Genomic DNA, 57,671 nt, shown 5'->3' with positions numbered 1-57,671 from the left:
AAAGTGGTAAGAGTACAAAGAGTATCTTGTACCATGCAATTACTTTTTGTCCAAGAGAAACAGACAGCGGCATGAAGGATAGAAGGAGAGTAGGACAATGACAGAAAAAGAAGAGGGTCCGCTGGACGTGGTGTTTGAACAAATCGATGAAGCGTCCAAAACCATGAAATTAAAAGGCAGTGTACAGACCATGCTGTCGCAACCTAAGCGAAAAGTGGAAGTATCGTTTCCCGTTGAAATGGATGATGGGCATATGCAGTTGTTTAAAGGATACCGGACTCAGCACAATGATCTGCTTGGCCCGTTTAAAGGCGGCATTCGGTTTCACCCGTCCATGACCGTGGAAGAATCCCAGGCGCTCGGCACGTGGATGACATTCAAATGCGCACTCGTGCAGATTCCACACGGCGGCGCTAAGGGTGGCGTGGCCTGTGATCCTTCCATTCTAAGCGACCGGGAGCTCAGGCAGGTCAGCAGGGGCTATATAGAAGCGTTCTCTGACTTGTTCGGACCAGGACGGGATGTGCCGGCTCCTGACGTGTATACCGATCCCAAAACGATGGGAATTATGATGGACACTTATTCAAGGCTTGCCGGCAGGCATGAAGCAGGCGTAATTACAGGAAAACCGCCTTTAGTAGGCGGGTCCAAAGCGAGAGGGGCTGCGACCGCTCAGGGAGCTGTCTATGTGATTGAACAGATGCTGGAAAAAAAGAACCAGTATCCGGAAAACACCCGGGTGGCCATTCAGGGATTTGGCAACGGCGGCCAGGTCGCAGCAAGGCTGTTGTATGACCAGGGCTTTAAAGTCGTAAGTGTAAGTGATTCCAAAACAGCACTCTATGATAAAGAAGGACTGGACATTCCAAAAGCACAGGAGGCGAAAGAAAACGGGAGCCTGCAGGAATATGGTAACGAATACCTATTGGATAACAGTGAAGACGTATTGTACGCGGAAACGGACATTTTGATTCCGGCTGCAATGGAAGGCGTTATTACGAAAAATAATGCATCCCGGATCAAAGCGAGCCATATTATGGAGCTGGCGAACGGCCCGACCACACCAGAAGCCGATCACATGCTAAAAGATAACGACCAGCACGTTTATCCGGATATTCTAGTAAACGCAGGCGGCGTAGTCGTGTCGTATTTGGAATCGGTGCAGAACCATATGAATTATTACTGGGAGGAAGACGAGATAAACGAACGCATGAAAACGTTTATCTTAAAAGCCTTTGAGAACACAGAAGCTACGGCGGATCACTACAGCACCACCTATCGAAACGGCGCAATGATTTTCGCGCTGCAGCAGCTCGAACAGGCATTGGAATTCAGAGGATACCTGGCATAAGCACGGAAAAGCCCCTTTCTCTAAAAAAGAGAAGGGGCTTTTTGTATTATAAAAATAGAAGAAGGTCTAGTTGTCATTTCCTTTTTTGTTCTGCAGGGGGTGCAGGGAGGGGTCATCGTTTTCTTCGGAATGGCCATCGCCATCAATACGGGCTTCTTCCCGTTTGACGTGCTCGGTTTCTTCTTCGGTCTCCTGAATTTTTCTTTTGCCCACTACGATTTCGTCAGTCACAACCGATGTTTTTTTTACTTCGACTTCTTCATCCGTCAGGCGCATACGTACTTCCTCATTGTCTTTTCCGATTTTGCCGGGTGTGTCTTTTTCTGTACTGTCGACCGGGCGTCTCTCAATGAAGGCTTCTTCCCGCTGTACCGGTACGGAAATCGTTTTTTCTTCTTCTACGACTTCTTTTGTTACACCGACTTCCCCTTTGTCGACTTTTTTCTTGGTTACGTCCAGCTTTTCTTCCCGAAGCGGCATGACCCGTTCCTCGGTGGATTCACCGGCGGACGGAGCAGGAGGTGCATCCGGTGCGGCCGTGGTATATTCATTGCCGGGCGGTGGAACTTCATGCTCATCCATGGGAGCGGTATCAAGCGAATGCGTAAGCACGATAATTTGTCCTTTTTCTACAGCAGATACGTGGGAATCGGCATCTTCTTTGGACAATCCGAGCTGTTGAAGGGTTGACCTCGTATGCGTGTTGGAATCAGCATCAGAAGAACCGCCTTTAAAGACGTCTTTTATGCTGTCAACAAAGCTTTTGTTTTCTTTGGAATGCTTTTCTTCTACGTTCGCCTGTACGCCGGTTTCTCTGGCGATAAAGCTGCCCTCGTCTTCATCGTTTAGAATGATGGAAATGTTATCGGACAGAACGCCTTCTTGTTTTAAAGCGGCAATAGCTTCAGCCGCCTGCTGGCTGTTTTCATAAATGCCGTGGATTGATGCTGTCATCTGACTGCCTCCTTATAATATCGTGCTTGTTCCTTTTACCCTTTAACGTCATAAACAAATGGTTATAGTAATGAATTGCCCTTACCTCCCATTATCAAACCTGTATCCCTGATAGTTGAACCTATAGTCCCGTATTCCGCCTGTATTTTTAGAAATTGTCCTGAATGACACCGCACAAAAACCGCTGTTTTCCAGATTTACATACATTACATAGTTGAACGAGTGATATATATCACATTGCCACATGGCAAAACCTATTATAATAAAGGGAGAACACCAGTCCTGACGAGATAAAAAAGGGGGACAGTATATGAGCACCATGTACCGCACTATTCTTGCAGCAGTAGATGGGTCAGAGGAAGGATACTATGCGTTTCGAAAGGCGATCAGCCTGGCCGGAAAAGAGGGGGCGCAGCTTGTTATCTGCACGGTAGTAGACGAGCGGTCCTATACGGGAATTGAATACAGCCCGGCTATTTTTGAAGGATTTGAAAAATACGCCAAAACATTATTGGCAGAGTACAAAACCCAGGCGTTGGAGGCAGGTGTAACCAATGTAGAGACAAGTCTGGAATTCGGATCCCCGCGGGTGAAAATTCCTAAATCCGCTGCTCCTAAATATAAAGCGGACTTGATCGTTGCCGGAGCAGCAGGCACAGGAGCCGTGGAGAGACTTATTCTTGGAAGCGTATCCGAACACATTGTCAGACGAGCTGCATGCGACGTATTGGTTGTACGCAAAAAGAAAGGACACGCGGAAGCCCTGGCTATGACTCCGTAACGTGTCCCTGTTCATCGATTTCTGCATTAATGGAAATGTCTTCAAGGTATTGAAACATTTCTTGTTTTTCTTTTCCTTCCAAAGGAGTGATCTGGTTGTTCGTAAGGTGATAAGGGGCAAAGGACAGACCAACCTCTTCTTCCGTAAAGGTCATATGAAGAACGCCTGTTTCGGCAGAGTGTCCGCTCACATAATCGGGAAAAAGGAAATTCCCAAGCGAATAGGCGACCGGAACGCCTTCATAAAACTCGAATCCCTGCAGCCAGTGCGGGTGTGCGCCGACTATGGCATCCGTACCCGTTTCATCTACAATACGTTCCACGTACTCATGCTGGTACGCCGCCGGGGTATTGGTTTTCTCGACTCCCCAGTGAAAATTCACAACGAGATGATCGGCTTCCACGGATTGTTCGTGCGCCTGAATTGTCTCAATCACAAAATCAAGGTCATATCCATTTGTCACGCCGGGCTGCCCGGGCTGAGCCACCCAGCTGAAGTCAGGAAAAAAACGGGTAAACGATAGAAAAGCGACCGTCCGGCCGTTAATTTCCACTACTTCTGCTTCATACGCTTCGTCATCAGACCGTCCGGCCCCGATAAACGCTATTTCTTTTGCTTCCAAAGCGTCTATTGTATCGAGCAGTCCTTTTTCTCCATAGTCCATCATATGATTGTTGCCGAGGTTTACCATATCGACATGCGCTGTTTTTAACGCCTCGAGCGCTTCGATATTGCTTTTTATCCAGAAGAGCTGGTCGTCTGTTTTAGTATCCCGGTCGGTGATCGTACTCTCTAAGTTCACCACGCTGTAATCCGCTTTTTCAAATTCATTATGTACGTACTCAAATGGATAATCGTAGCCATGTTCGTCGAGCACCGGGCGCAGATCCCAGTCAAACATTGTATCACCGGCAAAGGCAATCGTGAATGGTTCCGGAGCTGGTATGGGTTCCAGCGCTTCGGCTGTTTTTCCAGCTGGTATAGAAGCAGCCTCTTGATTGGATGAGTCAGATGCATTGCTCCCGCAGCCGGCGGTAACCAGCAGCAGGCCGGCTCCGAGAAAGGGTAATAAATACTTCAATAGTAGGTCTCCTTCGCTGTACGGTTATGTAAAGAACAAAATTCATTGTCAGTGAAAATGACAGTGTATTGTCAGTATAAGGGAAGAGAAGTTCAAACGCTTGTGCTATAGTACCTGTGACTATTCTATGGAACGGATCGGCTAAACCTGACTAATAGGAGGGTATACGATGAAAGCAGCATATGAACGCATACTAGTAGCGGTGGATGATTCCCCAGAGGGGAAAAACGCGCTTCGGAAAGCAAGTGAAATTGCTAAAGCCAATGATGACGCGAAGCTGATAATTACGCATGTGGTGGACGAAGCGGCCTATGCCGGGGTGCATACGTTTCCGGTTGATTTCTTTAAAGAGGCGGAGGAACGTGGGAAGGAGCTGCTCCGGGAGCTGGAAAGCGATATGATGGATGCCGGGCTTACGAACATTGACACCATTCTCGACCGGGGAAACCCTAAAGTGCTTATTCCAAAAGAAATAGCAGTAGCCCAGCAGGCGGACCTGATCGTTGCAGGTGCATCGGGAGCCGGCACGGTAGAGAAGTTTGTCATCGGCAGCGTGTCCGCAGGCATTGCCAGGCATGCCACCAGCGATGTCCTGATTGTCAGGAAAAAAGCGGACGGCTATCCGTATGTATCCATTCTACTTGCCGTAGATGGCTCTGAGTCGGCACACCGGGCGTTCAAAAAAACACTGCATCTGGCTAAATCAGAAAAAGCGGAACTCACAATCGCTCATGTAATTAATAAAAGAATGCTCTCCAACGTAACGAAAAACAGCAAAGAAGCGTTACAGTCGATGGAAGATGCCGGCTGGAAAATGCTCACGGACTACAAGCAGGAAGCTGAAACTGAAGGCATTTCCCCGGTCAGGGTGGAAGTAGAGCACGGCGCGCCGAAAATGATGATTCCAAGAAGCATTGCTCCAAGACATCACGCTGATCTTATCGTGTCAGGGGCGTCAGGACTCCGCAGCAGGGAGCGTTTCTTTCTCGGCAGCGTGTCGGAAGGCATTACACGAAGATCAGGATGTGATGTGCTCATCGTAAGGCAGCCGGTACAAAAAAGCGAAGCAAAGACCGAAAAGGGGGAAACAAGATGACGCAGATGTACAAGCGCATTCTCGCCGCAGTGGATGGATCAAACGAATCAAAAGCAGCGTTTCAGAAAGCAAAGGCGCTGGCAGAACGGGACGAAGCAGAGCTGATGGTCTGTCATGTAGTCGACACAACCTCGTACGCGGGCCTGGAGCATTACAGTACGGATTTTGTAAAAGGACTCGAAGAATATTCCCAGAATCTGCTTGATGAATATAAAGCCGAGGTGGAAGAAAACGGGAAGGTTAACATCACCACGATTTTGGAACATGGGTCCCCGAAAGCAAAAATACCAAAGGATATCGTCAAAAGGTACAAGGTTGACCTGATCGTAGTCGGGGCAGTCGGTATGGGGGCGGTGGAGCGGTTTGTGCTTGGAAGCGTTTCTGAGCAGATATCCAGAAGAGCTGCCTGCGATGTGCTGATTGTGCGTTCGCAGGAAAGATAGAAAAGACAGGCAGCCGGCGCAACTCGTGCCGGCTGCTTTTTTATATGACAAAACAATGAACAAAGCATGCTTTCCCATCTAAATCAAAGACAGTGCCAGGCAAGACAGGTATAATCAGAAGTAATCATACTATTAGGAGACGTGACTTATGTATCCAACTCTGGAAGACTGTATTAACGACTTAGAAAAGCATGGCCGCCTTATCCGGATCACAGAAGAAGTGGATCCCGATCTGGAGCTTGCTTCGATACATATGCGTGTGAACGCGGCAGGAGGACCGGCCCTTTTATTTGAAAATGTAAAAGGATCAAAATACCGCGCTGTTTCGAATTTATTCGGTGACCTGGAAAGAAGTGAATTTATTTTCCGGAATACGCTGGAAACGACCCAGCGTTTAATATCCCTGCGCAGCAACCCAATGGCCGCGCTGAAACAGCCGATTAAAAATTTAAGCTCCGGCGTGGCAGGCTCAAAGGCGCTTCCTTCGAAAAAAAAGGAAAAAGAAGTCGAAGGCTTTGATGAAATCCGCATCGAAGATCTGCCGCTGATTAAACATTGGCCCGATGATGGGGGAGCCTTTATTACGCTGCCCCAGGTCTACTCGGAAGATCCGGAAAAACCGGGGATTATGAACAGCAACCTGGGAATGTACCGGGTACAGCTGGACGGAAATGAGTTTGAAATGAATAAAGAAATCGGCATGCACTACCAGATTCACCGGGGAATCGGTGTGCATCAGGAAAAAGCCAACCGGCTCGGAAAGCCGCTGAAAGTGAGCATCTTTATCGGCGGTCCGCCCTCGCATACGCTGTCGGCAGTAATGCCGCTTCCGGAAGGATTAAGCGAAATGACGTTTGCCGGACTTCTGGCCGGCCGCCGCTTTCGTTATACGTACGCCGATGGATATTGCATCAGCCTTGATGCAGACTTCGTCATTACCGGCGAGCTGCATCCGCAGGAGACCAAGCCGGAAGGACCTTTTGGCGACCATTTGGGATATTACAGCCTCGTGCATGAATTTCCAATGATGCGTGTGCATAAAGTTTATGCCAAACAGCAGGCGATCTGGCCGTTGACGGTAGTCGGCCGGCCCCCACAGGAAGACACGGCGTTCGGGGACCTGATTCATAAGCTGACCGGGGATGCGCTGAAAGAAGAGATTCCCGGTGTGAAAGAAGTAAATGCCGTCGATGCGGCCGGCGTGCACCCGCTGCTGTTTGCGATTGGCAGCGAACGCTACACCCCGTTTCAGGATGTAAAGCGCCCGGCTGAGCTGCTGACGATTGCCAACCGTATTTTAGGTACCGGTCACGTGAGCCTGGCAAAATTTCTCTTTATTACAGCGGAACAGGACCAGCCGCTTGACACACACAAAGAAGTGGAGTTTCTTACGTATATAATGGAACGATTGGACCTGCACCGTGATCTGCATTTTTATACAAATACGACCATCGATACACTGGACTACTCCGGGACCGGATTGAACAGTGGAAGCAAGGTCGTAATTGCAGCTTACGGGGATAAAAAAAGAGAGCTTTGCCAAACCGTGCCCGTTCACTTTGAACAAATGGATACGTTCCGCAATGCACGCCTCGTGATGCCGGGAATGACGGCGATAGAAGGCCCCGATTTTACAACGTACGAAGAGGCGGAAAAGGAAACAGCCGAGCTAAGCCAAAGCCTGCTGAAAAATGGGGAGCTGCCGGAGTGTCCGATAATTATTCTCTGCGACGACAGCACGTTTATCAGTGAAACGGTCTCCAATTTTATGTGGGCCGTGTTTACGAGAAGCAATCCATCCCACGACATACATGGGGTAAACAGCTTTTATGACCATAAGCACTGGGGCTGCGACAACATGATTATCGACGCCAGAATCAAGCCCCACCATGCGCCGCCGCTTCTTGCAGATCCGGAAGTAGAACAGCATGTTGATCGATTATTTAAAGATGGGGGAAGTTTAAGCCACATAACCCCGCAAAAGTGATAAAATAGAAAGCGCAGATTGGGAGACGCCCGAAAAAACGGGCCTGGTTATTTCCTTACTCGAGGCAATAACCCCAGCAGATTACAGGGAGGGGTATCACCCACATGACGTTTACAGTTAATGACAGGTTTAAAATGTTTACGCTGAGCTCAAATGAGCCGCTTACAAGAGACATTGTCCGCCATCTAGGAAGTGAGCTTGGAGGAAGCAACGTCCAGCGCTTCAGTGACGGGGAAGTTAAAGTGAACGTAGAGGAGAGCGTGCGCGGCGGAGAGATTTATGTCGTTCAGTCTATTGCACATCCAAGCAGTGACCACTTAATGGAGCTGCTGATTATGATTGATGCACTAAAGCGGGCATCCGCCAAACGAATCAATCTGGTTATCCCGTATTTCGGCTATTCCAGACAGGACCGCAAAGCCCGCTCCAGAGAGCCGATTACAGCAAAGTTAATTGCGAACCTGCTCCAGGCAGCAGGGGCTACACGTGTCATTACAATGGACCTTCATGCACCGCAGATTCAAGGGTTTTTCGATATTGCAGTTGATCATCTTCTTGGCATGCCGATCCTATCGAAGTATTTCGCTGAAAAACAGATAGAAAATGGAGTGATTGTGGCTCCAAACAACGGTGGAGTAAAAGCTGCGCGGGAATTGGCGGATATCCTTGGTATGCCGATTGCCTTTATCGATAAAAGGCAGACGGGGGCCCGTCAGTCCGAGATTGTAAATATCATTGGAGAGACGGCAGGAAAGAATGCCATCATCATTGATGATTTAATAGATACAGGAAAAACGATGGCATCAGCGGCCCAGGCGCTTAAAGACAGCGGCACAGAAACGATATATGCCTGCTGCACCCACGCCGTGCTGTCAGGAAACGCAGTGGAATTAATCGAACAGGCACCGATCGAAGAAATGGTCGTTACAGATACGATTCATATTCCGGAAGCCAAACAGGGCAGAAACATGAAAGTATTATCGGCTGCGCCATTATTTGCAGAGGCCATCAGCCGTGTGCACAATAGACAATCAGTGGATAAGCTTTTCAAACGATAACAACAAGAGCCGCAGAGAAATTCTGCGGTTTCTTATATAAAGGTTTAAATAATTTCACGTACCAAATTAATTATAAAAATAAAAATTTTAATAAAACAGACAAAAAGCCAAAATACACAACTGACAGCTGAGTGTGATGTAGGTCACGTTCTTTTCAGAAAAACTGGTATATACTAAACGTAATAAATCCACAAGAGAAGGCGGGAATGGCGATGAAGACTCGGTATAAAACTATTTTGACTGCTGTAGATGGATCGGAAGAATCCCATTATGCATTAAAAAGAAGCATTAAGCTTGCCAAAACCAACAACAGCCGGCTGGTTATAACTCACGTGGTGGACTATCGCAATTACAGCCGGATGCAGTTGTATTCTCCTTATATGCTGCCGGCAGCCGAAGAAAAAGGCCAGAGCATTCTCGATGAAAGCAAAGAAACGGCGGAAAAAGCGGGGGTGCTCAGTGTCAGCGTATCCATGCAGCAGGGGATGCCGAAATCTAAAATCCCTAAAGAAATTGCCCCGGAATTCGCGGCGGATTTGATCGTGTCAGGGGCTTCGGGAGCCGGCACGTTTGAAAAGTTTATTGTCGGCAGTGTTTCAGGAGGCATCGCAAGGCATGCATCATGTGACGTGCTGATTGTTCGAAACGAGCCTGAAAAAGAATACCAAACCATTATGATCCCGGTAGACGGCTCAGATACAGGCCTTGATGCCTTTAAAAAAGGTATTGCTATGGCAAAGGACACCGGGGCCGCCGTAGTTATTGCACACGCCATGCATACACCAATGGTATCCACTGCCGACCAGTACCGGGATCATATTCTGGAAACATTCCGGGAAAATGGAGAAAAGCTAATTGCGGAGTACAGCCGGATGGCTAAAGAAGAAGGAATTGATGAAGACAAGCTGAAGCTGTCCCTGCAGGCTGGTTCCCCAAAACTTATTCTTCCGAAAGAAACAGCGCACAAATACAACGTGGATTTAATTGTGGTCGGAGCTTCTGGTTTAAGCAGTACCGAACGATTTTTCCTGGGGAGTGTATCTGAAGGCATTGCAAGACGTGCTGCCTGCGATGTATTAATTATTCGTAACCGCCAGTAGCAGAAAAGGGGGAGCAGCCTGGTTTCCCCTTATACATATGCCGGGTACAAAAAAAGCGCTCCCTTTTCAGGAACGCGTTTCTGGTTTACTTGTTAATTAAGCCGCCCTGCTCTTCCTGCAGTTGACGAACGGCTTCTACCTGCATATCCGTTAGGGAAGTGTAGTTGCCTTTCGTATCCAAAGCCAATAGTACAGCAGTGCCTTTTAGTGAATATTTATTCGTAAGATCTCCAAAATCCTTGGATTTCATCTTATAATCTGCTTCTTCATACTGTCCTTCAGTAGCAAGAGCATAAATATCCAGCTCCGGGATCATTTCTAGCGTAATTGCATCGTTGCCTGCAATATCATAAATGTCCTTTTGTCCTTCTACAGAACGGACCTCAATTTGTTCGTTTGTTTTACTAATTATTACTTGTAAACTCATATATCTCACCTTTCTAATGTGTACTACTCTAGCCATTTCCGAATTATGCTGTATGTAAACATGGAATTAAGAAAAGCAGGCCGGGCTTTTTCCGTCCGGTCTGTTTTTACTTTAAATAATAATACTCCTGCGGTGTCATTTCCTGCCCGCTTATCGGCAGAATCGCTTCAAATGATACATAATAAATAGTCATGTTTTCTTTGGAAGGGTAATGGGGATCTTCTTGATGAGCGAAACCTTTTCGAATCAATTCCCGCCAGTCCTCATCTGCAGCGGATCCGTAATAAAAATTTTGGACAGGTACATGATAACGGTCGAGGCCGAGTGCTTTTTTTAATTTTTTCATTTGTGTTTCCGTAAGAGTAGCCGCAAATAACATAAGGGAGCACGCCCTTTCATATGGTGATGAAGTATAAACTATTTTTTATGATAGGGCTTGTGTTCATTATTTTCAAGTCATTGCCTTTACTTTATGGCAGAGACGACAAAAATACAGCGCTGGAGCGTTTCAGTCTGTAGTGCAAAAGGTATAGAAGAAGGCAGTGCGTTTCTAATGGCGGGAAAGCATGCAAATAAAAAAGAATGAGGGAATGCACAGTGACGTACGTTTTACTTTTAGTTGGGTTTGCATTACTGATTAAAGGCGCTGATTATTTTGTAAAAGGAGCGTCCCGCATAGCGTCTAATCTGCAGGTAAGTCCGCTGCTCGTTGGATTGACGATTGTGGCGTTTGGCACAAGTTCGCCGGAAGCGACGGTCAGTGTGACTGCCGCACTCGAAGACAATGCGGGAGTGGCACTCGGAAACGTGGTAGGTAGCAATATTTTTAATATAACGTTTGTTATCGGCCTAACCGCGCTGATTGCACCGTTGAAAGTGGAAACGGAAACAATCCGTAAAGAAATTCCGTTCACCCTGCTTGCAAGCATTGCCCTATTGATACTAATGAGTGATATGGCGCTTCAAACAGTGAGTGCCAACATGATCACACGTAGTGATGGATTTATTTTATTGTTATTTTTTGCCGTATTTTTATATTATATTTTTGAAGTGGCGAGAAGGGACCGCAACAGCCAGGTGCCGGAAGAACAGACCGTTCAGAAAGTATGGGGGAAATATATTTTTCTGACTATCATCGGTCTGGCTGCAATTATTTTTGGCGGGGACCTGGTCGTTGGAAGTGCCTCTGATATAGCGCGCTCTTTTGGAATGAGTAACACTCTGGTCGGTCTTACTATTGTTGCAGTTGGAACCTCGCTGCCAGAGCTGATTACATCGGTAACCGCAGCTATTAAAAAAGAAGGCGGCATTGCGATCGGCAATATTGTAGGTAGTAACATCTTTAACATCTTATTTGTCCTTGGTGCTGCTTCTGCGATATCACCGCTTGCTGTAGACAGCAAAGTATTTTTCGACGTAATTTTAATGATTGTACTGACTGTCGTTCTGCTCGTGTTCTCCAGAACAAGCTTTACAATTGGACGCCGGGAAGGAATAGCGCTTGCGGTTGCCTACATTTTATACATGATCTATATCATTCTGCGCAATTAAAATAAATCCCCGTCCGCTCTATAAAGAGCAGACGGGGATTTATTTACCAGCTTAATAACGAGCTGAGAGCAGTAATCGTCGCCGCATAGATAACGGCAGCACCGAGAAATATATAAAGGTGGGTATGTTTTTCTGATGGCATTTCCTTGCTGATGACGTTAAAAATCATCGCACCGGACGTAAAGGCAATCATCGAATCAACGTACAGGCCGGTGGAAGGGCCGAACATCCCCGCTGCACAACCGGCAATAGTGGCAGTCCCAAGAATAAAGCGGCCGTACCGAAGATGCAGGTGTTTGCTTTCCAGCCAAAGGTTGTAAGAGATGCCGATAAAATGAAGACCAATGGCAGTGCCGTAAAACATGGCTTCTAGCGTTTTTACGTCAGACGAGACGACGATGTAGGTGACCATAAAAGTATAGGCCGCAAAAAATCCTGCTTCCACAAAATAAAAGCGGGTGGCGCCGTGAGTTTGTTCTTTTCGGTAATCAGCCAACTTATAAATGGTGAAGTACACAAGCAGGCCGAGCAGACCTAATACATACAGCTCCGAGCCGAGAGGAGCCTCACCGCCAAGCTTGTTTTGTTCATCATGAAGGGTAGGGAGGATATAGACAAAGACATAGGCAATAGCTACACCTCCGCATAGGGAAAGCCAGCGTGAAGTGGATAAATTTGTTTTGGATATTACCTGGCTGGCAAACAATTGAATCAGTAAAAACCCAATGCCGATAACAATCGAATCAATAGTAATCATGAGCAGGCACTTTCTCCCTTAACAATAGTCTGGCTGCGGACGGATAGAAAACCGTCATTTCTCTTTCTTTCAGCTCACTAAATATAGCATAAACCGCTCGGCAGCAAGCAAATTATTTTACAGCGCTCCAAAAACGCGCATGGACCTGTATACCTGATATGTAAGAAATATCCAAATCACAGAGGGAGCGTGTTATTGCCTGTATGCAGCCATTGTTATAAAAGAAAAGCCCGGCAGATAAGATACCTCCCGGGCTTTTCTTTTATATAACGGACTCATACGCTGTCTATCTGTAGAAATTCAGCTGTAAATGCTTTCGGTGTAACCGGGGTGCCGAAATAATAGCCCTGTCCAAGAACACAGGCGTGTTTTTTTAAAAAGGAGAGCTGTGCCTCTGTCTCAATGCCTTCGGCTAGAGGAGCAATATCCATCGATTCTGCCAGACGGATAATGGCTTCGATGATTTTTTTGTTTGATGCCACATCCAGGTTCATCGTCAAAGATTTATCAATTTTGATCACATCTACGGGAAAAGAAGCCAAATAAGAAAGCGAGGAATATCCGGTGCCAAAGTCATCAAGTGCAATCTGAATGCCTTCTTTTTTTAATGTCCGCAGCAGATTAAGGGACTGCTCCTCCTGACGGATTATCATGCCCTCTGTAATTTCGATGGTCAATTGTTCCGGTGGTACCCCATAATACCGGATGAGCGCAATAATGTCCTCAGCCAAATGTATGTTCTCGAACTGCTGGGGAGAAATATTGACGGCTAGTTGAAAATCCTGTTTCTCTGTTTTGATCCACTCCCCGGCAAGGCGGAAGCTTTCCTTCAGCACCCACCAGCCGATTTCTTCCATGAGGCCGGCTTTTTCGGCAATGGATATAAATTCAGAAGGGGCGACATCTCCTAAATGTGGATGGTTCCACCTCAACAGGGCTTCCCCGCCAATTAAATGGTTGGTGTCCAATTCTACCTGCGGCTGAAACAACAGCTGAAACTGCTTCTGTTCTATCGCCTGTTTTAATTCGTTTTTCATATAGAAACTTCTCGTGTGCGTTCCAAGAATATGCGGCTTATAGAATTCGACCCGGTTTTTCCCTCTATGCTTTGCGTCATACATCGCCAGATCTGCTTTGTTCAGCAGGGCTCCTATGTCGCTGCCGTCATCAGGAAACATACTCACGCCGGCACTGAAAGTAAAGAAGATCTTATCTCCATCAATAACGAGGCCGTCATTGTGACATTCGTTGTAAATATGCTGCAGGATGCCGCGGATATAGTCTTCTGTAAGCGGCTCTTTCTCCTGTGGCAGCAGCACAACGAATTCATCTCCGCCGATCCGGGCTATTCTGCTCTGGGAGGGGAGGTAGGTGTTCAGGCAGCAGCTGATCGATTGAAGCGCCCGGTCGCCGGCTGCATGGCCGTATATATCATTAATCTGTTTAAAATAGTCAAAATCCAGATAAAGCACAGCTGTCCGGGAATGAGTTATGCGGAGAGCAGGGAAGTAATTAAAAATATAGGAACGGTTGTAAAGCCCGGTCAAACTGTCTTTAATCAGCGCGCCTTCCAGCATCAGGCTTTGATTAATAATAAATCCCAGCATCCTCATGAGCTGGGCGTCTTCTTTTGTAAAACGATACGGATCCAGGTCCATCACGCAGAGACTTCCCACCAGTTCGTTTTCATCAGTAACAATCGGAACGCCCATTAAGGAGCCGGTGCCTATTAAATGAGTAACCACATGGTCTTTTGTGAGCGGGTGAAGGCTTAAATCGTTAACAATAAGCGGATTTTCTCCGCTCTCCGTAACGATGCGGCAGAACTCATGGCGGTAGTCGCGCGTTTCTCCTTCCTTAAGCAGATTGTATCGGCGGTTGAACACGCGGCGTATCGTGTTGACATTCCCGTTGGACGTAGAGAAAAACACCGTATTCGACTGCAGGGCGCTGCTTAAATAGTCAATCGCTTCCGAAACGATATGGTCGAGCTTTTCTGTGTAGTTGATCTCAGTGAACTGCATGATCGTTTCCCCTTTTATCTTTATCGACTGGCATATTTTAAACAATATAGGATCTCTTACAAATTTTGAGAGAATTGTTGCGTCAAGCCTACCATACAACAGAGTTTACATGGGAGAATATGCTTTTATACAGCAGAATATGCTATAATGGAATCAAGAAAATGTACCTGGTTTGTTAACAGGTACCCCTGCTTTTGAGAAGGGAGGTGGCAAAGGTGACTGCTCCTGAAAAAGAGAAAAAGGGTAACGTTCGTGATGAAATCAAAGAATATGAACTCGAAATCGACCGCATGATCAATGAAGGCTTTGCCGGCGGACGCATCATCGACATAAAACGAAAGCGTCCAAAAGATAAAGCAGCAGGCGCCGAAGAAGTATAAATCAAAAAACCGGTCCTCCATTGAGAGAACCGGTTTTGTTTGGAGGTAAAAATGAAAAGCTGGATTTACGATACGCTGATGGCACCGCTTGAACAGACCAGGCTCAAGCAGATACGCCGGGACATGCTTGCCGGGGTAAAAGGAAACGTCCTTGATATTGGTTCAGGAACGGGTGCTTCACTGCCTTATTACAGGCAGGCAGAGAGTGTAACCCTGCTGGAGCCGGATGCAGGGAAACTAAAACGGATCTCCCGCCGTCCCCCTCCGCCGAACGTAACTTTTTACCTGGCCCAGGCTTCTGCAGAGAGCATGCCGTTTCCAGACGATACGTTTGATGAAGCAGCTGCCTTTCTTGCCTTCTGCACGATTCCGGATCCCGTCCGGGCGCTCCGTGAAACCGCTAGGGTCGTTAAGCCCGGCGGACGAATACAGCTGCTCGAACACGTACGGATGGATCGCCATCCAAGGACCGCGCGGCTGCAGGATATTCTGGCACCGGCCTGGGAGCGGGTCGCAGAAGGATGCCAGTTAAACCGGCCGACCCGGCGCCTTGTGGAAGAAAGCCCGCTGCAACTGGAACGGGTTCAATCCTTATACGGCGGTCTCGTCCTTATACTTGAAGCCTATGTGTCGTCCTGAGTTAGTCTTCTGAAGTAAGCTCGTTTACCTGAATATCAAGCTGTTTTTCCATAGACAGCCCATCGTTAAACCAAAACTCTTCTAGAGCTACCATATGAATCTGATCGTTTTCGTAAGCAGGCAGACTTTTCCAGATCGAGCTGTTCATTAGCTCTTCCGCTTCTTTTACACCGCCTTCCTCATATACGGTGACAAACATATGATCCGCCGCGTAATCGGGCAGTGCTTCCAGCGAGAGCGCGGCAAACTGCTCGCCGGAATCGATTACTTCTTCCTGCACAAGATCGGGAGCGGGGAGGTTGAGTGTTTCATAAAGATTATATGACCCGCGTCCCGGGGTGGTATGAACATAAATTTCTTTAGCAGATATTTCGTACACACCGACTGTTTCGCCGGCTTCAATAATATCACTGATTTGTTTTTTCGCTTCTTCGCCCTGTTGTTCGTAGGAAGCAATCCATTCCTCGGCCTCTTCCTCACGGTCCAGCATCTCACCAAAATAGGCCACTTCTTCTTTGGCATCCATTTCCGCCCACGGCACGGTAACCGTCGGGGCTATCTGCTCCAGCTGGCTGATTACATTTTCCTCTAAATATGTAGGAGCCACGATCAGATCCGGTTCCATTTCCAGCACTTTTTCGACAGAAGGATCTCCAACGTCTTCGGCACCCGCCAATTCCTCTTCCAGCTGGTTGGAGTTGTTTTTAAGAGTCGAGTCGACACCGATCGGTTCAATGCCCAAAGCCAGAAGATCCCCGGCAAATTGAAGGGCGACGACCCGTTCCGGATCCGCAGGTATGTCTACTTCGCCGTTTTCGGCTGTAACTGTTCTCGTACCGCTGTCTGTTTCTTCGGCTTGTTCTGCGCTGCTTGTTTCTTCTGAATCACTGTTGCCGCAGGCGGCAAGAAAAAGAACAAAGCAGAAAAGAAAGGCTGAAAATCCTGCCTTTAATATATACATCCACATCCACCACCCCTTATTGATATTGAAAATCATTATCATTTAAAAATATAGCAGGAAAATCTTTCCTTGTCTATATGCAATCGCAGTTGACTTTAAAAGAAGAGCGCACTATATTCAAAGAAATGAACCAATCGGCAGAGGACAACAGGGGGAGAGTATGAGGGTCGTGGTTTAACGGTCTCCATCGGCCGGATTCGTCCATGAATGGCTCGGAAGCGTACCGGAATGGACAGAGATTACGTTATGCGGCTCGTTTGCAGACACGGTTCAGGGGTATGGCACCGACAAAGCATGAGTCGGAGGACTGCTTGGAATGAACGCTTCATCCCACGGGATACGTGAGTCTGAACGATCAGCGAAGAAGTCAGGCCTGAATATTAAATGGCGGCCGGAACGATTGGTGAAATAAAAGAGGGGACGTTAACATCTAAAGGCAGACTGGCGGTAACACCGACAGGCCGGAAAGCCGCACCCGCAATGGCGGAAAGACCGAGTTCTTTTTAGCTGCATAGGAGAGAAATGCCTCCTTTTCTATGATATGATAAAACCCATATGAGTTCGTTGGGCAAAGGAGGATGGCAATGGATCTGATTTTATGGTTGTCAATTATTGGCGCGCTTTTGATTGGGGTTTCTATGCACCGGGTCGAGCGCAGTAAAAACGCAAAAAAACGGCACAAAAGCCGCGGCCGGATGCGCACCCGCAGAATCCGCTGACCGGCGTCCGTCTATAAACAGCTGTTTTTCCAGCAAAAAAAGCCTGGTTCCTCTTCGAAGAGGAACCGGGCTTTTAAGTGGAAGCAGCTTTAGAACGTGACGTCTTGTCCGTAATAAGCAGCTTCGTACAGTTTTTTCATTTGATCTTCGGATGTTTCACGTGGATTGGTGCCGGTACATGGATCGCCGACAGCATTTTTTGCCATCTCTGCTACATGGGAAGTAAAGGTATCTTCATCAAGTCCCCATTTTTGCAGGGTAGACGGAATCTCCATTTGTACGTTCAAGTCACGAACCCACTCAATCAACGAGTCTGTCAGCTCGTCTGATGTCGTGCCGTTCAAGCCGAGACGCTTCGCAATTACAGCAAAGCGGTCTGCTGAAACAGAACGGTTAAACTGCATCACATACGGCAGATAAATGGCATTGGCAAGACCGTGGGCAATGCCGAATGTCGGGCCGCTTTTGTGAGCCAGGCTGTGTGCGTTACCGAGTACGGCGTTGGCAAATGCCATACCGGCCATTGCCTGTGCATAGTGTACCTGTTCGCGGGCTTCTTTGCTGCCATCATACGAGCGAAGCAGGTCGTTCTTAAGGATTTCGGCACCTTCCAATGCCAGTGCATCGGTAAATACCGTATGCGGCTTCGCTACATAAGCTTCAATGCAGTGGGTTACCGCATCCATGCCTGTGTTGGCGGTTACGTCTTTTGGCATTTGATCAACCGTCATCGGATCAATGATCGCGATGTCCGGCGTAAGTTCAAAATCAGCCATTGGGTATTTGATGTTTGTCTCTGCATCCGTTACAACAGACAGGTTGGAAATCTCAGAAGCACTGCCGCTTGTGGTTGGGATGCCGATAAATTTCGCTTTGCCGCGAAGACGCGGCAGTTCGAATGGTTTAGTCGCATCTTCAAACGTCAGCTCCGGGTGCTCATAGAAGACCCACATTGCTTTGGCTGCGTCCATAACCGAGCCGCCGCCGATTCCAATCACCCAGTCCGGCTGAAAAGATTCCAGAACAGATGCGCTTTCGCTGATTTTCTGCGTTGTTGGTTCATCAGATATACCTTCGATTACTTTTGTTTCAATTGATGCTTTAGCAAGCTTCTGCTCGATCGCGTCAAGCGTGCCGTTTTTCTTGGCAGAGCCGCCGCCGATAACGAGGATAGCTTTTTTGCCTTCTAATGTTTCGAGTACGCCCAGTGCGTCTTCTCCGAAATAAATATCTCTTGGTATGGTAAATCTATTCATAGGTAAAACCTCCAGTTGATTGTTTGAAAAAGTGTGAGAGGTTCTTTACCCCAGGCACAAAATCAAGTATACTTCGTACAAGCAGATAATGTAAGTACCCACATTCACCGCACATAGTGATAAAAAGTATACTAATGGGCCATATCAGGCTTTAAAGGGGATAAAGAACATGAGTAGATTTGATGAGAAAGTTTACAACTGTGAAAAAGAACTAACGTTGTCTATTATCGGCGGCAAATGGAAAATGCTGATTATCTGGCACCTGGGCAAAGAAGGTACCAAACGCTTCGGCGAACTAAAAGCGATGATTCCGGGCATCACGCAGCGCATGCTCGTTACCCAGCTCAGAGAACTCGAAGAAGACCAGATCGTGCACCGGGAAGTGTATCCAGTCGTGCCGCCTAAAGTAGAGTATTCCCTCACCAGCCACGGGCAAACCCTGATTCCTATTTTGGATGTTATGTACGACTGGGGCAGGGGCTATATGACCGATGTCCTTCAAATGGATGAAGAAACCATTCAAGCCCACGTTAAATAAATACCACTCCTGTCCGGATGCCGGACGGGTTTTTTTATCTGCAGCTATTGACCCTGACGCTGCGTCAGGCCTTATAGTGAAAAATAGAAAGGGGGGACGAGAGGGTGCTCAAAATTAAAGAAGCGGCAGAAACTGCCGGCGTCAGTGTGCGCACGCTCCACCATTATGACGACATCGGCCTGCTTGTGCCTTCGATGCGTACGGCCTCTGGCTACCGGCTGTACAGCGATGAAGACATGGACCGCCTTCAGCAGATTCTGTTGTTCCGGGAAGCCGGGCTGCCGCTTGCCTCTATTAAGACCATGCCCGCTTTGACGACAGAAGAGCAGGTGTCCATGCTGAACGGTCATAAAGAAAGGCTGCGTGCCAAACAGCAGCAGATTCAGGAAATGATCCACACGATCGACCGCACCATACGTCACCATAAAGGAGAAGAGACAATGAGCCAATCCGATAAATTCAAAGGGTTTGATTTTTCCAGCAATCCGTATGAAAAAGAAGCAATGGAGCGCTGGGGCAGAGAAAAGGTTAACGAGGCCAACGAGAAAGTCAAGCAATCGGGCGGGGATGAACAGGAGCGGTTTAATGCGATCTACCGGAGTTTGGCAGAAGTGCGCCGGGACGATCCGGCATCTGCCGAGGCGCAGCGGCGAATCGGACAATGGTACGACCTGCTGCAATCGATCGGGGACTACCCGCCGGAGGTATTTATCAGCCTTGGTGCCATGTATACCGAAGACGAACGTTTTACAAAAAGTATCGACCAGTTTGGAGACGGCCTGGCCGTATTCATGAGAGAAGCCATGCGAATATACGGCACCGCCCGGCTTTCTTCTTAAATCACAAGTCACCGCTCCAGCGAGAGCGGTGTTTTTTCTGGAAACCAGCCCCCAAACACGCTATGCTGATAGAGGTAACGTCAGGAGAACATAAAAAGCTATCGGAAAACAAAAGGGATCAAGATGGTTATGTTTCTCTGATCATTCGTTCCAACCGCATACAAAATCAGTATTTCTGCTTTATAACTAGAGCAGGACTGATGCCGGGAGACATAGAAAGGAAGATACTCCAATGAAATACGGAAAGATACTACTTGGCATGGCGGGTACCATGGTGATAGCCGGATGCAGCAACGACGCAGAAGAAGGCGAACAGACGGAAGAAGAGCCGGTGGAAATTAATGTGGGGGCTGCCGCGGATTTATATCATGCGTTTACCGTATTGGGAGAAGATTTTGAAGAAGAGACAGGGATCAACGTGACCTTCTCTTTTGGGTCTACAGGCCAGATGACCCAGCAGATTGAGCAGGGCGCTTCTTACGATTTGTTTGCGGCGGCTCATGAATCCTACATCGACCGGCTGATCGAAGCAGAGGCTGTCGAGAAGGATTCAAAGCGGCAGTATGCGTTAGGGCAGATCGGAATCATGCACGATGGCACGATAGAGGACACATTGGAACCCGGTGATTTAACGAGCGGGAAGATAGAGCGGATTGCGATTGCCAACCCGGAACATGCCCCTTATGGAAAGGCTGCCCAGCAGGCGCTGGAATCCTGGGGGATATGGAATGAGGTAGAAGACAAACTGGTGTACGGGGAAAACATCAGGCAGACGCTTCAATATACGGAGGCAGGGGATGTAGATGTTGGGATTGTGGCACTAGCCCTTTCAATAGAATCAGATCTTTCGTACGAACCGATTGATACAGAAGACTATGAGCCGATTACGCAGGCCCTGGCTGTCCCCACCCGAAGTGAACATCCGGAAGAAGCCGGGCAGTTTGTGGAGTACCTGTTTTCGGATGAAGGCCAGGAAACAATGAAGAAGTACGGATTCGTACTCCCGGAGGAATAAGCTATGATTGATTTAATTGGATTTCCACTTTTTCTGTCTTTGCAGGTAGCTGTCCTGGCAACCGGAATTGCCTTTGTTATCGGAATTTTGTTTGCCTGGCTGGTCACTGTACATAAAAACAAATGGACAGAGCTGTTATCGTTACTGATGATGCTGCCGCTTGTTCTTCCGCCTACAGTAGTAGGCTATTATTTACTGGTGACGCTGGGCACGAACAGCTGGATAGGAAGAGCAGTAGAGAGTCTTACCGGTTCTTCTATTCTATTTACATGGCAGGCAGCTGTTATTGCTGCTTCTATTGCTGCGCTGCCGTTAATTATAAGGCCGATGCAGGCCGCGTTTGATTCTATTCATCAGGGCAGCCTGGAAGCTGCGCAGTTGGATGGCGCCAATCAATGGCAGATTTTTTATAAGATTATGGTGCCGCTGGCGTATCGTGGCATTATTGCAGGCATCGTGCTCGGATTTGCCAGAGCGATGGGTGAATTTGGGGCAACGATTATGGTAGCAGGAAACATTCCCGGCCAGACCCAGACGCTCTCAATAGCAATCTATGATGCCGTTCAGGCGAATCGAATGGAAGATGCCAATATAATGGTGATAGTCCTGAGCGCGGCCACGATCGGCATCCTGCTGCTGACGACTACCGTGTTAAAAGCCAGGTAATCTGTTTCAACCATTAAGGGACGCTCCCCTGTAACAAGGGCTTGACTCGTTCCCTCGAGAAAGGTGAGGAATTTAATGAAAGCTGTACAAGTAACAGGCTACGGGGATGTGGATAAATTAGAACTAGTGACCCGGCCCGTTCCGGAACCTAAAGATAACGAAGTGTTAATTCACGTCAAGGCGTGTGCGATCAATAATACAGAAATTTGGATGAGAGAAGGGGCATACGGTACTGGTTCAAAGTCCGGATGGCGTCCGGAAGGCGTTCGTTTTCCCCGTATACCAGGTTCTGATATAACAGGAGAGGTAGTGAAGCTCGGAAATTCCGTTGATCCATCCATGTTTGGCAGAAGTGTCATTCTTTTCCCATTCACATCAAGTGGAAAGGCGGGATTTGAACATATTTCAGAAGATATGTCTTTTATAGGGTCGGAATACGACGGGGGATATGCGGAATACGTAGTGTGGCCGGCTCATTTATGTTTTGATATGCCGCTTTCTGACTATACGGAAAGTGCCGTTTTTACAGTCAGCGGCTTGACCGCATGGCATATGGCAGAACAAATTCAAATACAGCCTGGGGAAACGGTAGTCGTCACCGGCGCAAACGGCGGCGTGGGCTCATTAAATGTACAAATTGCTGCAAAGGTATTTGGAGCAGAGGTCATTGCGATTGCAGGAGACTTGACATGGCAGGATAAACTAAAAGAGCTCGGTGCGACCCATGTTTTATCCTATAAATCGGCGAACCTTGCCGAAGAAATACTAAAGGTGAATAACGGCCCGGTCGATTCCGTATTGGATATTGTGGGGGATGCTTTATTTTCCACTTCTCTCCAGGTTTTAAAGAAAGGCGGAAAATTCTGCACGTCCGGGTCAGCGGGCGGTCAGAAGACAGAACTGGATTTCCGGATGTTGTATTTAAAGCATATTACGCTTTACGGCTCTGTATTGGGGACAAAAAATGAATTCAAACGTCTGCTTCACGCCGTGTCTGCAGGGAAAATTAAATCGGTGATAGATTGTACTTTTCCATTAGAAAAGGCGGGGGAAGCACAGACTTATTTTAAAAAAGCAGGGAAACTAGGCAAAGTGGTTCTGCTTCCTGAACAATAGGTACGGTCTGACTACGTCATGGATTCTGCCGGCACCGCTCCAGAGAGAGCGGTGTTTTTTTCTGGAAACGGATAGATTTCAGCCCTCAAACACGCTATGCTGATAGAGAGAAAAATAGAGAAACAGGATAGGAGATTTTCCCATGTATAAACTAATTGCGATTGATATGGATGGCACATTGTTGAACGACCAGCATGAAATTACAACCGAGGTGCGGGAGACGCTGCTTGAAGCCCGCTCGAAAGGCTCCCATATTGTTCTCTGCACCGGGCGTCCGATCGGCGGCGTGCACCGCTATCTCTATGAACTCGGACTCCAGGAGGAAGGCGACTACGTTATTGCCTATAACGGGGCACTCGTTCAGGACAGCCATACCGGCCGGGTTGTTTCCGAGCTGTCGCTGACTTATGAGAACCTCGAAGAGCTGTACGAAGTAAGCCTGAACCTGCAGACGCCGATGCATTATTTTGATTCGGCCCAGGTATATACACCGAACAAAGATATCAGCCCTTACACGATAAAAGAAGCATATCTGACGCAGCTTCCGCTCAGCTTCCGACAGGTCGATGAGATGCCGCGGGACACCCTGTTTCCGAAAGTTATGTATATTCATGAGCCGGAAAAGCTGAGCGAGGTTATTTCATCCATGCCGGAAGCTTTAAAACAAAAATACACGATGGTGCAGAGCGCTCCCTACTTTTTTGAAATTCTGCATCCAGAGGCAAGCAAAGGCAATGCGGTCCAGCAGCTCGCCGAATCGCTTGGCATCGTCCGCGAAGAAGTAATGTGTATCGGGGACAACGGCAACGACCTGTCGATGATCCAGTACGCCGGCTGCGGGGTGGCGATGGAAAATGCGATCCCGGTTATTAAGCAGCACGCCGACTACGAAACGCTGTCCAATAATGCCCATGGTGTTGCAGATGTTATCCAGAAACTGGTGCTCGCCAGGCATCCATCGTCATAAAAGGAGGCGGTCATATCGATATCCGCCATTTAAAATACTTTATTGAAGTTTCCCGGTTCCAAAGCTTCACAAAAGCTGCAGAATATTTATTTATTACCCAGCCAACGATCAGCAAAATGATTAAAAACCTGGAGGCAGACCTTGGCGCAGAGCTGTTTGACCGCTCACACAAACAGCTTGTGCTGACCGATGCCGGCCGGCTGATCCTGGGACAGGCTGAAACGATTACCCGTGCCTTCGACAGCCTGAAGACGGAGTTGAACGATTTGATGGGTCTGCAGAAGGGGCATATCCGTATCGGACTGCCGCCTATTATGGATGCAGACCGGTTTATTAAGATTCTCGGGGAGTTTCACCAGCTCTATCCCAACATCACGTTCCAGCTGCAGGAAAACGGCACGAAAAAAATTGAAGAAGACATCCGGGAAGATCTGCTCGATGTCGGAATTACCGTACTGCCGACTAAATCAGAGGAATTTCACTCGTTTTCGTTTATGAGAGAGGACCTCAAAGTGGTTGTGCCGCCCGCGCATCCGTTTGCATCCCGCAAACAGGTGCGGGTCGAAGAGCTCAAGCAGGAACCGCTCATTTTGTTTAATAAAGATTTTGCCTTAAATGACCGGATAACCGACGCCTGCCGGGACGCGGGATTTACGCCTAAAGTGGTGTCCGAGAGCACACAGTGGGACTTTATCGGCAAAATGATTGCGTCACACCTCGGGATTTCCATCCTGCCCCACAGCGTCTCGCGGCTGCTGCAGGAAGATCTGTGCACCATTAAAGTAGTCAAGCCGATGCTCGAGTGGGACCTGGCGATTATCTGGCGGAAACACAGCTATGTATCCTTTGCGACAACCGAATGGCTCCGTTTCACCCAGGAGCGCTTAATGATGGAGACGCCCTCTACGTAGAAGGCGTCTTTTTTATGCCGCTGTTCGGTCCCGTAACGTCTTCCCCGGCAGGAATGAAAACCGTCTCATAGACGATGTCTATGCTGTACATAAGATATATCCATTTTTCTTTTAGCGACAAGCCCCTTACACTGAAAACAGACGCAGCAAAAAGAAGGGAAGAACGAGCATGTTACACACGAAACATCCAAAAGAAAGCCTGATTGTTAATACCGACCAGGTGATGATTAACGATTTAAACAACTACAATACCCTGTTTGGCGGTGTGTTGATGAAAAAACTTGATAACAACGCCACACTGTCAGCGAGGCGCCATGCCCGGGTTAAGGAGTGTGTGACCGCCTCAACCGATTCAATTGATTTTCTGTACCCTATTACGCAGTCGGATTCAGTGTGTGTGGAATCGTTTGTGTCGTACACCGGAAACAAATCGATGGAGATTTTCTGCAAGGTGATTGCCGAAGACATGATGACCGGAGAGCGGCGTATGGCGGCGACTGCATTTTTAACCTTTGTGGCGCTCGATGAACACAAAAAGCCGCTCCCGGTTCCCGGTATTCTGCCGGAAACCAAAGAGGAAACATTTTTATACGAGTCCGGTAAAGAACGGGCCGAACAACGCCACGTCCGCCGCACGCAGAGCAAACAGCTCAACAATATTATCACCCTGGAGAAACCATGGGAAAAAGGAGCCGTCACATTATGATCCAAACAATGCCCGGACTGCACGATATTCAGCGGGCCAAAGAAGACTTAACCGAGCTCAAACAGAACCATCCATCCTTGTATGAACAGTTTCATCACGTGGTCAGCCTGACCCGCCAGCTCCAGGTCCGCTACAGCTATCTCGGAGGGCTGCTGGCCGGCGAAGCGGCGGAAGAAGACAAACCGGCTTTTATGAAAGAATCGGTGCTCGCTCTATATATGGAAGAAGTACAGCAGCTGAAAACACGGACTGACTGTTCAGCGCTTTCCGCGCTTTTGACCGCTCATAAACACGTGGGCTGCTCGAAAATTTCCTTGATGGTACTCGGTGCCCGTCCGGAAATGATACAGGGCTCCAGCTTTATTAAATAACAAAAACCGCCGCTGATACGGCGGTTTCTTTCGTATTAATCGGCCAGACGATACCAGGAACGGGCATTGCCTGATAAAACGCAGGCCGCCTGGGCTTCGCCCAAGGTGTCTGTAATGCATTGAATGTCGGCCGGACTGAATCGTTCCGGAGCCCTGGTAGAAGGCAGATCCGTTCCAAACATAAGCGCCGCAGGGTGTTCGGCAGAAAGACGGGTTAAAGCCTTCTCGACATCGATCTCTGTGCGGCTGAATCCCGTGGCTTTTACACGAACGCCTTTGGACACAAGACGAAGCAGGTCATCGAATCCGGCGGCGGTCAGGCCCAGATGATCCACCGAGACCGCGGGAAGCGCCTCCAGCAGGCCGGTATATTCATGGAGCCGGCTGGACGGAACATAGAACTCCGCGTGCCATCCACATGCATCATATACGCGCCGGGCAAGCTTTTCCATGACGGCCGGGGACGCGGGGGTGCCCCGGTGCAGGTTAAAGCGGATACCCCGCACGCCTATTTTATCAAGTTCTTCAATCTCGGCGACATTGACCTCCGGCCGCAGCTGGGTGACCCCGACATACCGGGTACCAAGACGGCGCAGAGCCGCTTTCAGGTAAGACTGGTCGTTCCCTTGAAAGGAAGCAGACACGAGCGCCCCGCCGCGGATCATCAGGCCGTTTGTTTCATTTTGGTAGTCTGTGATCGTATATGGGGCGGGCAGATAGCCCTGATTAGCCGTGAGCGGATACTGCGGGTCCACTAGATGGAAATGCGCGTCAAACAGCTCGATCATACGGGACTAAGCTCAATGGCGGACTGCAGGGCAGCCTGCAGGCTTCTCGGATCGGCGATATTTTTGCCGGCAATATCAAAGGCAGTGCCGTGATCCACGGACGTGCGGATGACGCCGTGATTTAACCCAACGGTAATGTTGACCCCGGCTTCGAGGCCGAGCACTTTCACCGGGGCATGGCCTTGATCGTGATAGCAGGCGACGACAATATCAAAATCACCGCGGACGGCCCGGTAAAAGAGTGTATCCGCCGGCCAGGGACCGACGACATCCATGCCCTGCTGCTGTGCTTTCTTCACGGCAGGAACAAGCTTTTCTTCTTCTTCGCCCTGCCCGAAAAGACCGTTTTCCCCGGCGTGGGGATTAATGCCGCATACAGCGATCCGGGGATTCGGGATCCCGGCTTTGGTCAGTGTCTCGTGGGCAAGCGTCAATACTTTAAAGGTCCGCTCCGGTGTAATCGCATCGATGGCATCCCGCAGGCCCAGATGGGTTGTCAGATGGATAACTTTCAAGTTAGGGGCAGAGAGCATCATCGAATAGTCTTTTGTGCCGGTAAGGCCCGCAAGAATTTCCGTATGCCCGGGGTACTTGTAGCCTGCCCCCTGCATGGCTTCTTTATTTAACGGAGCTGTGCAGATGCTGTCTATTTCCTGATTCATTGCAAGCGCTACGGCTTTTTCCACATACAGGTACGCGTGTTTTCCCGCTTCAAACGACAATTTTCCAAACGCCAGATTCTTTGGAAGTGCTCCTACCTGCAGGCAGTCGATCACGTCCGGAGAAAAAGCGGCCTCCGCGACTGAAGAAATAGAAGCGGCTTTGATAGACAGGCCGCATAAGGCAGCCGCCTCGTTTAAACGTGCCGTGTCTCCGATAACGAAAGGACGGCAGCGGGTGTAGATCGTTTCATCCTGCAGGGCCTTGACGATAATCTCCGGGCCGACGCCGGCAGCGTCGCCCATCGTAATAGCAATAATTGGTTTGTTCATTACGGTGTGCCTCCTTGAAAAAAATGTAGAGCCTGGACAAGGGATGTTTCGTCGCCAAACCCTCCTGCTTTTGTCATCACGAGAGGACGCCGGGCTCCTTTTAACCGGCCGAGAGGAATGCCGGGTGCCCATTCCCCGTAAAGCTCGAGTGAATCGCTGCCAAGGGACGTGCAGACAGCTGCAGCGATATCGCCCCCGGTAAGAAACAGCCCGTCATACGGTACGCTGTCATAAATACGGCGCACGATGCCGCCGGTCTGCTCCGCCATATACAGCGACGCTTCCTGCAGACTCAGGCCGGCTGCGGCTGCGTGCTTTTCGACTGCCTGCACTGCCGCCCGGCCGGACTCTATATACAATAGAAGGTAGGCAGGCTGCTGATGGATGATTTGTTCGATTAGTCTCTTCATTTCCTTGTCCCGGCTTGTCTGGTCAAAAAACAGAGCAGGGGACAGGGATACAGGAACAACCGCCGGTTCGGTCATTAGTGTCTGGCGCTGCCTGCGGCTTATTTCCGAACGGCTGCCCACTACAAACAGCGCTGAGCGCGGTACCGGTTCTTTCAGCAGCGTCTCGTAGACCGGATTGTGCTGCGTGTTGGACGGGGAAGGGAAAAGGTACGCCGCCGCTCCCGCCGATCCGGCAAAAATGATCGAATAGCCTGAACGCTGCAGACGCTCCATTCCTGCCTGCAGGTCGGTCTCTGTCCGGCTGTCAAACGAAAGAAAAGCGGTACCTTCCTGCTTCAGGCCGGCGAGTACAGATTCCAGCTCCGCTCCGTGAAGCGTATCGGCGGCCAGATGAACCGCCCGCCGGGTGCTCGTGGCTTCGATAAGCTCCACCACGCTGGACGTAACAGCGGTTTGGCCTGCAAAGGTTGTGTAGCCTGCATCCTGTAACGGTACCTCGTTCACATACAGCCATCCTTCTTTAATGACCCGGTGTTTGGCCGGGTAGGACGGGTTAACAACAATAAAATCCGGCCGGAATGCATCGTACACGGCATCGAGTTCTGCTCCTACCGCCCCGCGGAGGGTGGAATCAAGTTTTTTATAAACGATGTCCGGCTTGCCGGCAGCAAGAGTGTCTGCTGTGCGGCGTACTCTATTATACGCCTGTTGGGCGCCAAGCGGCCGGGAATCGGTATTTACAATTAATACCTGCTCCTCAAGCAGGGAGGCAGAAAGAGTGTCTGTTAAAGCGACAGCGGGCGTGTAACCGTTTCCGGCACACTGGGCGCCCGCATCATTCGCTCCAGTCAAGTCATCGGCAATAATACATAAATCCACTGTTAAACACCTCGCTGCTATTTGGTTTCGTCACTGCCGCCTGTTTCAAAATCCTCTTTTGTTCCGATAATGCCGCGTCTGCGCTGGTACCGGTCAATAAGGATAACGGCTATCGGACAAAGAATCGCGGTCACGATAACCGAAATCGAAATCTGGGCCGTGGCGAGGCTGGCCAGGTTCTGGTAGGCATCGGCATCGGCCTGGCTCATCGCACCGCTGGCAGCAGAGGTAGCGGCAGCTGCTGCAATCGCCGCCGGGGTCCCGACCGCATTTCCGGCTGTCGAGGCTTCGGCCACTGGGGCAATATAGCTTCTTTCTTTAAACAGCTTGAACACTAAAATCCCGCCCAGGCCGGTAAGGATGGTTGTCATCAGGCCGAGGGCTATACCTGCTCCGACGACTTCCGGGTTAAAGAAGAGCGCGAAGTTCATGCCGGCGCCAAGGGCAAAGGCGAAAAACGGTACGGGAAGAATCTCTCCCGGGCGTAGAAAATCCCGGATATCTTCATCAAGGTTTCCTAAAATCATACCGATCGCAATCGGCAGCAGCACAGCAAGGAACGTGGCAAATGGGAACGTGGCACCAAGCAGGCCGAGAGACATCATCGTAAAGAAAGGACCGTCGTTGATGGACAGAACAGCGACGCCGCCTACGTCAGAGCGGTTACCGTACTGACTCGTAAGAGCTGCGTACATGCCGCCGTTGCCGTTAGTCATGGCAGCGATAATCGCAACCGTGGACAGGCCAAGGATGCCGCTCATCGGATCAAAAAAGAAACCGAAAGCAAGACCAATTAACAGGCCGACTAAGTATTTACTGGATGTGAGCAGAACGCCTTTTTTTAATGCCTTGCCGCCAATTTTTAAGTTCATCTGGGAACCGGCACAAAAGAGAAACAACGCAATCAGGACGAGCGCTCCGTCTTTAAAGAGCTCCTGGGAAAAGCCACCAATGCGGAGAAACTCGTATGTGCCTTCCTCCGTTTCGGGGGCGCCGATAAACTGAAGGAATTGAACGACAAATCCTAACTGCAGTTGATCAATCGTATTTAAAAAAGCACCGAGCATCAGGGGTACAACCATTAAACCCCCCGGGACTTTCTCAATCGTCTTCTTAATTCGCATACATGCTCCTCCTTTTTGGTAAACGCTTTCAATTGTGCGGGTAAAATCGACAAGAAAGACAGAATAATCGTTTCTTGTCGATCGTTACTTTAGGAAAAAAAGAGCCGGCACGAATTGACAAACGCTTTCATAAACTTATAATGATTGTTACAGCAAGCATTTAAAAATGCAACATCCAGACAATTATTGTTTAAATATGAAACACTTTTTTAAAAGGAGATGGAAATGACAGTAAAAATTGGTGTATTGGCCCCATACAGAGGATTGGAACATGTCGTGCTCGAGCAGGCGGCTTTGATCCCCGGCATTGACATAGACCTGAGTGTGACGAGAGAAGTGGATGCGCTCCGGCAGGCGGCGCTGCTCGAAGAGCGTGGCGTGGATGTAATTGTCAGCCGGGGACTGACCGCAGCAACGATTAAAGGACATACAGAAGTGCCGCTTGTGGAAATAGATGTGTCCGGATTTGATATTCTGCGGACGCTGCTGCTTGTGAAAGGCACAAAAGAACAGGCGCGGGTGATCGGTTTCCCAAGCGTCTGCAACGGGGTCAGTGAAGTCTCCAAGCTGCTGGCGTTTTCGATCCCGTACACAAAAATAAACACACCGGCTGAAACAGAGCGCGCCGTGTATGAGGCATGGGAGGAGGGGACGACGTTAATTATTGGTGATGCGGTGACGATGAGCTTTGCGGAGAAATTCGGTCTGAAAGGCATAATGATCACTTCCGGCAAGGAATCGGTCGCCCAGGCACTTCTTCAGGCCAAACAGATCGGCCGTGTGCTCTTAAAAAACAAGCAGGAAACGGCTTCCTACCAGTCCATGATGCATACGTTATCCGACGGGATTATTTTGTTTGAACATACGGGGAAAATCCGTTACATGAATCCGGCGTTTGCCCATATGTTTCAACAGCAGGACTATATACAAGATATCGAGTCGCCGGTGGACCGCCTGCTGCTGCGCTGTATTGGAAAACCGTACATCCAGGAAAAAGCAGAAGTGCATGAACGGCGGGTCATTATTGAAGGCACGAGCCTCGATGTCCAGGGAAAACCCCACTATCTGGTGAAATGTATCGAGGAGAGCCGCTACGCGCTCGACCGCGTCGGCCTGTCGGTGCATCCGTTCCGGACAGGAATGATTTCGTTTACCCAGCTGAGCGAAACCGATCCGACGTTAAAAGAAATAATTGAGTACTGCAGGCGTGCAGCAGACGCGTCGGCCTTTTTACTGAGCGGGGCACCAGGAACCGGCAAAAAATCATTGGCGTATGCGATGCACCAGCACAGACACAGCTACTCCCACGACATTTGGCAGGTAACGGTGGAAGACCGGATACCCGCTGATACGTTTATGGAGCTGGAAAGACTGCTCGGCGCTTCCAAAGGCACGTACTACATGAAAGGCTGGGAGACCCTTGCGGCCGAGCAGAAACACCGTCTCTGGGATGCGGCTGCACATACGAGTGCGCTCGTTTTCTTTGTGACAGAACAACGGCCGGTCGAAAAGGTGCCTGCTTTTGTAAAAAACGTTACGCTTCCTCCGCTGCGGGAGCGGATCGATCACCTGGAAGATTATGCCCGCCTGTTTATTTCCTTGTCGAACGTGAAATACGGCAGGCAGGTCGTTGGAATCGGCAGCAAGCTGCTCACCTACTGGAAGAAACAGCCGTGGGAGCATAATCTCTCGGAGCTTTCCGACGCGATTGAGCGGGCCGTAGCCAACTCCACAGCCGTATATTTGGAAAAAGAAGATACGGTGGCTGTGCAGCCATCCGGTATAAAAGAAACAGTGGATTTATCCAGATCGTTGAAAGAAATTGAACTTGATATTATTATGCGGGTCGTAAAACAGGAAAACTACAACCAAAGCACCGCTGCCAAACGGCTTGGCATTAACCGTTCCACGCTGTGGCGCCGATTGAAGGAAGCGGAAGCCAACTAACGAAGACCCCCCCGGTTAAGGATAGAGGCACGGGATTGTTTTCCTGAAAACCAATTAGGGTAGGAGAGGAAGAAGAGGGATAATAATCCATCACCCTTCTACGGAATAAACTGTCTGAATATTCTATTATCAGGAGGACGAAAACAATGGGGAAAAATGTAACGCAAAAGCTGCTCGGGGACCATTTGATCTCCGGAGACATGAAGCCGGGCGAAGAAATCGGCTTAAAAATAGACCAGACGCTGACGCAGGACGCGACCGGCACGCTTGTGATGCTCGAGCTTGAAGCGATGGGGATTGACCGCGTCAAAACAGAAGTATCCGCGCAGTACGTAGACCACAACCTGATTCAGGAGGATTATAAAAATCCGGATGACCATTTGTTTCTGCAGAGCGCGGCGCAGCGGTTCGGTATTTACTACAGCAAGCCCGGCAACGGAGTAAGCCACCCGGTTCATATGCAGCGTCTCGGAAAGCCGGGCAAAACGCTGCTCGGCTCGGACAGCCATACATGTGCCGCCGGGTCCCTCGGCATGTTTGCGATGGGAGCGGGCGGTATTGAAGTCGCGATGGCCGCGGCCGGCGAACCGGTGTATGTGAAAATGCCAAAAGTATGGGGCGTGAAGCTCACGGGGCAGCTGCCGGAATGGGTAAGTGCGAAAGATATTATTCTGGAACTGCTGCGCCGTCACGGGGTGAAAGGCGGCGTGGGCAGCGTCATTGAATACTACGGGCCCGCGCTTGACGGATTAACCGCTATGGACCGGCACGTGATTGCAAACATGGGAGCGGAGCTGGGAGCGACGACGTCTGTGTTTCCGTCCGACGAGCAGGTCCGCCACTTCCTGGAGATGGAAGAGCGGGGAGGCGATTGGATCGAGCTGTTGGCCGACGAGGATGCGGTTTATGACAAACACGAGGAAATCAATCTGTCCGAGCTGGAGCCGATGATTGCCAGACCGTCGAGCCCCGGCAACGTTGTGCCTGTCCGCGAAGCGGCCGGTGAGCCTATTTATCAGTCTTACATCGGGTCTTCTGCCAATCCGGGCTACCGTGACTTTGCGATAGTGGCCCAAATGATGAAAGGACGCTCGATCGCAGCCGGCGTATCGCTTGATATTAACCCGTCGTCCCGGGAGACACTCTCTGACTTGATCAACACGGGCAACCTGTCTCATTTAATCGATGCAGGGGCACGGCTTCATCAGGCTGGCTGCAACGGCTGTATCGGTATGGGCCAGGCGCCCGCTTCCGGAAAGAACAGCCTCCGCACCGTGCCGCGGAATTTCCCGGGCCGTTCGGGCACGCTCGACGACCGCGTGTTTTTATGCAGTCCGGAAACAGCGGCCGCCTCGGCACTTACCGGAAAAATTACCGATCCGCGGGAGCTTGATATGGACTACCCGCAGATAGACATTCCAAAGCCCGCGATCAACAATGAGCTGTTGATGCATCCCTATCCCTATGAAGAAGCAAAAGAGATCCGTTTATCCAAAGGGCCGAATATCGAAGCGATTCCGGAATTCGACAGCCTCCCGGATGAACTGGAAGTGACCGTTGGCTTCAAAACGGGAGATGACGTATCAACCGATGAAATACTGGCAGGCGGCGGCCGGGTGCTGCCATTTCGAAGCAACCTGCCGGAAATCAGCAAATTCACTTTTGAGAAACTCGACAAAACCTATTATGAACGAGCCATGTCATCGAGGGACCAGGGCGGTCACGCCATTATCGGCGGCAGCAACTACGGCCAGGGATCAAGCCGGGAGCATGCAGCGCTCGCACCAAGGTATCTCGGCCTCCGCGCCGTTATCGTAAAGGACTTTGCCCGGATTCACTGGCAGAACCTTGTGAACTTCGGCGTGGTACCGCTCACCTTTGTGAAGGAATCTGATTATGACCAGCTGGAGCAGGACGACGTCATTGTTTTTAAAAACCTGCGCCGCTCGCTGCAGGACTCAGCAGTTCTTACCGCCGAGATCAAGGGCAAATCCCTTATAGAAGTGGAACATGCTATGTCCGGCAGGCAAATTGAAATTATGCTTGAAGGCGGCATGATCAACTGGATTAAAAAAGGAGAAACGCAGCAGTAATCCATTACCACACCAGTCCGGGCTGACAACTGCGGGCTGGTGTTATTTTTTAACAAAAAGGAGAGGCTTTCATGACACATCAACGATACATACAAAGAGCCGCAGAGCTTGCAGAAGAAAGCATACAGGAAGGAGGAGGCCCCTTTGGCGCCGTCGTCGTGAAACAGGGGATTGAGGTAGGAACAGGAAAAAACATGGTAACAAAAAACAGGAATCCGACCGCGCATGCCGAAATAGTAGCTATACAGGAAGCCTGCCGGCAGCTGGGTGATTTTAAGCTTGAAGGCTGCATCCTGTACAGCAGCTGTGAACCTTGCCCGATGTGTTTTGGCGCCGTTTACTGGGCCGGACTGGAGGCGGTGTACTACGCGATGACCCGGAGCGATGCCGCAGAAGCCGGATTTGATGATGCCCATATTTACGAGGAACTAAACCGGAAGGCGGCCGGTCGATCCATTCCTTTTATCCGCCTCACACAAGAAAGCGGGGCTCCTTTTCAAACATGGCAGCAAAAACTGCACAAGACGAGGTACTAGCGACGGAGAAACAGCCGCAAATCCATTTTTGAAAGCGCTTTATTTAAATTCGTATACACAGGAGGCCAGCAATGAAACAAGTCAAAGCAGAAATGTCAGGAAGCATCTGGAAAATCACCACAGCGGTCGGAGAAGACATCGCCAAGGGGCAGGAAATTGCGGTATTGGAGTCCATGAAGATGGAAATACCGATGGAATCGACAGAAAACGGCAAGGTGCATTCGATTCATAAAAAAGAAGGCGACTTTGTGGAGGAAGGCGATATTATTATCGAGCTTGAATAAGGAGGAAGGCAGAGTGCCGGAACTAGTGAACTGGACCATCAATCAAAGCGGAGCGGCAACGATAACGCTCCAGCGCCCGGAAGCGGCCAATGCCTTATCGATCGAGCTTCTGCATGCGCTTGCCCGGGGGATAGACGAACTTTCCACTGATCCGGGCGTGCGGTGTATCGTACTGACCGGAGCAGGTACCAAAGCATTCTGCGCCGGAGCGGATCTGAAGGAACGGGCCCGAATGACTCCGGCGGAAACAAAAGACGTGGTGGCGCTTATCGAAGCGGTCGTCGCCCGGCTGGCGGGTATGCCGCAGCCGACGCTTGCAGCACTGAATGGAAGTGCCTTTGGCGGCGGCCTGGAGCTTGCTTTAGCCTGTGACATCCGGATTGCGGCCGATCACATCAAAACCGGTCTCACAGAAACCGCTCTTGGTATTATCCCGGGGGCGGGAGGCACACAGCGACTGCCGCGCCTCATCGGCACAGCCAAAGCGAAAGAACTTATCTTTACTGCCCGGAGAATAGGCGCAGACGATGCGCTGGCGCTCGGGCTGGTTGAATATGTGGTCCCTTTTGCCGGGCTGGCGGAAAAAGCAGCGGAACTTACAGACATGATCTGCCGAAACGCACCGATTGCGGTCCGGCAGGCAAAAGCCGCTGTGACGAGGGGGATGGATACCGGGATAGAGGCCGGTTTAAAGATCGAACAGCAGGCGTATGAAGCAACCCTTTTAACCGAGGACCGCCTGGAAGGGCTGAACGCGTTCCGGGAAAAGCGACCTCCTGTTTACAAAGGCAGGTAGCCCGATACCGAATCACGCGCTTTTTAGAAAGGAGGGATCCTGATGAACTTTGAGCTGACGGAAGAGCAGAAGATGGTGGCAGCTCTTGCCCGTGATTTTGCGAAGGAAGTGATTGCCCCCCGGGCGGAGGAAGTAGACGAGCAGGCCGTATTTCCGCTTGAAACGTTTCAGGAAATGGGAAAGCTCGGCCTGATGGGTATCCCGTTTCCGGAACAATACGGCGGCTCGGGAGGAGATACGATTTCCTATACGCTGGCTGTTGAAGAAATAGGCAGGGCCTGCGGCAGCACGGGACTTAGCTATGCAGCGGCCGTGTCACTCGGCGCCGCACCGATTTATTACTACGGCACTGAACAGCAGAAACAGGACTACCTGGTTCCGCTTGCCAAAGGAGAAACGCTCGGGGCATTCGGGCTGACCGAACCCAATGCCGGCTCCGATGCGGGAGGCACGAGAACAACGGCCGTACTCGAAGACGGAGAGTACCGGATTACCGGGGAAAAGTGCTGGATTACCAACGCCCAGTATGCCCGGTCGATTATAGTTACAGCCGTCACAGGCAAAGACGAACGCGGACGAAACATTATTTCTGCTATTATCGTGCCGCCGGATGCGAAAGGATTTACAATTACGAGTCCCTACAACAAGATGGGGGTCCGCGGATCCAATACGTGTGAGCTGATACTGGAGGATGTCAGGGTTCCTGCAGGGAACCTGCTGGGAGATCCGGCGAAAGGGTTTAAACAGTTTCTGCATACGCTCGACGGCGGACGGATTTCGATTGCGGCCCTTGCAGTCGGGATCGCCCGGGGTGCTTTTGACAAGGCCCTGCAGTACTCCCACGAACGCAGACAGTTTGGGGCGAAAATCTCGTCGTTTCAAGCCATTCAGTTTAAATTAGCGGATATGGCGATGGAAATTGAACTGGCGCAGAATATGGTTCGAAAAGCCGCCTGGCTGAAAGATCATAACCGGCCGTTTACGAAAGAAGCCGCCTATGCCAAGCTGTTTGCCTCAGAAATGGCGTCCAGAACGTGCAACCAGGCGCTGCAGATTCACGGCGGGTACGGCTATATGAGGGAATACGGTATTGAACGAATGCTCCGGGACACCAAACTAATGGAAATTGGCGAAGGCACATCAGAAATCCAGCGGCTTGTTATTGCCCGGCAGCTGGGATGCTGATCACCGTTAAAAGGAGGCAGTCATGAAAAGCGAGCACCAGCAAAAAGAGCAGAAAATCGAGCAGGGTGGAGCCGAGAAGTACCATACGAGCAACACCGGGAAAGGCAAGCTGTTTGTCCGGGAGCGGCTGGCGCTCCTGTTTGACGAAGGGGTGCAGATAGAAGACGGGAAATTTGCCAACTACGAAGCAGAGACCCTCCCGGCAGACGGGGTTATAACGGGTATTGGCAGAATGAACGGACGCGACGTTTGTTTTATGGCCAACGATTCCACGATCAAAGCAGGCTCATGGGGCGCCCGAACGGTGGAAAAGATTATTCGTATCCAGGAAACGTCGGATCGCCTGCGTCTACCGATGCTGTACTTAGTAGACTCGGCCGGCGCACGGATCACCGACCAGATTGAAATGTTTCCAGGCAGGAGGGGGGCCGGCCGTATTTTTTACAATCAGGTGAAGTTATCCGGCAAAGTGCCTCAGGTCTGCCTCCTGTTCGGGCCGTCTGCTGCGGGCGGGGCGTATATCCCGGCTTTCTGTGATCTCGTGATTATGGTAAAAGGAAACGCGTCGATGTATCTCGGTTCGCCGCGGATGGCGGAAATGGTCATCGGAGAAAAAGTGAGCCTGGAAGAAATGGGCGGAGCCGAGATGCACTGTTCGGTCTCCGGATGCGGAGACGTGCTTGCCGCCGATGAAAAAGAAGCAATCGTACAGGCCAAGGCTTATTTGGACTATTTCCCCTCTCATTACGGCACTCTGTCACGCGATCACCCTGCCGGGGTGCAGCCGGCGCTAACAGCATCCATTGATGAGTTGATCCCGGCCAACCAGAACGCGCCTTTTAATATGTATGACCTGCTGGAGCGGTTAGTCGACAAAGACTCGATGTTTGACGTGAAAAAAATGTTTGCTCCGGAGCTGATTACCGTGCTCGCCCGTATCGATGGAAAAGCAGTAGGAATTGTGGCCAACCAGCCGAAAGTAAAAGGTGGAGTACTGTTTCAGGATTCGGCCGATAAGGCAGCCAAGTTTATGGCGCTCTGTGATGCTTTTGGGATTCCGCTTTTGTTTCTGGCGGATATTCCGGGCTTTATGATCGGCAGCAAAGTCGAACGGGCAGGTATTATCCGGCACGGGGCCAAGATGATTGCCGCGATGGCAGAAGCGACGGTCCCTAAAATATCGGTGATTGTACGTAAAGCCTATGGCGCAGGCCTGTATGCGATGGCAGGTCCTGCCTTTGAACCGGACTGCTGTCTGGCATTCCCGCAGGCGCAGATTGCTGTCATGGGGCCGGAAGCGGCTGTTAATGCTGTATATGCCAACAAGATACAGGAACTTCCCGAAGAAGACCGGCCGGCGTTTTTAAAGGAAAAAAGGGACGAATTCAAAGAAAATATTGATATTTACCGGCTGGCATCCGACCTGGTAGTCGATGCCGTGATCGAGCCGGACACCCTTCGAAACGAACTCATATCCAGGTTCAGTGTATACCAGGCCAAGCAGGTGACGTTTACAGACCGCAAACACGGCGTATATCCCGTTTAACGGGACGCTTGTCAGGCCTGTTTTAACTAAATCAAGGTGGTGAGCTGTATGGAAGTGATCTATTTTTCAGCCAGAAGAACGATGATGGAAGTAAAAAAAGCAGGTCAGGAATGGACATTAAAGGAAAAGATTACCCCTAATACGTTTTTATGTCTGGCCGCAGACCCGCATCGTCCCGGCCAGCTGTATGGAGGAACATTTAACGACGGGCTCTGGGTCAGCAGCGACAGTGGAGATACGTGGCATCCGGTCGGTTCCGGTATTACACATCAGCGGATCATGAGTGTGGCCGTCAGCCCTACAGAAGTCAACAATGGATTCGGTGTCGTATGGGCAGGCACGGAGCCAAGCGGCTTGTTCCGGTCCGAAGATGGCGGGAATACGTGGACGGACTGTCCGTCTTTGCTGGACCTGCCGTCACGGCCGACCTGGAGTTTTCCGCCTCGTCCGCATACGCATCACGTACGCTGGATTCAGCCGGATCTCCACGATGAACATCGTATTTTTGTTGGAATTGAGCTGGGAGGCGTAATGAAAAGTGAGGATAAAGGGAGGCACTGGGAAGATAGGAAGCCAAATTCCCAGCACGACTGCCACTCGTTAGCCATGCATCCCCATGTCCCCGGGCGTATATATGAAGCGGCCGGCGGGGGGTATGCCGAGAGCTTTGATGCCGGAACGACGTGGCAGACGGTTAATGACGGGCTGCGGCCGTACAGCTATCTGGTAAATGTGGCAGCAGATACCGCAAATGCCGATACGGTGATTGCATCTGCATCCAAAAGCCCTTATGAAGCATACAGCCCTGAGAAAGCAAATACCATTGTCGTACGGCGGGAAAATGGAGGTTCATGGATACCTGTAAACGAAGGCCTGCCGGACGCGGAAGGTTCAACGGTATTTGCGCTGGCTGCCCATATGTCAAAGCCGGGTGTGTTTTACGCAGTAAACAATCTCGGCATGTATACTTCAAATGATGCCGGACGAACATGGAACCAAGTTCCGTTGGCATGGCCGGACCATTTAAAAGCAAGAAGACTTCCCGGGTTTACGATTATTTCGATTTCGGATGAGACAGACGAATAGCTGTTGATGGATCAAGCCCGGATGTGCGGCATTAATTCCAATGGATTTTGTAACATACAGGATGGAATACGCACGCTGAAAAAACGATCGGAGAGTGGTGTAAGAAACGATCATTTTATCTACAAATATAAATTGCCTTTATTATAGTTTACATAATATATATTATCGGAAGTTAAAAAAAAGCCTTCTTTCTAGTCTCATTAGTTAAGTAAACTACTATTAATGAGACGGGACGTAAAAATATTGAGGTATTTACATCATATATTATACATAACTTTGCCGTGCTGTTTGTCATTTTTAATCATAATTTCTTCGTTTTCAGCGCGTTCTGTTCAACTAAATCCGTCTGACGGCCTGTTTCTTTTTATTCGTTTGCTCTCGCGCCGGACCTTCATGCAGCATTTCCACTAGGTTTTGTTTGCAGTTTACCCAGACGGTTCTATTCATGGAATGAACGTTTTCCCTAGTAAATGTTTTAACCTTTTCCTATCTAGATCCATTTATTACAATTTGGATATAACATTTTATAAGTTTTATATGCTGCCTTTGTAAATGCTGCTCTATTTATTATGCATACCAGCTGGAATCGCTGCTATTATGCTTTCACACGCCGTTTCTCCATAAAAACACGCGTTGTACATCGCTCTCACGTCAACTAACGGCGCCCAACGGTCCACCAATCTCCTGTCGTTTGCTCTCACAGCGCCTCAAGTCATTTTAACCTGCTGGGTTTTTCTGTAAATGCAAAACGAAAAATAACTGTCAAACAAAATATGCCTTGAAAAAGCCGGACTTCCTACTCTAAATATGTTCGGAAGTTCGGCTTTTTCATTTTTCAAATTGTTAAATACATGGTATATCAAATAAAGATGTTAAGAACATTCGATCCTGAGCATATTACAAAAGGCCGCACTTTCTTCCCCTTCGAAAACATAGACAGCAGGCTATTGTTCACTTATGCGGGGAAGCACTTTGTTCAGGGCGTCGTTAATGGTGACAACCCCCAGGAATTCGGAGCCATCCATGACCACCGCCAGCTGCTCACTGGACCGCCGCATGTTTGTAAGAGCTTCATGCAGGAGTGTCTCGGACTGCAGAACGAACGCCGGGCGAGCAAGCTCCCTGGCCGGACGGTCTGCCGGCTCAAGCAGCGTATCGCGCACATGAACGACCCCAGGAGTCGTCTCTTCTTCGGCCATGATGAGGATGCGTTTATGACCGGACTGTTCTGTAGCCCTTTGGACATCATAGGCGGTAGCATCAGATGCTACCGTTGTGGGAGAACTTTGTTTTGGAATCAAATCAGCGACCTGCATGGTTTCCAGATCAAGCGCGCCTGAAATCGGCGTGCGCATGGAGGCATCGAGTGCACCGACGTTAGCCGAGTGTTCTACGAGATAGCGGATCGTCGCCGCATCCTGTCCCCCAATCGCGGCCGTATCGACTGGTTCGACGCCTGAAGCTTTCACGAGCCGATTGGCAATGCCGTTGACCCATATCAACAAGGGGCGGAATAGCCAGATAAAGAGGCGTGCAGGTAAACCGATCAGAATAGCCGAGGCCTCAGGATTAGCGATAGCCCATGATTTCGGTGCCATTTCGCCAATAACGAGATGCAGGAACGTTACAATCAGCAGGGATAAGACGAAAGAAGTTCCGTCCGCCAGCCAGTATGGAATTCCTGTCTCCGTAAAGACAGGGGAAAACCAGGCATCGACAGCCGGTTTGGTCACCGCACCAAGAGCGAACGTACACACCGTGATTCCCAGCTGGGCCCCGGCAAGCATGATGGTAAGTTCATTCACCGACCGCAGGGCAGCGCGGGCCCCGCGGCTGGTTACCGCGGCCTCTTCAAGCCGGTGCCGCCGGGCTCCAAGAAGGGCAAATTCAATAATGACGAAGAACGCGCTTAGTGTAATGATAACTGTCGTCACGATTAGAATAATCCAGGGGTTAGTCATTGTTCCCCCTCCTGAGTGTAGCCGACGTTGATACTGATTCTGTATGGACTTCCGATTCATCCAGTGTCAGGTAGATTAAAGTAGGAACCCGTCTGTCTACTTCAATTATTTTCGCTTGTAAGTAGCGGCGAACCGGTTCATCATGTACAAGATCAGCTGGATCTTCTGGTAACTTAACCCTGATCGTTTCATCAATGGCGGGGAGGGTACCACCATAAGCAATAAGCATTCCAGCTATTGTTTCATAGTCGCCGCGCGGCAGTTGATAACCGATTTCGCGTTCGGCCTCATCGACATGAATATCTCCGCCCATCTGCCAGGCTCCCTCCTTATCAGACTCAACGACCATTGGTAGTTCATCGTCGTGTTCATCGGAGATTTCACCGACTACCTCTTCAGCCAAATCTTCTAAGGTTAGAATGCCGGTAAATCCGCCATACTCATCAATGACACAAGCGAGGGCATTCTGCGAATGGAGCATTTGTGCTCGTGCCTCCGGCAGAGACATCACGGTAGGAAGGACCAGCGGTTGTTTCATAATCGCAGAAACCGGGGCCTCGTCAGCCAAAGGCGAGGCTAACACATCGACGAGATGCACCACCCCGACTGGTTCGTCCTCGGTATTAATAACCGGGTAGCGGGTGTGTGCCTTAGCCATCAAGGACCGTACCTCAGCGATCGTGATTTCCGGTCCAACGGTGTCCGCGCGCGAGTGCGGTATCATCGCATGTTCAACATCGCGCTGCGGAAAGTCAAGAATGCGATCAAGTATGATAGACAGCTCTTTTGGCAAATCCCCGCTTTCGCGGGAATCGGCCACAATGTGCTCCAGGTCGCGTGCGGTTGCACTGCTATCAAGGTCATGAACCGGCTCGATTCGTAACAACCGCAGGAACGCATTGGCTGACTTGTCAAAAATCGTAATCAACCACCCGAAAACAATAAGATAAATATTCGTTGAACGAGCAAGTTTCCGGGCTAACGGTTCAGGGTTAGCAATCGCGAGGTTCTTGGGGTACAACTCCCCAAAGATCATCTGAACAACCGTCGATACAGCCAAAGCCAGTATGGTACCAACCGAAATGCCAACTGCGGCAGGCACCCCAACCCCACCGAGCAGGATGCCCAAACTTCTTCCAACAAGGGGCTCAGCCACGTACCCGACAAGCAGACCCGTAACCGTAATACCCAGTTGAGCGCCGGAAAGCATAAACGATGTCCGCCGTGTAACCTCTAATGCACGTTTGGCTGCACTATCACCACCATCAGCTAATGCACCCAGCCGTGAACGATCGACAGACATATAGGCAAACTCCTGCGCAACGAAATACCCATTGGCGGCGATGATAGCAAGAATTACGATAATGCCGAGAAGTAAAGTGAGCGTAGCGATTAACATAAGCCATCAACCCCGTGATCATTGCAATTATACTGTTCGCAATGTTCTGAATTCTTAGAAGGTGAAGTGCCCCTGCATGAGAGTGGATCATCACTTTCGTAATTCATTGTTTGCTTTTCCGGTTGTATTGACGTACATGCCATACTCATTATTTTCCTCCATTGTGTATAGAACACACTTTTTTTAATAATACATAAAACTGGATATAAAAACAAGATACAAACTATGTACTGGTTTCATTCCCATGTCGTGCAGAATTCTTTTTTAAAGACCACCACCTCTTCCTTATTCGTATGCCCTCCCACCTTAATGAACGTTATAATCCACTTTCAGCCAACTAATGCCGGCCCACCAATCTCCTGTCGTTTGCTCTCACAGCGCCTCAACTCATTTTAATCTATAGACAATAAACAACCCCCGGCAGCCATAGATATGGTTACCGGGGGTTGCTCTGCTATCCAATGATCTGCCATATGCCGCTTACAAAAAAGAAACTTAACAGCATAAAGATTAGAAATTCTCCTGGTTTAGACCCCGTCAGTTTCCCGAATGGAAACCGCACGTTGTACCGCACCGGGAAAAACAAATGAACGCCTTTGGGTGTCAGCATATCAAGTAAAATGTGACTGATCACGCCGGCTGTAATGCCTACCTGCATGACCGTTCCTGTTAATCCCGGAATCAGCCCCGTTAGAATAAACACTATTGCTGTTCCAACAAGGCTGTGCGTTAACGTGCGGTGGCCAACCAGCTTAAATACAATATAGGACGTTGCTTTCAAACGCCGCCCCATCCAGGAATTCGGCTGGCAGATGTCCGGCAGCAGTCCGCCGAACATCAAGGACCCGATGAAAACGGCCGCCTGCACCATGTCCTGTTCGACTGCCTGGGGTGCCCCGTTAAAATAGATTGCTGCAGATCCTGCAGCGAGGGCGCCTGCGGTGTGTGTTGCTGCTCTCATGATGTCCGCCCCACTCTTGTTTACATAATAATGTTATGGTTTACTAGCTAATTTATGCTCTATAGGAGTCCATACATATTTTACTTTTCCCTGCTTTTTCTCATCAATGACAAAGGATCCGCTGCTGTACCGATCGCTTTTCCGGAATCGTTTCAAATTCTCAGTATGGGTGACGCCTTTATCGGTCCGAAGCACAATGTCCTGATCGCCGGACGCCGTCTTGTAAAGACCGATAATCCGATGGGGGTTCGATTTGAGCTCACGAATCATTACAAGGCCTCTTGTGGCCCGTTTTGCCGGTTCAAAGTCCCCGGCGCTCATTTTCTTAACGGCCCCACGCTGGGTGACAAGAACAAGTGCCGTGTTATCTGTTACAGGGAGCGCGTTGACCACTTCATCCCCCTCTTTTAGATTGATGCCTTTCACCCCGGCGGCCTGTTTGCCGACAACGGGAATATCTTCGATTGGAAAGCGTAAGCCGTAGCCGAAGGAACTGGCTAAAAATAGATCGGTTTCTTTTTCCAGCTCCAGTACTGCTGTTACCTGATCGCCGTCTTTAAGCTTCACTGCAGTCAGTGCTTTAGAGTAACGCTGGGCTTTGTACACATTCAGCGGCGTTTTTTTGACAAGTCCCTGCTTGGTAATAAACAGCAGTTCGTTTGTCGTATCAAACGTACGGATCGGCAGGGCTTTAATCAGTTCGTCGCCCGCCTCCAGCTGCACCAGGTTACCGATGTGCTGGCCGTTGTCTTTCCAGCGGATCTCGGAAAGCTGGTGAACCGGCATATAGATATACTGACCGCGCTTTGTAAACAGCAGCAGCGTGTCTGTTGTGTTCATTTCCTTGAAATACAGCAGCTCATCGGTTTCTTTCATGCCGGGCTTATCTTCTTTAGAAGCCGAATAGGATCGAATGCTCGTCCGTTTGACATACCCTTCCTGCGTGGCTGTAATAATAACGTCTTCGGAAGGAATCATTCCTTCCATATCCACTACCAGCTCTTGGATATGTTCTTCAATTTTAGTAAGCCGCTCATCGTTATACAGCTTACGAATCCGCGTTAGTTCTTTTTTAATCACATCCATCAGCTTTTTGTCGCTCTTTAGTATGCCTTCAAGACGGGTGATCTCTTTGCGGAGTGCTTCTGCTTCTTTTTCAAGCGTTACAATGTCGGTATTGGTTAAACGGTACAGCTGCAGGCTCACGATTGCTTCAGCCTGCTCGGGTGTAAAGGAATATTTTTCTTCCAGATTCCGTTTAGCATCTGCCTTGTCGTTGGACTCCCGTATGGCTGCGATGACTTCATCGAGAATCGAAATGGCTTTAATCAGGCCTTCAACGATATGCTGGCGCTTGACCGCTTTATCGAGCTCATGGCGGGACCGGTTTGTAACCACTTCGCGCTGATGGCCGATATAGGCGGATAGAAGCGGTTTAAGTCCCATAAGCTGCGGCGTCTGGTTGTAGATGGCTACCATATTGAAATGATAGGCAATCTGCAGATCGGTCGCCTTGTATAAAAAAGTCAGCACGTTTTCGGGATCGGCTTCTTTTTTTAGTTCTACTACAATCCGCAGACCGGTCCGATCGGTGTCGTCCCGTACTTCGGCAATACCGTCAATCTTTTTATCAAAGCGGATTTCATCCATTTTTTTAACCAGGTTTGATTTGACCACATCATAAGGAATTTCGGTAATCACGATCTGCTTGCGTCCTCCGCGGAGCTCTTGAATGTCCGCATTGGCACGCAGCATTACTTTGCCTTTACCGGTTTCATATGCACTGCGGATGCCTTCAAGCCCCTGAATTGTGCCTCCGGTCGGGAAATCCGGCCCTTTCAGCACGGTCATCAGCTCGTCAACACCGGCTTCCGGTTTATCAATCATCATTAAGGCCGCGTCAATCACTTCGCCGAGCTGATGCGGAGGAATGTCGGTGGCATACCCTGCGCTGATCCCGGTGGAGCCGTTCACAAGCAGGTTCGGGTACATTGCCGGCAGCACAACCGGCTCTTCCTGGGAATCATCAAAGTTCGGAATATATTCAACCGTGCTTTTTTCAATATCGCGCAGCAGTTCTGCTGAAAGCGCGGACAGGCGTGCCTCGGTATAACGCATCGCGGCAGGCGGGTCTCCGTCCACCGAACCGTTGTTACCGTGCATCTGCACGAGCGCATTGCGGACTTTCCAATCCTGGCTCATCCGTACCATCGCTTCGTACACAGAGCTGTCTCCATGCGGGTGGTAGTTACCGATTACGTTACCTACCGTTTTGGCGGCTTTACGAAACGGTTTTTCAAACGTATTGCCTTCGTGGTACATCGCATACAAAATCCGGCGCTGCACCGGCTTTAAGCCGTCGCGGGCATCAGGCAGGGCCCGCTCCTGGATAATATATTTGCTGTAGCGGCCGAAACGGTCGCCGATAACATCTTCAAGCGGTAAGTCTAAAAACTTCTCTGTATGCGTCATTCGTATTCATCCTCCAGGTGAAGGTTTTCGTTTTCCAGAATGTTGCTGTCTTCCTCCAGCCCAAAGGCTACATTCGATTCAATCCACTTCCGGCGGGGTTCTACTTTATCGCCCATCAGTACGCTGACGCGTTTATCGGCACGGGCGAGGTCTTCAATCGTCACCCGGATCAACGTGCGTGATTCCGGGTTCATTGTCGTTTCCCACAGCTGGGTGGCATCCATTTCCCCGAGACCCTTGTAGCGCTGAATGATATAGCCTTTGCCGATTTTTTTCATCGCTTCCTGCATGCCTTCTTCATCCCAGGCATATTCTGTTTTTTCTTTTTTGCCGGAGCCTTTGCTTACCTTGTACAGCGGCGGCAGGGCGATGTACACCTTCCCGGAGGAAATCAGCTCCCGCATGTACCGGTAAAAGAACGTCAGCAGCAGCACCTGAATGTGGGCCCCGTCCGTATCGGCATCGGTCATAATGACAACTTTATCGTAGTTGCGCTCTTCGAGAACAAAATCAGCACCGACTCCCGCCCCGAGAGCATAAATAATCGTGCGGATTTCTTCGTTTTTCATAATATCGTCTATGCGGGCTTTTTCCGTATTGATGACTTTGCCGCGCAGAGGCAGCACCGCCTGGAATTTCCGGTCCCGTCCCTGCTTGGCCGAACCACCGGCAGAATCACCCTCGACAAGGTACAGCTCATTGCGGTCTGGATTTTTAGACTGGGCCGGGGTCAGCTTGCCGCTGAGAAGCACGTCTTTTTTCCGGTTTTTCTTGCCGTTTCTGGCTTCTTCTCTGGCCCGGCGCGCCGCTTCTCTTGCCTGGGACGCCTTGACGGCCTTTTTAATCAGCATCTGGCTGACAGTTGGGTTTTCTTCAAAAAAGTAGGTCAGTTTCTCCGCCAGTACCTGCTCTACGGCAGAACGGGCGTCAGGTGTACCGAGCTTGCTTTTTGTCTGGCCTTCAAACTGGAGCTTTTCCTCCGGCACCCGGATCGAAATCACCGATGTAAAGCCTTCACGGATATCCGAGCCGTCGAGGTTTTTGTCTTTTTCTTTTAACAGGCCGGTCTTTCTTGCGTATTCATTCACAATCCGGGTCAGCGCCGATCTTGCTCCGGACTCATGGGTCCCCCCGTCTCTTGTGCGGACATTGTTTACAAAAGAAAGCGTTGTTTCAGTGTAGGCGTCGTTGAATTGAAACGCGGTCTCCACTTCAATATCCTGGTTCACGCCTTCAAAAAAGACGACCGGATGAAGCGTTTCCTTGTCTTCGTTCAAATATTCCACAAAAGCTTTAATGCCTGTATCAAACGAAAACGTATCGGTCACAACTTCCTTCTGGCGTTCATCGCGGATACCGATCGTTACTCCGCCCAAAAGAAACGCCGCTTCTCTTAAGCGTTCAGCTAACGTGTCATACTGAAACACCGTATGGTTAAAAATCGATGGATCCGGCTTAAACCGGATCGTCGTGCCTGTTTTTTTTGTGGGTCCTTTTTTTACAAGGCCGGTCACCGGCTTGCCGCCGTCCCGGAACGACTGCTGAAAGCTCTCGCCGTTGCGGTCAATCATCACGTCGAGTGATTCAGACAAAGCATTCACAACAGAAGCCCCTACGCCATGGAGCCCTCCGCTCGTCGCATAGCCGCCCTGGCCGAACTTACCGCCGGCATGAAGCACGGTAAGGATGACTTCCGGCGTTGGCTTGCCGGTTTGATGCATTCCGGTCGGCATGCCTCTTCCGGCGTCAGACACGCTGACGCTGTTATCTTTATGCAGAACGACCTGAATGTCTTTGCCGAATCCGGCCAGTGCTTCGTCGACTGCGTTATCTACGATTTCAAAAACAAGATGATGAAGTCCCCGGCTATCGGTACTTCCGATATACATGCCGGGGCGTTTGCGAACCGCTTCAAGGCCTTCGAGGACCTGAATCGACTCGTCGTTATATTGGTATGTTTCCTTTGCTGCCAAAAAATCCGACTCCCTTCTCATGCAAAAACAAATATCTTTGTATAATATCTTATCATACCATACGCCTTTATACGAACGTATGTTTTATATGACACTTCCTCCATCAAAATATCACAAAAAAACAAAAAGAACCAGTTCAACTTTGAACTGGTTCCCGGAATTGTTTTAGCGTGTCATCTGGTATTCGACCTTTATGCACGAATTCATAATGACATTGGTATTTGTTTCCTTTAAAATATCCGTCACCTCTGGATGGGATACGCCGAGCTGGGCCCAGAAGGTGCCGGCGTTAATCTCGAGCGCGTCGCGGGCAACATGGGGAAGAAACTCACTGCGGCGGAATACGTTCACAATGTCTACCGGTCCGTCAATATCCTGCAGGCGCTTCACGGCTTTGACGCCAAGCACCTCATCGACAGTCGGGTTCACCGGGATAATCTCATATCCGGCCTGCTGCATCTGGCTGCTCACCTGATAGGATGTGCGCGAGGGGTTGTCAGACAGCCCCACCACTGCAATGCGTTTGCTCGTATCCAGTATCTGTTTTATTTTCTGCTGGTTCGGGTTCTTGTGTGCCATTGTATCTCTCCTTTAACATCAGGGTTAGAGTAAATCCACCGACTGCAGAAACTCTTCTGCTACGTCGTAAGGGTCTTCGTCTTCGTATTCCACTTTGTAGTTCATCTCCTGCATTTCCTCATCGGTAATCATCCCGCTGAGACGATTCAGGGGCTCTTCGAGTTCCGGATACTCTTCAAGCGTTTCCTGTTTCATGAGAGGTGCTCCCTGGTAAGGCGGGAACAGATTCTCGTCATCTTCCATCAGGGCCAGGTCGTACTCGATAATATCTGCCCCTGTCGAAAAGGCATCAATAAAATCAACCTGTTCGGTCGTTAATGCCCGGGTACGCAGACCTGAATCCATCGTCTCTACATTTTCAAAAGAAAAGCCGTAGATGTCCTGTAACCCTATATACCCGTCTTCGCGGTCGGCAAACTCAAACGTAAAGCCGGCGGTAAGCTGATCCCGGTATGGCTCCATGTCCGAGATCGTCTCAATGCCGAGCTCTTCAGCGGTTTCTGCCCGTACCGCAAGCGCATAGGTATTGTTAAAGGCCATTGGCTCCAGATAGGCCAGGTCGTATTCTTCCATCAGGCCTATTTTCGTACGTTCATACACTTCTTCTTCGGTCGTTCCCGGCTCCGGCGTTTCATCGAGCAGTGTCGTCAGTGCCGTGCCGGTGAATTCCAGGTAAATATCGACATCGTCGGACTGAAGCGCGTTAAACGCAATATCAGTGCTTCCCATCCCGGTGCGGATATCCACCAGTAAATCCGTTTCCTCCTCAATGAGGTGCTTGTACATATTCGCAATAATTTCCGGCTCAGCGGTAATCTTGCCGCCGATCGTAATCTGCGGCTGCTGGGCAAAGGAAAACAGCGGCGCCAGAGCGATCGCAATCGACAGCCCGAGCACAACAAAAATAGGGGCGAGCGTTTTCCCCTGGGAGCGCTTTTCCGTCATGCGCAGTATAAAGTCAAAAAACAGGGCCAAAAGAGCTGCGGGAAGAGCCCCCAGGAGGATATACGCATTGTTTGCTCTGTCGATCCCGGTCATAATAAAGTCGCCGAGGCCGCCGGCGCTGATCAGCGCTGCGAGCGTAGCCGTGCCGACAATTAAAACCATCGACGTGCGAATGCCCGCCATAATGATCGGCATCGCCATCGGAAGCTCGATTTTACGAAGCTTTCGAAACGAAGACATCCCCATGCCGACAGCTGCTTCCTGAATCGACGGATCGACTCCCTGTATGCCCGTGTATGTATTCCGCAGAATGGGAAGAAGCGCATAGGCGGTAAGAGCGACTACGGCCGGCAGGGTGCCAATTTGATTCAAAAGCAGGATCATAAACCCGAGCAGCGCCAGACTCGGAATCGTCTGCAGCACGGCAGCGACTCCAATAATCGGCTCCGCAAATTTCTGCTTCCGGGTAAGAATAATGCCAAGCGGGACGGCAATCAGAACGGCAAACAACAGCGCCACGACGGACATATGCACGTGCTGCCACATCACCTGCCAGAATTCGCCCTGGCGGGTGGAAAACAGCTCCCATAGTTCCTGTAAGGTCGCCATCAGGCCAGCTCCCCTTCCGGTTTCAGCTGGGCTTTTTTCATAAACTGGACAATATCCCGGTAGCTGAGGACCCCATCAATGCGGGTGCCGGTCAGCACGGGAAGCGCATCGAGCTCCGTGTTGTCAAAGGATTTCAAAGCATGTTTGAGCGTGTCGTCCGGATGCACGGCCGGATCATTGGATACGATGCCTTCGGCTGCCCGCCGTCCGACGTACGTGCGGTCGTCTCTAAAAATATAAAGGGGCGCCGGGTACAGGGGATACCCGCTGACTTCCTGATGCCGTGCGAGCAGGTGGCTGTCCGGATTCATCACTTCTTTTACCCGGGTGTCCCACGGGTCGCGGCGGTCGCCGATAAAGCTTTTCACAAAATCGTCGACCGGCTCATTTACAAGCTCTTCGCGGCTGCCCACCTGAACGATATGGCCGTCTTTCATCAGACAGATGCGGTCGCCAAGGGCGAGCGCTTCGTCAATATCGTGCGTCACAAACACAATCGTTTTCTGGATATCGGCCTGAAGCCGGCGGATATCTTTTTGCAGCTGTTCACGGCTGATCGGATCGAGCGCACTGAACGGTTCATCCATTAAAATAATGTCCGGGTTGCCGGCCAGGGCACGGATAACACCGATCCGCTGCTGCTGTCCGCCGGAGAGTTCGGAGGGCCGGCGGTTCCGATAAGTATCCGGATCGAGGCCGACCATGCGGAGGAGCTCATCCACCCGCTCATGGATTTCTGTTTTTTTCCACTTGCGCATTTCCGGTACGACTGCGATGTTTTCGGCAATCGTCATCGTCGGGAACAGGGCAATCTGCTGGAGCACATAGCCGATGTTCCAGCGCAGCTCCTGGCGGTTCCAGTCGGTGATATCTTTATCCTCGATGGTAATGCGGCCGGAAGTCGGTTCAATAAGGCGGTTGATCATTTTCAGCGTGGTCGTTTTTCCACAGCCGCTTGGGCCGATCAGAACAAAAAACTCGCCTTTGTTGATTGTCAGGTTAAATTGTTCTACGGCGGTGGACTGGTCTGCAAATTGCTTTGTAATGTCGTGAAAAGATATCATGTCGTCAAGCCCTTTCTTGGTATAATCGCCTGTTGCCTCGCATACAGGGGGAGGAAAGCTGACCTAATCATATTTCATCTTCCAATCCTTTACAAACAAAAAGGGACGACAAAAAACCGGAGGGGACGTGGTGTCTCCTCCGGTCTGTTGATTTATTGGTTAAATTACCGCACCGCCGTCTACATTCAGGACGGTGCCTGTAATAAAGGACGCTTCGTCTGAAGCGAGAAATGCGTAGGCGTTGGCAATGTCTTCGGGGGTGCCGAGCGTACCGAGCACCGCTTTTTCTTTCATCATTGCCAAGGCTTTTTCCGGCATTTTCTCTGTCATCGGGGACAGAATAAAGCCCGGTGCCACCGAGTTCACCCTGATTTTCCAGCGCCCGAGCTCTTTCGCCCACGTTTTCGTCATGCCATTGATGCCGAACTTGGAGGCTGCGTAGTTGGTCTGGCCGAAATTGCCATAGATACCTACGACTGAGGAGGCGTTTAAAATCACACCGGACTCCTGCTCTTTCATGAGCGCCGCCGCTTTCTGGGTCATGAGGAATACGCCTTTTAAATTAACGTTTATGACCTTGTCCCAGTCCTCTTCTTCCATTTTTAACAGCTGGGCGTCTGCTGTAATCCCGGCATTGTTGATTAAAATATCCACCTTCGAAAACGTTTGAACGCTTTTTTCGAGGACATGGTCAATATCGGTTTTGTTTGTAATGTCGGCTTTAAGCCCGAGTATGTGACTTTCGTACTCTGTTGATTCGTTAACAACGTGGTCGAGGTCTTCCTGATTCACATCCACGATCACGACGTTCGCGCCTTCTGTGAGAAACTTTTTGGCAGTAGCCGCGCCAATGCCGCGGCCGCCTCCTGTAATAACCGCTGTTTTTCCTTCTAATCGTTTCATGATTTATCCTGATCCTTTCTGTTCGGTGTATTACACAAGACCCATGCTTGCTAGAACGATGGCAACAACAGTAGCGAAAATTGGAATCGCTACGGCAACGACGAAGATGTCTTTATAGGAATCTTTATGCGTCATACCGGTTACGGCAAGGAGCGTCAGGACAGCACCGTTATGAGGAAGGGCATCGAGGCCGCCGGATGACAATGAGGCTACCCGGTGGAATGCTTCCGGACTGATGCCCGTCTCGAGTGCGAGCTGATAATACTGCTCGCCCAGCGCTTCAAGCGCGATACCCATACCGCCTGACGCAGAACCGGTTGCCCCTGCCAGGATGTTAACGGCAATCGCTTCGGAAATCAGCGGACTGCCGCGGACGCCGAGAAGCAGTTCTGTTAACCGGTCAAATCCGGGTACGTTCTGTACTACCGTACCAAACCCAACGGCGGCACTTGTATTAATAATAGCGAGTACAGAACCGGACGCCCCGGCGTTCATCGCCTTTACGTACCCTCTCCACTTGTCGATATTGAGCAGCAGGATAAGCACGATACCGGAAATCAAGGCAACGACGATATCCCAGCCGAGTATGTTTAATGTGACCAGTACAACGATAAGCGGCAGAATCGACAGCAGAAACAACGGAGTTTTTCCATCATCTTCCACAATTTTTTTGTCTTTTGGTTCGGTGAAAATCTCACCCTTCGCACTCATTTTCTTTTCTCTCCACCGCAGGTACAAGTAACCGCCGACGCCCATCACAGCAGCGGCCGCAAGACCCATCACAGGGGCAGCCGTGGCTGTCGTTTCAAAGGAGGCAATTGGGATCAGGTTCTGAATCTGCGGCGTTCCCGGCAGGGCCGTCATCGTAAACGTGAGGGCGCCAAGTGCAATGGTAGGCGGGATCAGCTTTCTTGTAATGTTTGCCTCTCTGAACAATGTAAGAGACAGCGGATACACGGCAAACACAACGACAAAGAGGCTGACTCCCCCGTAAGTAAGAATAGCAGCGGACACGACAACGCTTAAGATGGCCCGCTTTGTTCCGATAAAACGGCTCAGTGCCATTGCAACAGACCGGGCCATGCCCGTATCTTCCATTAACTTACCAAAAATAGCTCCGAGCAGAAAAACCGGGAACCACTGCTGGGCGAATCCGACAAACCCGCTCATGTACGTGTCTGTGTAAGCATCAAGCAGATTCAATCCTCCAAATATTGCTACAACCCCGGCAGCGATAGGCGCCACCCAGATAATGGACCAGCCCATGTAGGCGAGCACCATGAGAACGATAAGACCTAGTATTATTCCTAACATGTGTTATTCCTCCTTTTATTGAACGACGGGCTCATCCTGCGGCCCTGCTATTCCCATCACCGCTTCGGAAAACAAACGAACGTCCATCGTCCGAAGCGGCTCCGCCATCAGCGGAGTAAAATCCATATGGGCCAAAATATCTTTTTCCAAATCAATGCCGGGGGCAATTTCTGTTAACAAAAGCCCCTCGGGACGCAGTTCAAACACGGCCCGCTCGGTAATGTAAAACACGTCCTGCTTTACTTCCGTGGCGTAGTCGCCGCTGAAAGTCACATGCTCTACCTGTTTCACAAACTTAGGAAACCTGCCTTCCTGTTCAATCGTCAGCTTTCCATCCCCTACATGGGTCTTCAAGCCGCCTGCGGTGAATGTACCGCAGAAAACGACTTTTTTGGCGTTTTGGGAGATATTAATAAATCCGCCGGCCCCGGCTATTTTCGGGCCGAACTTACTGACATTGACATTCCCGGACTGATCGAGCTGAGCAAGCCCCAGAAACGCTACATCAAGGCCGCCGCCGTCATAAAAATCAAATTGATACGGCTGGTCGATAATCACGTCAGGGTTGGTGGATGCCCCAAAGCTTTTTCCTCCTGCCGGAATCCCGCCGATCGGACCGGATTCCAGTGTAAGGCGGAGATCCCGGCCGACACCTTCTTCATTGGCTACCATGGCGACTCCCTCCGGCATGCCAATCCCCAGGTTCGTAACCGCATGCGGCACAAGCTCCATCACCGAACGGCGTGCGATGACTTTCCGCTCCGTCAGCGGCAGACGGGCCAGGGAATGCACGGAAGTGCGGATTTCTCCGCTGTAGGCCGGATTATACTGCTCGCCGTTTGTCTGCATGTGATCTTCCGGAGGCGCTTCGACGATGGCATCGACATAAATGCCGGGGATTTTCGTCAGCCGCGGCTGCAGGGTCCGCGCCTCCACCACTTTTTCCACCTGCAGGATAACGATGCCGCCTGAATTTTTGGCCGCCTGGGCGATCGAGAGCACTTCGAGCGTCGCCGCTTCTTTTTCCATGGAGGCATTCCCATGTTCATCGGCGTACGTTGCCCGAATCAATGCCACATGAATAGGAAACGTTTTGTAAAATAAGTAGTCGGTTCCGTTAATAGGAAACAGTTCCACGTGGTCTTCTGTGCTTTTTGTATTCAGCTTACCGCCATCAAGCCTTGGATCCACAAATGTTTTCAGGCCGACGTGGGTCAGCAGGCCCGGCTTTTTCGCCGCAATATCCCGGAACAGGTGGGTAATCACCCCCTGGGGGAGGTTGTAAGCTTCTATTTTATTTTCAATCGCCAGTTTTGCAAGCTTCGGGGCCAGTCCCCAGTGGCCGCCGATCACCTTTTTGATCAGTTTTTCATGGCCTACGTTATTTAACCCCTTTTCTGCCCCATCCCCCTGCCCGGCTGCATAAACCAGCGTTAAATCAACCGGCTGCTGTTCTTGTTCAAATCGCCGGCCGAGTGCTTTCGTCAGCGCTTCCGGATGGCCGTTTCCAACAAATCCACCGGTGGCGACAGTCGCCCCGTTTGGTATCATTCCTACAGCCTGTTCTACACTCATTACTTTAGACATAAGAAAAATCCTCCCTCTTCCTTGTATACGCTTACATAATATATCTGCAAGTTGTGTGCCAACTTCTCTCGTATTCATAATAAAATACAAAAAAAAGACAATCCCGCAGGACTATCTTTTTTTAACTGCCTTGAAACCGCGTACATTCGGTCTGTGCTCTTTTTTTAAAGGAAAAAACAGCCGTATTTATTTTTATTGGGGGAAGGGAAAGAAACGGCTGTCTGTTTTTTTAAAAGTCGTAATGTGTAGGAAACACAAGAAAAGTGTTCGAATTTATATACACTTTGAAAGCGTTACGACTAGATATGTTCGGTAATCCGCACATATAGCTATTTCTCTACAATAGATGTGCGGGATTCTGAACACTCAGCGTCTTCGAGCCGTTTCCATTTTTCATAAAACGCGGTCCGGCTGATGCCGAGCAGTTTGGCGGCATAGCTTTTGTTGCCGCCGGCGTAACGCAGCGCCCCGGCCAGCGCCTCTTTTTCTGCGCGCTGCACCGTTTCCTGAAGAGAGCGGATAGGAGCGGCCGCCCTGCCCTGCAGCAATTTATCCGGCAGATGCACCGCTTTGATCGGTTCGTTTGCTGCTGCCATGTTTACGGCCCGTTCAAGAACGTTTTCAAGCTCCCGGACGTTTCCGGGCCAATCGTAGTTGAGAAAGTACCGGCCCGCCTCTTCCGAAAGCCCCTGGACGGGTTTGCCCATCTGTTCGGTAATCCGCTTGAGCGCCGCTTCCACTAAAACCGGAATGTCGGACTTCCGCTCCCGCAGCGGCGGGATCGTTATCGGCATCACGTTCAAGCGGTAGTATAGATCGAGCCGGAACTCTTTTCGCTCCACCATCGTTTCCAGGTCGCGGTTTGTTGCTGCAATGACACGGATATCGACAGGCGTCGATCGGATATCCCCGACCTTTTCCACTTCCTTTTCCTGCAGCACCCGCAGAAATTTCACCTGCATATGAAGCGGAAGCTCCCCGATCTCGTCCAGAAAGATTGTGCCGTGCTGGGCGGCTTCAAATTTCCCCTTCTTGCCGCCTTTGCGTGCTCCTGTAAAAGAGCCGTCCACGTAGCCGAACAGCTCCGACTCCAGCAGATCGGGAGGAATCGCCGCACAGTTTACTTTGACAAAAGGTCCGGCGGCGCGTGTGCTGGCCCCGTGCACCGCATGGGCAAACAATTCTTTGCCGGTGCCGCTTTCCCCGAGAAGCAGTACATTGGAATCCCCCTGCGCGGCCTGATGCGCCATCTGCTTTGTTTTGCTCATCGCTTCATGGGTGCCTATAATGTCATCCAGCTGATAGCGCGACGTATTTTGTTCCTGCCATTCCCCTTTGTAATGTTTCCAGTCTTTCTCCATCTGCTGGATGCGCGTCTGCAGTCCTTTAACACCGGTTATGTTTTTAAAAAGGACCTTGCCAAGCGCTCCGGTGATTTCCCCGTTCTTAATAATGGGCACCCGGGTAGCAACCATGTAGCCGGTTTTTAACTTTTGAAAGTCGGCAATCTCCGGCTTGCCCGTTTTGGCCACAATATGCATTCTTGTGTTTTCAATTACTTCCGTACAGTGGCGCCCGATCATCTCTTTTGGGTTTACGCCCAGAAATTCTCCGTATTCTTTGCTCAGCATCGTTATAAAGCCATCTTTATCGACCGTTATAATGCCGTCGTATAAATACTCGTAGATCATTTCCAAAAGCTCCGCGCGCTCTTCTCCGCCGGTATTGGCTGAGCCCGGTCTTAGTGCATAGTAAAAGATAAGCCCGTCTTCTTCGGCGGACTGCTGTTTTTCGATCGTATACGTGTCATCCACCGCTGACACATACAGGGACAGCTTAGTGGACGAAGACGCCTGAACACTCTCCCACTCTTCTTTTGTGAACAGAGGCGGCTCGCCGTCATTTGTAAACAGCACCGTTCCTTTTGTGTCAGTAATCCATACCTGCATTGGCGCCATTGCTAGCATGGTCTGCAGCCGTTTGTTTTCTTTTACCAGCGGAGCCAGAGGGACCAGACCCGCAAAGGTGGATCGTTCGTAATAGGCAACCCGCCCCCCGCCTTCGTAGGACGGGGCATAAAGGCCGGATGCGGCGGGTTCCACCCAGCGGCGGATCGGCTCCTCCGGAGAAATGCCGTTAATCACGGTCTCAAACAGTATATTTTGGTGAAGCAGGCCGATAAACTGCTGCTGTTCGTTAAGCACGGGAAGCTCAGGTGCCCCGTACTCTTTTAATATTAACGCCGCTTCTTTTATTGTCGTTGTACCCTGCAGCGTACAGGCGAATGTCTGCAGATCAATCGGTCGATTCATTAGTCTCCCCCCTGTAGATACGAATCAAAAAACCTGTCTGGTATCTTTACAGTATACCAAACAGGTTGGGGAAATCGTTATCTTTCGACAATAATCGCGGTGCCCTGGCCGCCGCCGATACATAGGGTTGCCAGGCCTCTTTTTACGTCACGTCGCTTCATCTCGTACAGCAGTGACGTCAGTACCCGGGCTCCGGACGCTCCTATCGGATGTCCGAGCGCGATGGCTCCTC

Annotated in this window: 54 protein-coding genes (1 of these 54 only partly in view); 29 read left to right on the top strand and 25 right to left on the bottom strand. The window is 50.1% G+C overall.

What is annotated here, in order from left to right; genetic code table 11:
- Nucleotides 1–97: 97 nt before the first annotated feature.
- Nucleotides 98–1,351, top strand: a complete 1,254-nt coding sequence (locus tag AC5W14_RS13240) for a Glu/Leu/Phe/Val family dehydrogenase (protein WP_496194704.1) — start codon at nt 98–100, stop codon at nt 1,349–1,351.
- Between the two features lie 66 nt (nt 1,352–1,417).
- Here AC5W14_RS13240 and AC5W14_RS13235 read toward each other — a convergent pair whose 3' ends face one another.
- Nucleotides 1,418–2,305 (bottom strand): YsnF/AvaK domain-containing protein, encoded by an 888-nt coding sequence (locus AC5W14_RS13235; protein WP_496194703.1) that lies wholly within the window; start codon nt 2,303–2,305, stop codon nt 1,418–1,420.
- A gap of 310 nt (nt 2,306–2,615) precedes the next feature.
- Between AC5W14_RS13235 and AC5W14_RS13230 the strand changes: the two genes are divergently transcribed.
- Nucleotides 2,616–3,086, top strand: coding sequence for a universal stress protein (locus AC5W14_RS13230; RefSeq protein WP_496058326.1), 471 nt, complete (start codon nt 2,616–2,618; stop codon nt 3,084–3,086).
- On the opposite strand, the gene AC5W14_RS13225 is transcribed toward AC5W14_RS13230, so the two are convergent.
- Nucleotides 3,073–4,167: a CapA family protein gene (locus AC5W14_RS13225; protein ID WP_496058325.1), complete on the bottom strand. Its 1,095-nt coding sequence runs from the start codon at nt 4,165–4,167 to the stop codon at nt 3,073–3,075. The genes AC5W14_RS13230 and AC5W14_RS13225 overlap by 14 nt on opposite strands.
- 169 nt (nt 4,168–4,336) lie before the next feature.
- On the opposite strand from AC5W14_RS13225, the gene AC5W14_RS13220 reads away from it, so the two are divergent.
- The 5 genes from AC5W14_RS13220 to AC5W14_RS13200 all read left to right on the top strand — a co-directional run bounded on the left by AC5W14_RS13220 (nt 4,337) and on the right by AC5W14_RS13200 (nt 9,851).
- Nucleotides 4,337–5,263, top strand: a complete 927-nt coding sequence (locus tag AC5W14_RS13220; protein ID WP_496194702.1) for a universal stress protein — start codon at nt 4,337–4,339, stop codon at nt 5,261–5,263.
- Complete coding sequence (locus AC5W14_RS13215) at nt 5,260–5,706, top strand: universal stress protein (protein WP_496058323.1); 447 nt, start codon at nt 5,260–5,262, stop codon at nt 5,704–5,706. The genes AC5W14_RS13220 and AC5W14_RS13215 overlap by 4 nt, the downstream gene beginning before the upstream one ends.
- Nucleotides 5,707–5,854: 148 nt before the next feature.
- A complete protein-coding gene (locus tag AC5W14_RS13210; protein WP_496194701.1) occupies nt 5,855–7,693 on the top strand; it encodes a UbiD family decarboxylase in 1,839 nt (612 codons plus the stop codon).
- A gap of 104 nt (nt 7,694–7,797) precedes the next feature.
- Nucleotides 7,798–8,751, top strand: coding sequence for a ribose-phosphate diphosphokinase (locus AC5W14_RS13205; RefSeq protein ID WP_496058321.1), 954 nt, complete (start codon nt 7,798–7,800; stop codon nt 8,749–8,751).
- A 212-nt stretch (nt 8,752–8,963) separates the two neighbouring features.
- The gene (locus AC5W14_RS13200) at nt 8,964–9,851 is read left to right on the top strand and encodes a universal stress protein (protein WP_496194700.1); all 888 of its coding nucleotides are present in this window, start codon (nt 8,964–8,966) and stop codon (nt 9,849–9,851) included.
- 85 nt (nt 9,852–9,936) lie between these two features.
- Here AC5W14_RS13200 and AC5W14_RS13195 read toward each other — a convergent pair whose 3' ends face one another.
- Together AC5W14_RS13195 and AC5W14_RS13190 are read right to left on the bottom strand one after the other, a co-directional pair.
- Nucleotides 9,937–10,278 carry a hypothetical protein gene (locus AC5W14_RS13195; RefSeq protein WP_496058319.1) on the bottom strand — a complete coding sequence of 114 codons (342 nt, stop codon included), beginning with the start codon at nt 10,276–10,278 and terminating at the stop codon, nt 9,937–9,939.
- A 106-nt stretch (nt 10,279–10,384) separates the two neighbouring features.
- Complete coding sequence (locus tag AC5W14_RS13190) at nt 10,385–10,624, bottom strand: hypothetical protein (protein WP_496058318.1); 240 nt, start codon at nt 10,622–10,624, stop codon at nt 10,385–10,387.
- 251 nt (nt 10,625–10,875) lie between these two features.
- Between AC5W14_RS13190 and AC5W14_RS13185 the strand changes: the two genes are divergently transcribed.
- Nucleotides 10,876–11,829, top strand: a complete 954-nt coding sequence (locus AC5W14_RS13185) for a calcium/sodium antiporter (protein ID WP_496194699.1) — start codon at nt 10,876–10,878, stop codon at nt 11,827–11,829.
- Between the two features lie 43 nt (nt 11,830–11,872).
- On the opposite strand, the gene AC5W14_RS13180 is transcribed toward AC5W14_RS13185, so the two are convergent.
- Both AC5W14_RS13180 and AC5W14_RS13175 read right to left on the bottom strand, forming a co-directional pair.
- Nucleotides 11,873–12,586 carry a hypothetical protein gene (locus AC5W14_RS13180; RefSeq protein WP_496058316.1) on the bottom strand — a complete coding sequence of 238 codons (714 nt, stop codon included), beginning with the start codon at nt 12,584–12,586 and terminating at the stop codon, nt 11,873–11,875.
- 275 nt (nt 12,587–12,861) lie between these two features.
- A complete protein-coding gene (locus AC5W14_RS13175; protein WP_496194698.1) occupies nt 12,862–14,610 on the bottom strand; it encodes a bifunctional diguanylate cyclase/phosphodiesterase in 1,749 nt (582 codons plus the stop codon).
- Nucleotides 14,611–14,825: 215 nt separating this feature from the next.
- Here AC5W14_RS13175 and AC5W14_RS13170 point away from each other — a divergent pair, with 215 nt between their 5' ends.
- A complete protein-coding gene (locus AC5W14_RS13170; RefSeq protein ID WP_496058314.1) occupies nt 14,826–14,990 on the top strand; it encodes a hypothetical protein in 165 nt (54 codons plus the stop codon).
- Nucleotides 14,991–15,041: 51 nt separating this feature from the next.
- A complete protein-coding gene (locus AC5W14_RS13165) occupies nt 15,042–15,629 on the top strand; it encodes a class I SAM-dependent methyltransferase (RefSeq protein ID WP_496058313.1) in 588 nt (195 codons plus the stop codon).
- 1 nt (nt 15,630) lies between these two features.
- On the opposite strand, the gene AC5W14_RS13160 is transcribed toward AC5W14_RS13165, so the two are convergent.
- Nucleotides 15,631–16,590, bottom strand: coding sequence for an iron-hydroxamate ABC transporter substrate-binding protein (locus tag AC5W14_RS13160; RefSeq protein ID WP_496194697.1), 960 nt, complete (start codon nt 16,588–16,590; stop codon nt 15,631–15,633).
- Nucleotides 16,591–16,974: 384 nt separating this feature from the next.
- On the opposite strand from AC5W14_RS13160, the gene AC5W14_RS13155 reads away from it, so the two are divergent.
- Together AC5W14_RS13155 and AC5W14_RS13150 are read left to right on the top strand one after the other, a co-directional pair.
- Complete coding sequence (locus AC5W14_RS13155) at nt 16,975–17,097, top strand: hypothetical protein (RefSeq protein ID WP_496194696.1); 123 nt, start codon at nt 16,975–16,977, stop codon at nt 17,095–17,097.
- A 77-nt stretch (nt 17,098–17,174) separates the two neighbouring features.
- Nucleotides 17,175–17,309: a hypothetical protein gene (locus AC5W14_RS13150; RefSeq protein ID WP_496058310.1), complete on the top strand. Its 135-nt coding sequence runs from the start codon at nt 17,175–17,177 to the stop codon at nt 17,307–17,309.
- 89 nt (nt 17,310–17,398) lie between these two features.
- On the opposite strand, the gene AC5W14_RS13145 is transcribed toward AC5W14_RS13150, so the two are convergent.
- Nucleotides 17,399–18,565 carry an iron-containing alcohol dehydrogenase gene (locus tag AC5W14_RS13145; RefSeq protein WP_496194695.1) on the bottom strand — a complete coding sequence of 389 codons (1,167 nt, stop codon included), beginning with the start codon at nt 18,563–18,565 and terminating at the stop codon, nt 17,399–17,401.
- A 169-nt stretch (nt 18,566–18,734) separates the two neighbouring features.
- Here AC5W14_RS13145 and hxlR point away from each other — a divergent pair, with 169 nt between their 5' ends.
- From hxlR to AC5W14_RS13100, 9 genes are all read left to right on the top strand, one after another.
- Nucleotides 18,735–19,103 (top strand): transcriptional activator HxlR, encoded by a 369-nt coding sequence (gene hxlR, locus AC5W14_RS13140; protein ID WP_496058308.1) that lies wholly within the window; start codon nt 18,735–18,737, stop codon nt 19,101–19,103.
- Between the two features lie 104 nt (nt 19,104–19,207).
- Nucleotides 19,208–19,942, top strand: coding sequence for a MerR family transcriptional regulator (locus AC5W14_RS13135; RefSeq protein ID WP_496194694.1), 735 nt, complete (start codon nt 19,208–19,210; stop codon nt 19,940–19,942).
- A 232-nt stretch (nt 19,943–20,174) separates the two neighbouring features.
- On the top strand, nt 20,175–20,957 hold the full coding sequence (modA, locus tag AC5W14_RS13130) for a molybdate ABC transporter substrate-binding protein (RefSeq protein WP_496058306.1): 783 nt from the start codon (nt 20,175–20,177) through the stop codon (nt 20,955–20,957).
- A gap of 3 nt (nt 20,958–20,960) precedes the next feature.
- Complete coding sequence (gene modB, locus AC5W14_RS13125) at nt 20,961–21,623, top strand: molybdate ABC transporter permease subunit (protein ID WP_496058305.1); 663 nt, start codon at nt 20,961–20,963, stop codon at nt 21,621–21,623.
- A gap of 75 nt (nt 21,624–21,698) precedes the next feature.
- Nucleotides 21,699–22,739 (top strand): zinc-binding dehydrogenase, encoded by a 1,041-nt coding sequence (locus tag AC5W14_RS13120; RefSeq protein WP_496194693.1) that lies wholly within the window; start codon nt 21,699–21,701, stop codon nt 22,737–22,739.
- 142 nt (nt 22,740–22,881) lie between these two features.
- On the top strand, nt 22,882–23,706 hold the full coding sequence (gene yidA / locus AC5W14_RS13115) for a sugar-phosphatase (protein ID WP_496058303.1): 825 nt from the start codon (nt 22,882–22,884) through the stop codon (nt 23,704–23,706).
- A gap of 14 nt (nt 23,707–23,720) precedes the next feature.
- A complete protein-coding gene (cidR, locus tag AC5W14_RS13110; protein WP_496194749.1) occupies nt 23,721–24,617 on the top strand; it encodes a cidABC operon transcriptional activator CidR in 897 nt (298 codons plus the stop codon).
- 169 nt (nt 24,618–24,786) lie between these two features.
- On the top strand, nt 24,787–25,323 hold the full coding sequence (locus AC5W14_RS13105) for an acyl-CoA thioesterase (protein ID WP_496058302.1): 537 nt from the start codon (nt 24,787–24,789) through the stop codon (nt 25,321–25,323).
- On the top strand, nt 25,320–25,694 hold the full coding sequence (locus AC5W14_RS13100; RefSeq protein ID WP_496058301.1) for a hypothetical protein: 375 nt from the start codon (nt 25,320–25,322) through the stop codon (nt 25,692–25,694). Before AC5W14_RS13105 ends, AC5W14_RS13100 begins: the two co-directional genes overlap by 4 nt.
- Nucleotides 25,695–25,729: 35 nt before the next feature.
- Here the strand turns inward: AC5W14_RS13100 and AC5W14_RS13095 are convergent, their stop codons facing one another.
- The 4 genes from AC5W14_RS13095 to AC5W14_RS13080 are packed head-to-tail and all read right to left on the bottom strand — an operon-like array spanning nt 25,730 to nt 29,887.
- The gene (locus AC5W14_RS13095; RefSeq protein WP_496194692.1) at nt 25,730–26,482 is read right to left on the bottom strand and encodes an amidohydrolase family protein; all 753 of its coding nucleotides are present in this window, start codon (nt 26,480–26,482) and stop codon (nt 25,730–25,732) included.
- Nucleotides 26,479–27,474 (bottom strand): 4-hydroxythreonine-4-phosphate dehydrogenase PdxA, encoded by a 996-nt coding sequence (gene pdxA, locus AC5W14_RS13090; protein WP_496058299.1) that lies wholly within the window; start codon nt 27,472–27,474, stop codon nt 26,479–26,481. Before pdxA ends, AC5W14_RS13095 begins: the two co-directional genes overlap by 4 nt.
- On the bottom strand, nt 27,474–28,763 hold the full coding sequence (locus AC5W14_RS13085) for a four-carbon acid sugar kinase family protein (RefSeq protein WP_496194691.1): 1,290 nt from the start codon (nt 28,761–28,763) through the stop codon (nt 27,474–27,476). The genes pdxA and AC5W14_RS13085 overlap by 1 nt, the downstream gene beginning before the upstream one ends.
- Nucleotides 28,764–28,780: 17 nt before the next feature.
- The gene (locus tag AC5W14_RS13080) at nt 28,781–29,887 is read right to left on the bottom strand and encodes a 2-keto-3-deoxygluconate permease (protein WP_496058297.1); all 1,107 of its coding nucleotides are present in this window, start codon (nt 29,885–29,887) and stop codon (nt 28,781–28,783) included.
- Nucleotides 29,888–30,112: 225 nt separating this feature from the next.
- Between AC5W14_RS13080 and AC5W14_RS13075 the strand changes: the two genes are divergently transcribed.
- The 8 genes from AC5W14_RS13075 to AC5W14_RS13040 all read left to right on the top strand — a co-directional run bounded on the left by AC5W14_RS13075 (nt 30,113) and on the right by AC5W14_RS13040 (nt 39,360).
- Nucleotides 30,113–31,834: a sigma-54-dependent Fis family transcriptional regulator gene (locus AC5W14_RS13075; RefSeq protein ID WP_496194690.1), complete on the top strand. Its 1,722-nt coding sequence runs from the start codon at nt 30,113–30,115 to the stop codon at nt 31,832–31,834.
- Between the two features lie 146 nt (nt 31,835–31,980).
- The gene (locus AC5W14_RS13070; protein ID WP_496194689.1) at nt 31,981–33,927 is read left to right on the top strand and encodes an aconitate hydratase; all 1,947 of its coding nucleotides are present in this window, start codon (nt 31,981–31,983) and stop codon (nt 33,925–33,927) included.
- A 71-nt stretch (nt 33,928–33,998) separates the two neighbouring features.
- A complete protein-coding gene (locus AC5W14_RS13065) occupies nt 33,999–34,463 on the top strand; it encodes a nucleoside deaminase (protein ID WP_496194688.1) in 465 nt (154 codons plus the stop codon).
- A 71-nt stretch (nt 34,464–34,534) separates the two neighbouring features.
- Nucleotides 34,535–34,747, top strand: coding sequence for an acetyl-CoA carboxylase biotin carboxyl carrier protein subunit (locus tag AC5W14_RS13060; protein WP_496058293.1), 213 nt, complete (start codon nt 34,535–34,537; stop codon nt 34,745–34,747).
- A 13-nt stretch (nt 34,748–34,760) separates the two neighbouring features.
- Complete coding sequence (locus AC5W14_RS13055; protein ID WP_496194687.1) at nt 34,761–35,543, top strand: enoyl-CoA hydratase; 783 nt, start codon at nt 34,761–34,763, stop codon at nt 35,541–35,543.
- A 42-nt stretch (nt 35,544–35,585) separates the two neighbouring features.
- Nucleotides 35,586–36,728 (top strand): acyl-CoA dehydrogenase family protein, encoded by a 1,143-nt coding sequence (locus AC5W14_RS13050; RefSeq protein ID WP_496194686.1) that lies wholly within the window; start codon nt 35,586–35,588, stop codon nt 36,726–36,728.
- Nucleotides 36,729–36,750: 22 nt separating this feature from the next.
- Nucleotides 36,751–38,274: an acyl-CoA carboxylase subunit beta gene (locus AC5W14_RS13045; protein WP_496194685.1), complete on the top strand. Its 1,524-nt coding sequence runs from the start codon at nt 36,751–36,753 to the stop codon at nt 38,272–38,274.
- Nucleotides 38,275–38,322: 48 nt separating this feature from the next.
- On the top strand, nt 38,323–39,360 hold the full coding sequence (locus AC5W14_RS13040) for a WD40/YVTN/BNR-like repeat-containing protein (protein ID WP_496194684.1): 1,038 nt from the start codon (nt 38,323–38,325) through the stop codon (nt 39,358–39,360).
- A gap of 944 nt (nt 39,361–40,304) precedes the next feature.
- Here AC5W14_RS13040 and AC5W14_RS13035 read toward each other — a convergent pair.
- From AC5W14_RS13035 to AC5W14_RS12975, 13 genes are all read right to left on the bottom strand, one after another.
- Nucleotides 40,305–41,321 carry a CNNM domain-containing protein gene (locus AC5W14_RS13035; protein WP_496194683.1) on the bottom strand — a complete coding sequence of 339 codons (1,017 nt, stop codon included), beginning with the start codon at nt 41,319–41,321 and terminating at the stop codon, nt 40,305–40,307.
- A complete protein-coding gene (locus tag AC5W14_RS13030) occupies nt 41,314–42,720 on the bottom strand; it encodes a hemolysin family protein (protein ID WP_496194682.1) in 1,407 nt (468 codons plus the stop codon). Before AC5W14_RS13030 ends, AC5W14_RS13035 begins: the two co-directional genes overlap by 8 nt.
- Before the next feature lie 454 nt (nt 42,721–43,174).
- Entirely contained in the window at nt 43,175–43,681 is a 507-nt protein-coding gene (locus AC5W14_RS13025) for a metal-dependent hydrolase (protein WP_496058286.1), read from the bottom strand.
- Nucleotides 43,682–43,714: 33 nt separating this feature from the next.
- Complete coding sequence (gene parC, locus AC5W14_RS13020) at nt 43,715–46,153, bottom strand: DNA topoisomerase IV subunit A (protein ID WP_496194681.1); 2,439 nt, start codon at nt 46,151–46,153, stop codon at nt 43,715–43,717.
- Entirely contained in the window at nt 46,150–48,126 is a 1,977-nt protein-coding gene (gene parE, locus AC5W14_RS13015) for a DNA topoisomerase IV subunit B (RefSeq protein ID WP_496058284.1), read from the bottom strand. Before parE ends, parC begins: the two co-directional genes overlap by 4 nt.
- A 165-nt stretch (nt 48,127–48,291) precedes the next feature.
- A complete protein-coding gene (locus AC5W14_RS13010) occupies nt 48,292–48,705 on the bottom strand; it encodes a CoA-binding protein (RefSeq protein WP_496194680.1) in 414 nt (137 codons plus the stop codon).
- Between the two features lie 24 nt (nt 48,706–48,729).
- Complete coding sequence (locus AC5W14_RS13005; RefSeq protein ID WP_496194679.1) at nt 48,730–50,259, bottom strand: ABC transporter permease/substrate-binding protein; 1,530 nt, start codon at nt 50,257–50,259, stop codon at nt 48,730–48,732.
- A complete protein-coding gene (locus tag AC5W14_RS13000; RefSeq protein ID WP_496194678.1) occupies nt 50,259–51,323 on the bottom strand; it encodes an ABC transporter ATP-binding protein in 1,065 nt (354 codons plus the stop codon). Before AC5W14_RS13000 ends, AC5W14_RS13005 begins: the two co-directional genes overlap by 1 nt.
- Nucleotides 51,324–51,482: 159 nt before the next feature.
- Nucleotides 51,483–52,226, bottom strand: a complete 744-nt coding sequence (gene fabG / locus AC5W14_RS12995) for a 3-oxoacyl-[acyl-carrier-protein] reductase (protein WP_496058280.1) — start codon at nt 52,224–52,226, stop codon at nt 51,483–51,485.
- A 30-nt stretch (nt 52,227–52,256) separates the two neighbouring features.
- Nucleotides 52,257–53,540, bottom strand: coding sequence for a GntP family permease (locus AC5W14_RS12990; RefSeq protein WP_496058279.1), 1,284 nt, complete (start codon nt 53,538–53,540; stop codon nt 52,257–52,259).
- Nucleotides 53,541–53,555: 15 nt separating this feature from the next.
- Nucleotides 53,556–55,127, bottom strand: coding sequence for an acyl CoA:acetate/3-ketoacid CoA transferase (locus AC5W14_RS12985; RefSeq protein WP_496194677.1), 1,572 nt, complete (start codon nt 55,125–55,127; stop codon nt 53,556–53,558).
- Nucleotides 55,128–55,456: 329 nt separating this feature from the next.
- Nucleotides 55,457–57,439 (bottom strand): sigma 54-interacting transcriptional regulator, encoded by a 1,983-nt coding sequence (locus tag AC5W14_RS12980; RefSeq protein ID WP_496194676.1) that lies wholly within the window; start codon nt 57,437–57,439, stop codon nt 55,457–55,459.
- Between the two features lie 77 nt (nt 57,440–57,516).
- A protein-coding gene (locus tag AC5W14_RS12975; RefSeq protein WP_496194675.1) for an acetyl-CoA C-acetyltransferase crosses the window boundary here: on the bottom strand, nt 57,517–57,671 show its 3' portion. Its footprint extends 1,024 nt past the window's final position; the window shows 155 of its 1,179 coding nt (coding positions 1,025–1,179); its start codon lies off the right edge, out of view; its stop codon occupies nt 57,517–57,519.

This window comes from Sinobaca sp. TMA16-18 (assembly GCF_059510535.1).
Note: the sequence above shows the minus strand (reverse complement) of the source record. Positions and strands in the feature narration are given on the sequence as shown.

Bases quoted from the DNA above. Each gene is read 5' to 3' on its own strand.
- AC5W14_RS13080 (WP_496058297.1), bottom strand. From the start codon at position 29,887: ATGCGAATTAAGAAGACGATTGAGAAAGTCCCGGGGGGTTTAATGGTT.
- AC5W14_RS13010 (WP_496194680.1), bottom strand. From the start codon at position 48,705: ATGGCACACAAGAACCCGAACCAGCAGAAAATAAAACAGATACTGGAT.
- AC5W14_RS13035 (WP_496194683.1), bottom strand. From the start codon at position 41,321: ATGACTAACCCCTGGATTATTCTAATCGTGACGACAGTTATCATTACA.
- AC5W14_RS13100 (WP_496058301.1), top strand. From the start codon at position 25,320: ATGATCCAAACAATGCCCGGACTGCACGATATTCAGCGGGCCAAAGAA.
- AC5W14_RS13205 (WP_496058321.1), top strand. From the start codon at position 7,798: ATGACGTTTACAGTTAATGACAGGTTTAAAATGTTTACGCTGAGCTCA.
- AC5W14_RS13240 (WP_496194704.1), top strand. From the start codon at position 98: ATGACAGAAAAAGAAGAGGGTCCGCTGGACGTGGTGTTTGAACAAATC.
- AC5W14_RS13000 (WP_496194678.1), bottom strand. From the start codon at position 51,323: ATGATATCTTTTCACGACATTACAAAGCAATTTGCAGACCAGTCCACC.
- AC5W14_RS13210 (WP_496194701.1), top strand. From the start codon at position 5,855: ATGTATCCAACTCTGGAAGACTGTATTAACGACTTAGAAAAGCATGGC.
- AC5W14_RS13075 (WP_496194690.1), top strand. From the start codon at position 30,113: ATGACAGTAAAAATTGGTGTATTGGCCCCATACAGAGGATTGGAACAT.
- AC5W14_RS12985 (WP_496194677.1), bottom strand. From the start codon at position 55,127: ATGTCTAAAGTAATGAGTGTAGAACAGGCTGTAGGAATGATACCAAAC.
- parC (WP_496194681.1), bottom strand. From the start codon at position 46,153: ATGACGCATACAGAGAAGTTTTTAGACTTACCGCTTGAAGATGTTATC.
- AC5W14_RS13120 (WP_496194693.1), top strand. From the start codon at position 21,699: ATGAAAGCTGTACAAGTAACAGGCTACGGGGATGTGGATAAATTAGAA.
- AC5W14_RS13160 (WP_496194697.1), bottom strand. From the start codon at position 16,590: ATGTATATATTAAAGGCAGGATTTTCAGCCTTTCTTTTCTGCTTTGTT.
- AC5W14_RS13095 (WP_496194692.1), bottom strand. From the start codon at position 26,482: ATGATCGAGCTGTTTGACGCGCATTTCCATCTAGTGGACCCGCAGTAT.
- hxlR (WP_496058308.1), top strand. From the start codon at position 18,735: ATGAGTAGATTTGATGAGAAAGTTTACAACTGTGAAAAAGAACTAACG.
- AC5W14_RS13180 (WP_496058316.1), bottom strand. From the start codon at position 12,586: ATGATTACTATTGATTCGATTGTTATCGGCATTGGGTTTTTACTGATT.
- AC5W14_RS13070 (WP_496194689.1), top strand. From the start codon at position 31,981: ATGGGGAAAAATGTAACGCAAAAGCTGCTCGGGGACCATTTGATCTCC.
- AC5W14_RS13030 (WP_496194682.1), bottom strand. From the start codon at position 42,720: ATGTTAATCGCTACGCTCACTTTACTTCTCGGCATTATCGTAATTCTT.
- modA (WP_496058306.1), top strand. From the start codon at position 20,175: ATGAAATACGGAAAGATACTACTTGGCATGGCGGGTACCATGGTGATA.
- pdxA (WP_496058299.1), bottom strand. From the start codon at position 27,474: ATGAACAAACCAATTATTGCTATTACGATGGGCGACGCTGCCGGCGTC.
- AC5W14_RS13195 (WP_496058319.1), bottom strand. From the start codon at position 10,278: ATGAGTTTACAAGTAATAATTAGTAAAACAAACGAACAAATTGAGGTC.
- AC5W14_RS13230 (WP_496058326.1), top strand. From the start codon at position 2,616: ATGAGCACCATGTACCGCACTATTCTTGCAGCAGTAGATGGGTCAGAG.
- AC5W14_RS13025 (WP_496058286.1), bottom strand. From the start codon at position 43,681: ATGAGAGCAGCAACACACACCGCAGGCGCCCTCGCTGCAGGATCTGCA.
- AC5W14_RS13200 (WP_496194700.1), top strand. From the start codon at position 8,964: ATGAAGACTCGGTATAAAACTATTTTGACTGCTGTAGATGGATCGGAA.
- AC5W14_RS13175 (WP_496194698.1), bottom strand. From the start codon at position 14,610: ATGCAGTTCACTGAGATCAACTACACAGAAAAGCTCGACCATATCGTT.
- AC5W14_RS13165 (WP_496058313.1), top strand. From the start codon at position 15,042: ATGAAAAGCTGGATTTACGATACGCTGATGGCACCGCTTGAACAGACC.
- AC5W14_RS13215 (WP_496058323.1), top strand. From the start codon at position 5,260: ATGACGCAGATGTACAAGCGCATTCTCGCCGCAGTGGATGGATCAAAC.
- AC5W14_RS12990 (WP_496058279.1), bottom strand. From the start codon at position 53,540: ATGTTAGGAATAATACTAGGTCTTATCGTTCTCATGGTGCTCGCCTAC.
- modB (WP_496058305.1), top strand. From the start codon at position 20,961: ATGATTGATTTAATTGGATTTCCACTTTTTCTGTCTTTGCAGGTAGCT.
- AC5W14_RS13045 (WP_496194685.1), top strand. From the start codon at position 36,751: ATGAAAAGCGAGCACCAGCAAAAAGAGCAGAAAATCGAGCAGGGTGGA.
- AC5W14_RS13005 (WP_496194679.1), bottom strand. From the start codon at position 50,259: ATGGCGACCTTACAGGAACTATGGGAGCTGTTTTCCACCCGCCAGGGC.
- fabG (WP_496058280.1), bottom strand. From the start codon at position 52,226: ATGAAACGATTAGAAGGAAAAACAGCGGTTATTACAGGAGGCGGCCGC.
- AC5W14_RS13105 (WP_496058302.1), top strand. From the start codon at position 24,787: ATGTTACACACGAAACATCCAAAAGAAAGCCTGATTGTTAATACCGAC.
- AC5W14_RS12980 (WP_496194676.1), bottom strand. From the start codon at position 57,439: ATGAATCGACCGATTGATCTGCAGACATTCGCCTGTACGCTGCAGGGT.
- AC5W14_RS13065 (WP_496194688.1), top strand. From the start codon at position 33,999: ATGACACATCAACGATACATACAAAGAGCCGCAGAGCTTGCAGAAGAA.
- AC5W14_RS13040 (WP_496194684.1), top strand. From the start codon at position 38,323: ATGGAAGTGATCTATTTTTCAGCCAGAAGAACGATGATGGAAGTAAAA.
- AC5W14_RS13190 (WP_496058318.1), bottom strand. From the start codon at position 10,624: ATGAAAAAATTAAAAAAAGCACTCGGCCTCGACCGTTATCATGTACCT.
- AC5W14_RS13150 (WP_496058310.1), top strand. From the start codon at position 17,175: ATGGATCTGATTTTATGGTTGTCAATTATTGGCGCGCTTTTGATTGGG.
- AC5W14_RS13145 (WP_496194695.1), bottom strand. From the start codon at position 18,565: ATGAATAGATTTACCATACCAAGAGATATTTATTTCGGAGAAGACGCA.
- AC5W14_RS13060 (WP_496058293.1), top strand. From the start codon at position 34,535: ATGAAACAAGTCAAAGCAGAAATGTCAGGAAGCATCTGGAAAATCACC.
- yidA (WP_496058303.1), top strand. From the start codon at position 22,882: ATGTATAAACTAATTGCGATTGATATGGATGGCACATTGTTGAACGAC.
- AC5W14_RS13050 (WP_496194686.1), top strand. From the start codon at position 35,586: ATGAACTTTGAGCTGACGGAAGAGCAGAAGATGGTGGCAGCTCTTGCC.
- AC5W14_RS13155 (WP_496194696.1), top strand. From the start codon at position 16,975: ATGGCGGCCGGAACGATTGGTGAAATAAAAGAGGGGACGTTAACATCT.
- AC5W14_RS13220 (WP_496194702.1), top strand. From the start codon at position 4,337: ATGAAAGCAGCATATGAACGCATACTAGTAGCGGTGGATGATTCCCCA.
- AC5W14_RS13235 (WP_496194703.1), bottom strand. From the start codon at position 2,305: ATGACAGCATCAATCCACGGCATTTATGAAAACAGCCAGCAGGCGGCT.